Origin of the sequence: Polaromonas sp., assembly GCF_043778355.1 — a bacterium.
Classification (GTDB): Bacteria; Pseudomonadota; Gammaproteobacteria; order Burkholderiales; family Burkholderiaceae_C; genus Polaromonas.
In genome coordinates, this window is sequence record NZ_JAYWHI010000100.1 from 1 (window position 1) to 56538 (window position 56538).

Here is a 56538-nt window from a genome sequence, read left to right on the forward strand (position 1 = left end):
GAAGCGGAAGGACCCAGACCATCGGGTCGCTTTTTTCTTTGCTTACTTTCTTTTTGGCGACGCAAAAAGAAAGTGAGTTGCCGCCGGGCAACCCCCGGCCAGCAGGCGTAGGCACACCCAGGCGGCACGAGGAAGCAAAAGATGATCCCGGATCAAGTCCGGGATGACTCACCAAGAAGGGGAGTCAGCTCAGCACAACACTGCTCAAGCGCCGGCGATAAGTCGCCACCACCGGATCATCCGGCGGAATCTGCCCGTCGGCGACCTTGACTTTGGGTGGCTCGATGATCTCGAGGATGGAGACATAGGTTTTGCGTGCCAGCTCCTCGTTCCACGACTTGTCGCGCATCAGGATTTCAAGCAACTCATCCATGGCCTTCACCCAGTGCTGCTGGTTCATGTGGAGTTGCGCGAGTGCGTAACGCGCTTCGAAATCCCGCTTGCTGGCCGCGATTTTGGCATCAAATCCGGCCTGAGCTTTTACCAGATCTGGGTGAGCAGCTCCTGATTCGATAGCGCTGAACCAGTGCTGCAGGGCCTCGAACTTGCGCACCAGCGCCACTCTGGGAAGGGCTGGCGCAAACGCGTTTTTGGCATGCGCGAGCTGGCCGTGCTGCAACAGCATCCGCACATAGTCGAACAGCGCGTTGTCATTGGACGGGTCGATGGCGACGGCGGCCTTGAGTTTTTCGAGCACGGCGGCGGGGCTGGTGTCTTCGGGTGCCGGTGCTTCTTCTTCAGCCGGCGGCAATTCGTCGGCCGGCGGCAGGTGTTTGTCGAGGAACTCCTTGACCTTGCCTTCGGGCAGCGCGCCCTGGAAACCATCGACCGGCTGGCCGTTGACCATCAAGATGCAGGTCGGGATGCTTTTGATGCCGAAAGCCGCGCCCAATTGCTGCTCCTGGTCGGAGTCGATCTTGACCAGCCTGAAGCGCCCGCCGTAGGCAGCCTCGACCTTTTCCAGAATCGGGCCGAGTGATTTGCAGGGCCCGCACCAGGGCGCCCAGAAATCAATCAGCACGGGCGTGGTCATGGAAGCCGCAATGACTTCCTGTTCGAAATTGGCAATGGTGACGTCGATCATGGTGCTCAGGAAATAAGGGTGAGACGGGAGATTTTCAAGCGGCGGGCGTGCCGGAATGGGACGATAGCACGGCACCCTTAAAATCAGTCAGCAAGCACCCGCCGACCAACCCCGACCTTGAAGGTCCGTATGACAACAAGCAATTCTTCCGTCAGCCCCGTGGTGGGCGTGTTGATGGGCTCCAGCAGCGACTGGGACACCATGCAGCACGCGGTGCAGATCCTGACGCAATTCGGCGTGGCGCACGAGGCGCGCGTGGTCTCCGCGCACCGCATGCCCGACGAGTTGTTCGCCTATGCCGAGCAGGCCGCCGGACGCGGCTTGCAGGCCATCATCGCCGGTGCCGGCGGCGCGGCGCACCTGCCGGGCATGCTGGCGGCCAAAACTGCGGTACCGGTGCTGGGGGTACCGGTGGCCAGCAAACACCTGCAGGGCGTCGATTCGCTGCACAGCATCGTGCAGATGCCCAAGGGCATCCCGGTCGCGACCTTTGCCATCGGTAACGCCGGCGCGGCCAATGCGGCGCTGTTTGCCGTCGCCATGCTGGCCACCCACGACAAGGCCCTGGCCGGCAAGCTGCAGGCCTTCCGCGCCGAGCAGACGGCCGCTGCGCAGGCCATGACCTTGCCACCCGCATGAAGACCATTTTCCCCGGCACGGTTTCAGCTTCTGGTCAACCCGCCACTCTGGGCGTGATGGGCGGCGGCCAGCTCGGCCGCATGTTTGTGCACGCGGCGCAGCGCCTCGGTTATTTCACCGCCGTGCTCGACCCCGATCCGCAAAGCCCGGCTGGCCGCGTCAGCCACCACCACATCGCCACCGGCTACAGCGATCCCCACGGCCTGACCCAACTGGCCGCGCTGTGTGACGCCGTCACCACCGAATTCGAGAACGTGCCGGCGGATGCGCTGCGGGCGCTGGCTGCCAGCCGGCCGGTGGCGCCGGGCGCAGCGGCCGTCGCGATTGCGCAAAACCGCATCGAGGAAAAGGCGCACTTCACAGCCAGCGCGGGTGTGGCCGGCGTGACCTGCGCGCCTTATGCGGTGATCGCCAGCGCGGAACAGCTCAAAGCCGTGGATGCGGACCTGCTGCCGGGCATCCTGAAAACCGCCCGCATGGGTTACGACGGCAAAGGTCAGGTGCGCGTTGCCAACATGGCCGAGCTGGCCGTGGCGTGGGCCGGCCTGAAGGGCGTGCCCTGCGTGCTGGAAAAACTGCTGCCGCTGAAGGCCGAGTGTTCGGTTATCGTCGCGCGCGGCTGGGACGGCGCCATCACCGGCTTCGCGCCGCAGTACAACGTTCATGTGGACGGCATCCTCGCGGTGACTGCGGCTTATGAAGAAAACATGCCTCCAGCCCTTGTGCTACGGGCGCGGACAGCTACTGAATCCATAGCACAACACATGGGCTATGTCGGTGTGTTGTGCGTCGAGTTTTTTGTCATTGATGACGGCAGCAGCGACGGCGCGCTGGTCGTCAACGAAATGGCGCCGCGCCCGCACAACAGCGGCCACTACACCCTGGACGCCTGCGATGTCTCGCAGTTTGACCTGCAGGTGCACGCCATGGCCGGGTTGCCGCTGCCGCAGCCGCGCCAGCATTCGCCGGCCATCATGCTGAACCTGCTGGGTGATGTCTGGTTCGATGCGGCGGGGCAGCCGCGCACGCCCGACTGGCAGGCGGTGCTGGCGCTGACGGGTACGCACCTGCACCTCTACGGCAAGCACGAAGCGCGCGCCGGTCGCAAGATGGGCCACCTCACCATCACCGGCGCGGACATCACCGGCGTGAAGGCCATTGCGCGCCAGGCTGCGCAGCGCCTGGGCCTGCCCGGACTGGACGCGCTGGGATGATTCGCGACGGCAAGGACGCGGCGGCGATCGCCGAAGCGGCACGTCTGATACGCGCTGGCGGACTGGTCGGTTTTGCCACCGAGACGGTGTATGGCCTGGGTGCAGACGCCTCCAGCGATGCGGCAGTGGCCGGCATCTTCGCCGCCAAGGGCCGGCCCAGCGACCACCCTCTGATCGTACATGTGGCCGAGCCAGCGCAAGTGGCCGATTACGCGGCCGATATCCCGCTGTTTGCCGAACGACTGATGACCGCCCTGTGGCCCGGTCCGCTCACCGTGATTCTGAAGCGCCAGCCAGGTGTGGCCGCAGCCGCCGCCGGCGGCCAGGACTCCATCGGCCTGCGCTGCCCGGCCCATCCGGTGGCGCAGGCGCTGCTCAAGGCCTGCGGTACCGGCGTGGCCGCGCCTAGCGCCAACCGTTTCGGCCGTGTCAGCCCGACCACCGCGCGCCATGTGGCCGACGAATTTGGCGACGACCTGCTGGTGCTCGACGGCGGGTCGTGCGAGGTCGGCATCGAGTCCAGCATCGTCGACTGCACACGTGGCCGGCCGGTGCTGCTGCGACCCGGCGTGTTCACGCGTGCGCAGCTCGACGCCGCCTGCGGCGAGCCGGTGCTGAGCAACGAGGAATTTCTGGGCGACGCCGCCCCGCGCGCCTCGGGCACGCTGGACTCGCACTACGCACCCGCCGCCAGGGTGCGCCTGATGGACGCCGCCGCCATTCAGGCGGCGCTGGACCTGCTGGGCGCTGACGCGGCCCACATCGCGGTGTATGCCCGGTCCATCATGCGCATCAAGTCTGACAAGGTGATCTACCGCCGCATGCCGGACGATGCGCTCGCCGCGGCGCAGCAACTGTTCGCGGTGCTGCGCGCCTTTGATGCACAGGGCGTCAAGCTGATCTGGATTGAGCATCCACCTCCTGGTCCCGCGTGGGACGGCGTTCGGGACCGGTTGGGGCGGGCGGCTGCGGATTGACGCATGGCGCTGCCGCGGTGCATAGTGGATGCGCTGCCTTGCGCGCCGCACCATGAGCACCCATTCTTTGAAAGCGCACCCATGACCTCTCGCATCGACGCCGGCGCCACCTCAACCATCACTGCCTTGGTGCAGCAATTGCGTGAGGGCCGGGCCCCCGACGCAGCAGCGCTGGAGATTGTGCGCGTCACTGCCGCGCTGGAAGCGCAGTTGCGTCAGCGCGAGGCAGATGTGGCGGCGGCCATCAAGGAACTCGAATCGTTTTCCTACTCGGTATCCCACGACCTGCGCGCGCCGCTGAGCACCATCGACGGCTTCAGCCGGTTGCTTGAGGGCGCCTCGGCCAAGGGCGATGTGGAGCGCAGCAAACATTATCTGCAGCGGCTCCGGCTGGGGGTGGCCAATATCAACGAGCTGATTGGTGCCTTGCTGGTGGTGTCGCGCCTGCTGCGCGCACCCATGAACTTGCATGCGGTAGATCTGGGCGCGCTGGCGCAGGGCGCGTTTGCGGCGCTGCAGGCGGCCGAGCCCGCGCGCCTGGCGCAGGTCGATGTGCAGCCAGGCCTGATCGCCCAGGGCGACCCGGCACTGCTCAAGCAATTGGTGGATCACCTGGTCGGTAACGCCTGGAAGTTCAGCGCCAAAAAGGACAAGACCGTTGTCACCGTCGGCAGCCAGCCCGGCGCCGAAGGCGAGACGGTCTACTTTGTCCGCGACCAGGGAGCGGGTTTTGACATGGCCCATGCTGAAAAACTGTTCGGCATCTTTCAGCGCATGCATGTCTCGTCGGACTTTCCCGGCATCGGCGCGGGCCTGGCGACGGTGCAGCGGATCGTCACGCGGCACGGTGGAAAGATCTGGGCCGAGGCGGCGGTTGAAGAAGGTGCGACCGTCTACTTCACCTTGTCTGGGGTTTGATCGCCTGCATCACGCTGCGACCCTGATTTGTTTCCGGCAGTAGTTTCAACTCCCCACTCCCAACCCCCCACCCTTCTGTATGCGCCGAGGAGCGAAGGTCCGGACGGATCAGGGCGAGCGATTGTCTGAGCCAAAGGCGAGTTCGAGCTCGACCCCGGCTGGACCGAGCACCGCAGGTTGCCCCGCAGCGAAGCGGAGGGGACGCAGACAACAGGGTCGCCTTTTTCTTTGCTTACTTTCTTTTTGGCGACGCATAAAGAAAGTGAGTTGCTGCCGGGCAACCCCCGGCTTGCTCGAAGCACTTCAACAGCATGCGCTGGCCGAGGCGCGGCGTTCCCCGACTGGGCCGCGCTAGCGGCCCGCCCTACTTCAACCAGCCCCGCTTCCGGAAGTACCACATCGGCACCACCGCACTGGCCGCCATCAGCAGCAGGGCATAGGGATAACCGAGTGCCCAGTCCAGTTCGGGCATCAGCTTGAAGTTCATGCCGTAGACACTGGCGATCAGTGTCGGCGGCAACAGGGCGACGCTGGCCACCGAGAAGATCTTGATGATCTTGTTCTGGTTGATGTTGATGAAACCCACCGTGGCGTCCATCAAAAAGTTGATCTTGTCGAACAGAAAGGCGGTGTGCGAGTCCAGCGAGTCGATGTCGCGCAGGATCTGGCGCGCTTCCTCGAATTGCTCGGCGTTGAGCATCTTGCTGCGCATCATGAAGCTGACGGCGCGGCGGGTGTCCATCACGTTGCGGCGGATACGGCCGTTCAAGTCCTCGTGGCGCGCGATGGCGCCCAGCACCTCGCCGGCCAAAGCATCGGTCACGTCGCCCGACAGCACCTTGGTGCTGACTTTTTCCAGTTCAACGTAGATGTTTTCCAGCGTGTCAGCGGAGTATTCGGCATCGGCGTCAAACAGCTTGAGCAGGACTTCCTTGGCGTCCTCAATCAGCCCCGGCGCGCGGCGGGCACGCATGCGCAGCAGGCGGAACACCGGGACATCCTCGTCGTGGATGGAAAACAGCACGCCTTTGCTTTTGAGGTTGTCGTTGACCAGGTTCAGGATAAAGGCGACCCGTACCGTGCGCGGTTCTGCGTCGTCGGCAATCAGGAAGTCGGAGCGGATGTGAAGCTCGCCGTTGTCTTCTTCGTAAAAACGCGCGGACTCCTCGATGTCCTCGTCCATCGCGTCTTCCGGGATCGACAGGCCGTAGTACTGCTTGATCCAGCGCTTTTCTTCAAGCGTGGGTGATTCCAGATCCACCCAGATCGGCTGGAATTTGGACAACTCTTCCAGGGATTCGATTTCTTCCTGGAACAGCCGCCCGTTGGCAAGCGTGAAAATATTGAGCATGACTGGCTCCCAATCAGTTTGGGGCGCCGGCACCGGGCGTCAGCCGGGTGCGTCGGCGGGGTTGCGGATGTGGCATCGCTTTCAACCCCGTCAGCAACAGTCTGCGGTGTTGAAAGCTAGCGACTGGGGCTGCTTTCCAAGGATTTCTCCGTCATCAAGATCGCGTGATTATGGCATCCATCGGCTGTTTGCAGCTTCAGGGCGGGCCAAAAAATGCCAGCAATTCATCCTTGCGCGCATAAGCGTCCCGTTCCCCCAGAGCCATCAGTGCCTTGACGAAACCAGGCTCAAACAGCAGGTAACTTGCCAGTGCCGCGCCGCTGGGACTGCCCCGTGCGCCGAGCGCGCCCAGCCCCGCCAGCGCGTTGTAGGTCGCGGCGGGCAACTCCCCGGCATGCGCTTGGGCCAGTGCGTCAAGCGATTGAGACGGCGAAATGGCCAGAACCTCGATAGGCCGGTAAGGCATGACGGCGGCGATTTCACGCGGCATCTGCCGCAGTGTTTTGCTCACGCGCTGGGCCTGCTCGACATCGGCCTGCAAGGTGTCCTGAAAAACGCTGGCCAGCGCGTGCCCGGCAATCGCACCCAGCGACGGCCTGGCCGCGATGCCCGGGTTGCTGTTGCCGGCGAAGCCGGCGCGTTCCGGCTGACCGACACCGATGACCAGGATCTTGCTGGCGCCCAGGTGCAGCGCCGACGACAGCGGTGAACTCTGGCGCATCGAGCCGTCGCCAAAAAACTCGCGGCGCCCATCGACCCACAAAGGCGTGGCAGGAAACAGGAAAGGAATGGCACTGGAGGCCATCAGGTGTTCAATCGTGATGGGCTGGAACTCGGCACGCCGGCCGGGGCGCTGCCACAAGCCGGATCCGGCGCTGGCCGTCTGGCAAAAAGTCCAGTGCACGCCGCTGGTGTAGCTCGACGCGGTTACCGCCAGTGCCAGCAGGGTCTTGTTCTGCAAGGCCTCGTCGATGCGGGTCAGCGAAATCGCGCGGTGCAGCGTGTCCACCAGCGGCGTATTGTTCAGGAAAGCCTGCTGCTTGCGCACCTGTTGGGACAGAAACAGAGCCGCAGCAATACGGCTGGAACGTATCCAGCCGGGTACCTTGAGCTGGTAGACCTGCGCCGAACGCAGCGTGGCCCAGAAGCTGGCGAGTTGCTCAAACGCTGCCGGCCCCTCGCTGGCCCGGCTCGCCAGGTAGCAGGCATTGAGCGCGCCGGCCGAGGTTCCGACCAGAATTTTGAATGGGAAATGCGGCTCTTTCCCGGTCTCGTTGGGTGGGGCCACGATGCGGGCCACCGCCTGCAGCACGCCGGCCTGGTAAGCGGTGCGGGCGCCTCCGCCCATCAACACCAGCGCGGTGAGATTTTCGTCAGGCCGTGTCAGGCCGTAGGAAATAATCGTTTCAAGCGACATGGCGCCCGGTAGTCTGGGGGTCACCATGGATGCGGGCAAAGGCGGGGTTCATGCGCGGGACTCCGGAACAGGGGAGGAGACAGTGACGCAGATATTAGGGCCACAGCCAGGACGTCTGCCATTCGGGGCTGGCCCAATCCTGAGCAAATCGCGGGGCCTTGCGCAGTGGGACTGGCGACCTTGACCGCCCCCGCTTGCATCTGGCCGATTGCCAAAAGGACAAAAAACCATTAAAAAATTCATAAAAATCAACAACACTGACCGGGCCTGCGAGGTGCCCTGCGGCGCCTGCGTGATGCCCGTGAGACTTGTTTCATTTTTTCTTGCGCCGCAGGATTGCGTTTGCCCGGCTTCAGGCGCATAGTGAAACCAAGAGCGTTGTCCGTCCGCCGCCTTGCCGCTTGGGCCAGTCGGTGTTTTTAAACCCCCTCCAGCCATGGAAAAGGAGTCTCTTTATGAACTTGACGATCAGCGGCCACCATCTTGAAGTTACCCCCGCCCTGCGCGGCTATGTGACCAGCAAGCTGGATCGAATTACCCGGCATTTTGATCAGGTGGTCGATGTCAAAGTCTTGTTGACGATTGACAACATGAAGGAGAAGGAGCGGCGCCAACGGGCTGAGTGCAATGTGCATGTCAAGGGGCGTGATCTGTTTGCCGAGAGTTCGCATGCTGATTTGTATGCGGCGGTTGATGAGCTGACCGACAAGCTGGACCGCCAGGTCGGGCGTTACAAGACCAAAACCCAGGACCACCACCACGTTGCCGCGAAGCGCCAGGCCTGATGGGCGCACAGCCGCTGCGGTGGCTGGCTCAAAAGGGATACGTGATACGGAAAAGCCGTCTGTGCTCTCAGGCGGCTTTTTTATGCGCCGGATGGTATCGATGCTTATGAAAGTGCATAATTCGGCGACTAAAAGATCGTTATGAACCGTCTTTCGCAAATTCTGCCTTCCGCCCAGGTCCTGGTGAGTGTTGAGGCCACCAGCAAAAAGCGCGCTTTTGAAGAGGCAGGCTTGCTGTTTGAAAACCAGCACGGTTTGAACCGCGCCCTGATCACCGACAGCCTGTTTGCGCGTGAACGCCTCGGCTCAACTGGCCTGGGCCACGGCGTGGCGATTCCGCACGGCCGCATCAAGGGCCTGAAAGCGCCGATGGCGGCGGTGTTTCAGTTGCACGCGCCGATTGGTTTCGATGCGCCCGATGAGCAGGCGGTTGGCCTGCTGATTTTTTTGCTGGTGCCCGAGGCGGCGACCCAGAAACATCTGGAAATTCTGTCTGAAATCGCCGAACTGCTCAGTGACAGCGCCCTGCGCGAGCAGCTCAAGGCCTGCACCGACGCTGTCGCCCTGCACGCGCTGATCGCCGCGTGGCAGTCCAGTCACGCTGTCAGCCCCTGACCATGCGCTGTGACCTGACACAGGTGTCCCTGAAAACCCAGGCATGAAGCCCACCGTTGTCAGCGCCGACGTCCTGTTCGAGGACCACCGCGCCGCGCTGAAGTGGGAGTGGGTGGCCGGCCTGGGCGCCTCCGAACGACGCTTTGATGAGGTGGCAGTGCGGGCCGCCCGCTCCGGCGCCGACCTGGTCGGTTACCTCAACTACATCCACCCCTACCGGGTGCAACTGCTCGGTGAGCGCGAAATTGCTTACCTCAGCAACGGCAGCCCTGAAGACTGTGCCCGCCGGATCTCGCGCATCGTCACGCTGGAACCACCGGTGCTGATCATTGCTGACGGTCAAGTTGCGCCCGACACCCTGCTGTCAATGTGCGAGCGTGCGCAGATTCCGATGTTTGCGACCCAGGAGTCTGCGGCGTTTGTGATCGACGTGTTGCGCGCCTACCTGTCCAAACATTTTGCCGATCGCACCTCCATGCACGGCGTGTTCATGGACATCCTCGGCGTGGGTCTGATGATCACCGGCGAGTCTGGGCTCGGTAAAAGTGAGCTCGGCCTGGAGCTGATCTCGCGCGGCCATGGCCTGGTGGCCGATGACGCGGTGGATTTGTACCGTATCAACCAGACCACGATTGAGGGCCGCTGCCCCGAGCTGCTGCAGAACCTGCTGGAAGTACGGGGCATCGGCCTGCTCGACATCAAGGCCATTTTTGGCGAAACGGCGGTGCGCCGGAAGATGCGGCTCAAGCTGATCGTGCACCTGGTGCGGCGCGAAACGCTGGAGCGCGAATACGAGCGCATTCCTTATGAACCGCTGACGCAGGACGTACTCGGTATTCCGGTGCGCAAGGTGGTGATTCAGGTGGTGGCCGGACGCAACATTGCCGTGCTTGTCGAGGCCGCAGTGCGCAACGTCATTCTGCAACTGCGCGGCATCGACACCTATCAGGAGTTTGTCGAGCGACACCGCCAGGCCATGGAACGGGGCGGCTGATCCTGACCCCCAAGGTCGTCCCCTGCTTGTTGTTTGCTATTGATTTAATAGCTGCTCACGCCCAATAATTGTGGGTCCGAGCCTGTTCCCTTTAAATTTTGACGGACAGCCGCCTGGGCAGCTCAGCCATGGGCATGGTGGCGCGGGGTGAGCGGACGCGTCGGGCACTTGTCCTTGGTGCAGTTGGCGTACATGGACAGTGAGTGGTCGGCAATCGTGAAGCCCTTGGCCTTGGCGACAGCATGCTGTCGCTTTTCAATTTCGGCGTCGTAAAACTCCTCGACCTTGCCGCAATCGAGGCACACCAGATGGTCGTGGTGCTGGCCTTCGTTGATTTCATAAACGGCCTTGCCAGACTCGAAATTGCTGCGGTTGAGCAGGCCCGCCTGCTCGAACTGCGTGAGCACCCGGTACACCGTCGCCAGCCCGATGTCCGAGCGGTCTTCCAGCAGCACCCTGAAAACATCTTCCGCTGTCATGTGCCGCTGCTTGCCGGCCTGAAAAATCTCCAGGATCTTCAGACGCGGCAAGGTGGCTTTGAGGCCGGTGTTTTTGAGTTCGTCGATATTGCTCATGGCGGAATCCCGGAGAAAAGTGGGCAAAAACGGGCAAAAGCGGGGAAGCCAGATGGGCATGACGCGGGCCCGGCGGGCCGACGGGCACCCATGAGGGCGCGAACACCCTGCCGCTACAATGATCAATCATATCGCTACACCCAACCCCATGTCTGCAAAAAATCGTCACGGCATCCAAACCGCTCTTACCGTTCTGGCGTGTAGTGTGCTGGCCGCTTGCGGCAGCATCAAGGGCATGACCAGCGGGCTCAGCGACAGCAAGATCAACCCCGTCAACTGGATCACGCCCTACAAGATAGAGATCGTGCAGGGCAATTTTGTGTCCAGGGAGCAGGTCGAACTGCTCAAGCCGGGCATGCCTCGGGTGCAGGTGCGCGAGGTGCTGGGCACGCCCTTGCTGACCAGCGTGTTCCATGCGGATCGCTGGGACTATGTATTCACCTTGAAGCGTCAGGGCGTCGAGCCACAGGCGCTCAAGTTCACGGTGTTTTTCAAGAACGATCTGCTGGAGCGTTTCGAGGGCGATGCCATGCCGAGCGAGTCCGAATTTATCTCCAGACTCGACTCCCGTCGCAAGCTCGGCAAGGTGCCGGTGCTGGAGCTGACCGACGAGCAGCTCAAGGCCGCCGAGAAGAAATCGGCCACTTCCAGTGCCGCGCCCGCAACGCCGCCGGCCCCGATGGCGCCACCAACCGCTAGCTACCCGCCGCTGGAAGGCCCGGCGCGGTGAGTCCGGCCAGCAGCGTCCCCCGCCACCACATTGCGATTGCCGGCGCCGGTGGTCGCATGGGCCAGATGCTGGTCGAAGCCGTGCGTGCCAGCGACGATTGCCAGTTGACCGGCGCCCTGGATGTGGCGGGCAGCCCTGGGCTGGGCAAAGACGCAGCGGCTTTTCTGGGCCACATCAGTGGTGTGGCCATCACCGCTGACCTGGCCACCGGTCTGGCTGGCTCTCATGTGTTGATCGACTTCACCCGCCCCGAAGGAACACTGGCCCACCTGGCCGTGTGCCGCGAACTCGGCGTCAAGCTGGTCATCGGCACCACCGGCTTTTCCGATGCGCAGAAGGCCGGGATCGCCGCTGCCGCCAAAGACATCGCCATCGTCATGGCGCCCAACATGAGTGTCGGCGTCAACGTCACGCTCAAGCTGCTTGAGATGGCGGCCAGGGCCCTGAGCACCGGCTACGATATCGAGATCATTGAAGCCCACCACCGGCACAAGGTCGACGCACCATCGGGCACCGCGCTCAAGATGGGCGAGGTGATGGCCGACGCCCTGGGCCGCGACCTCAAGGATTGCGCGGTTTACGCACGTGAAGGCGTGACCGGAGAGCGCGACCCGTCGTCCATCGGTTTTGCCACCATTCGCGGCGGCGACATCGTCGGCGACCACACCGTGCTGTTTGCTGGCACCGGTGAGCGCATTGAAATCACCCATAAATCGTCCAGCCGGGCGACTTACGCCCAGGGCAGCCTGCGGGCCGCGCGTTTCCTCGCGGGCCAGCAGGCAGGTTTGTTCGACATGTTCGATGTACTGAACCTTAAATGAACGCTGCGACGAGCCTGGTGTCCCCGTCTTCCCCAGCCAGGGCCGCGGATCTGGCTCTGCCAGTCCGCAGGCGCAGCGCCCCCTCGGGGGGCAGCGAAGTACGCGGAGCGACAAGCGTGGGGGCGCTATGAATTTGCTTGCGCTCATCACCCAGGGCGACGCCGTGACCGGACTCGTCGCCGCGCTGCTGCTGCTCATGTCGGTGGCCAGCTGGGTGGTGATCGTGTGGAAGGCCTGGCTGCTGCGGCGTGCCAGCGGCGATGTGGCCCGCAGCACCGCGGTGTTCTGGCAGTCGCCCGCGATCCCCGATGCGCAGCAGAAGGTGGCCGCCTTCGACCGGGAGTCGCTGGTCCTGCCCCTGATCGCTGCCACCGGGCTGCAGGCCCCGGGTACGCTGGCCTCGGCCGGCGACCGGTCCCAGCAACTGACCCGGATGCTTCGCGATGCCCTGCACGTGGTACTTCGCAAGTTGCAGTATGGCCAGGTCCTGCTGGCCACCGTCGGCTCCACCGCACCCTTTGTCGGCCTGCTGGGCACGGTCTGGGGCATTTACCATGCGCTGGTGGGTATTGCCGCCGCTGGCCAGATCACCATCGACAAGGTATCCGGACCGGTTGGCGAGGCGCTGATCATGACGGCCGCCGGGCTGGCGGTGGCCATTCCGGCCGTGCTGGCGTACAACATTTTCGGGCGCAACATCAGCCGCATCGAGGCCGACCTCGAAGGGTTTGCCTACGATTTGCGTGAATTGCTCGCGGCACCCCATGCCGTCACCACGGCACCGCACCGTAACGGGCAGCAGGACACGGGGCGGGGGGCCTGATGAGTTTTGGCCGCCTCGAACGCACGCCGGGCGCCCAGCCCTTCAGCGAAATCAACGTGACCCCGCTGGTCGATGTCATGCTGGTGCTGGTGGTGATCTTCATCATCACCGCCCCGCTGCTGGCCAGTACGATCCGGCTCGACCTGCCCCGAAGCGATGCGGCGCAACCCAGTGAGGTGCCGCAGTTTGTGACCCTGGTCGTTGACAAAAGCGGCCAGGCTTTTCTCAACGATCAGCCGGTGTCAGCCGTGCAGATGGCGCGAAGCCTGCGGCAAAGCGCCGCGCTGAATCCGGACACCGAAGTGCAATTGCGTGCCGATGAGGCCGTGCCGTATGGCCGCATCGTTGAGGTCATGGGCATCGCCCAGAAAGCCGGGCTGAACCGCATCGGCTTTGTGGCTGATGCGCCCGCCGAACCCGCCCTCAGCGCCCGGCCCTGAAGACCTGCCGAGGCCCGGATCGGCCAGCGCCTAAAATCCCTGCAGGCGGCAGCCATGGGCTGCCCCCCCTCTTTTTTCTCTTTTCCTCTCTTTCTTTTTCGCGCGCCATGCAAGACAAATACGATCACCTCCATGTTGAGCGCAGTGCGCAGAGCCAATGGACGGCGTCCGACGCCTACCGCGTCACCGAAGACAGCAGCAAGAAGAAGTACTACGCCTGCTCGATGTTGCCCTACCCCAGCGGCAAGCTGCATATGGGCCATGTGCGGAACTACACCATCAACGACATGCTCTCGCGTTACCTGCGCATGAAGGGCTACAACGTGCTGATGCCCATGGGCTGGGACGCCTTCGGCCTGCCGGCTGAAAACGCTGCGATGAAAAACGGTGTGCCGCCGGCGAAGTGGACCTACGACAACATCGCCTACATGAAAAAGCAGATGCAGGCGATGGGCCTGGCCATCGACTGGTCGCGCGAAGTTGCCACCTGCGACCCAAGTTATTACAAGTGGAACCAATGGCTGTTTTTGAAGATGCTGGACTCGGGGCTTGCCTACCGCAAGACCCAGGTCGTCAACTGGGACCCGGTGGACCAAACTGTGCTGGCCAACGAGCAGGTGATCGACGGCAAGGGCTGGCGCACTGGCGCCGTCGTTGAAAAACGCGAAATCCCTGGCTATTACCTGAAGATCACCGCGTATGCCGATGAACTGCTCGACAGTGTCAGTCACAAGCTGCCGGGCTGGCCCGAACGCGTCAAGCTGATGCAGGAAAACTGGATAGGCAAAAGCGAGGGTGTGCGTTTTGCGTTTCCGCATGAGATCAGGGATGCGTCCGGAGCCCTGATCGACGACGGCAAGATGTATGTCTTCACCACCCGTGCCGACACCATCATGGGGGTGACCTTCTGTGCCGTGGCCCCCGAGCACCCGCTGGCCATTCACGCGGCGATGTCGAATCCGGAACTCGCAGCCTTCATCGAGGATTGCAAGTCCGGCGGTACCACCGAGGCCGAATTGGCCACGCAGGAAAAAAAAGGCCAGGCGACCGGCTTGTTCGTCACTCACCCTTTGACCGGCGAGCAGGTCGAGGTCTGGGTTGGCAACTACGTGCTCATGAGTTACGGCGACGGCGCAGTCATGGGTGTGCCGGCGCATGACGAGCGCGATTTTGAGTTCGCCCAGAAGTACGGATTGCCCATCAAGCAGGTGACCGATGTCGCCGGCAAGACCTACAGCACTGCAGCCTGGGCCGACTGGTACGGCGACAAGCAGCAGGGCGTGGCGATCAATTCCGGCAAGTACAACGGCCTGGCCTTCAAGGCTGCCGTTGATGCTGTCGCAGCCGATCTGGCAGCCAAGGGCCTGGGCGAAAAGAAAACCACCTGGCGCCTGCGAGACTGGGGTGTGAGCCGCCAGCGCTACTGGGGCACGCCGATACCCATCATCCATTGCGATGAACACGGCGCGGTGCCCGTGCCGGAAAAGGATTTGCCGGTGGTGCTGCCGCAGGACTGCGTGCCCGACGGCTCCGGCAACCCGCTGCACAAACACGAAGGTTTTCACGCCGGTGTGGTCTGCCCGGTCTGCGGCAAGGCCGCGCGGCGCGAGACCGACACCATGGACACCTTTGTCGACAGCTCCTGGTACTTCATGCGTTATTGCGACCCGAAGAATGACGACAAGATGGTGGCCGAGGGCGCCAGCTACTGGATGCCGATGGACCAGTACATCGGCGGTATCGAACACGCCATCCTGCACTTGCTGTACGCGCGTTTCTGGACCAAGGTCATGCGTGACCTGGATCTGGTCCAGGTCGATGAGCCCTTCACCAAGCTGTTGACCCAGGGCATGGTGCTCAACCACATCTACTCGCGCAAGGGCACCAAAGGTGGCGTCGAGTACTTCTGGCCGGCCGACGTCGACGACATACATGACGAACACGGCAAGGTCACGGGCGCCAAATTGCGCAAGGACGGCTCCATGGTCACCTACGAAGGTGTGGGCACCATGAGCAAGAGCAAAAACAACGGCGTGGACCCGCAGGACCTGATCGAGAAGTACGGCGCTGACACCGCACGCCTCTACACCATGTTCACCTCACCGCCAGAAGCCACACTCGAGTGGAACGACGCGGGGGTTGAAGGCTCCTACCGTTTCCTGCGCCGGGTCTGGAATTTCGGTGCCAAGCTTGATGCTATGAATTCAGGAGCTGCTGGCGCTCGTCCAGAAAGGGCTGGGGCTCAATTTGACAAGGAAACGCAGGCACTGCGCCGTGAGATCCACACGGTGCTCAAACAGATCGACTACGACTACCAGCGCATGCAGTACAACACCGTGGTGTCGGGTTGCATGAAGCTGCTCAATGCCCTGGAGGATTTCAAAGGCCAGACCTCGGCCGGCGCGGCTTTTGCGCTGCGCGAAGGCATGGGCATCCTGCTGCGCTGCCTCTACCCCGCCACGCCCCATGTAGCGCATGCCCTGTGGAGCGACCTGGGTTTTGCGAAGGACCATGGCGATCTGCTCGACGCCACCTGGCCCGAGGTGGACCCTTCGGCGCTGGTGCAGGACGAGATTGAACTGGTGCTGCAGATCAACGGCAAGCTGCGCGGTTCGGTCACCGTGCCTGCCGGCGCGGACAAGGCTGCGATTGAGGCGGCGGCGCTGGCGTCCGAAGCATTTGTCAAACAGGCTGCGGGCGCGCCCGCAAAAAAGGTTATCGTGGTGCCGGGTCGTCTGGTCAATATCGTCATCTGAAGGGGCCCCCATGCAACGTCGCGTCTTTCTGCTGGCCGCAACGGCCGTCGCAGGTCTCAGTGCCTGCGGCTTTGCGCTGCGCCAGGCGCCCAACTACGCCTTCAAGACCTTGTTCAATACCGTGGCCGAAGGTTCCACGCTGGGCACCGAGCTCAACCGCAACCTGGAGGCGGGTGGCACGGTAAAAGTGATTCGTGATCCGCGCCTGATCGATCAGGCCGAGGTGATCTTCGATGTGCTGTTCGACAGGCGTGAGAAAGTCGTAGTGGGTGTCAACGCGGCCGGCCAGGTGCGCGAGTTTCAGTTGCGCACGCGTTTCACCTTTCGGCTGCGCACGCTGGCGGGCAAGGTGCTGATCCCGCCCAGCGAGATTCTGCTGACCCGCGACATCACCTTCAACGAATCTGCGGTGCTGGCCAAGGAAACCGAGGAAGCCCTGCTTTACCGCGACATGCAAAGCGACATCGTGCAGCAGGTGCTCCGGCGGCTGGCGGCGGTGAAAGAGCTGTAGGGCGCGCCCTGGCATGCAGCTCGCGCCCAACCAGCTCCAGCAGCACTTGCAGCGCGGCCTGAAGCCGCTGTACACGCTGCATGGCGACGAGCCCTTGCTGGTGCAGGAGTTTGCCGATGCCTTGCGGGCTGCAGCACGGGAGCAGGGTTACACCGAACGCACGGTCCACACTGTTGCCGGCGCGCACTTCGACTGGAGCGAGGTGCTGGCCAGCGGCGGTTCGCTGAGCCTGTTCGCGGACAAACAAATCATCGAGATCCGCATCCCCAGCGGCAAGCCGGGCAAGGACGGCTCGGTCGCGCTGCAGCAGATCGCCGAACGCGCTGGCAAGGAGGGAGGCGACGACAGCACGCTGACGCTGGTGCTGCTGCCGCGTCTGGACAGCATGACGACCAAGGGCGCCTGGTTTGGCGCGCTCGAGAGTTTCGGCACCACCGTCAAATTCGACCCGATTGAACGGCGCAGCCTGCCGGCCTGGATTGCCCAGCGTCTGCAGCAACAGGGCCAGCGGGTCGCCGCCGGCGAGGAGGGCCAGCGTACCCTGCAGTTTTTTGCCGACCGTGTGGAGGGTAATCTGCTGGCGGCGCACCAGGAAATCCAGAAACTCGGTCTGCTCTACCCGACGGGCGCCGACGATGCCTCGGCAGTGCTGAGCTTGGCCCAGGTTGAAAACGCGGTGCTCAATGTCGCCCGTTACGACGTCTTCAAGTTGTCCGAAGCGGTGCTGGGCGGCCAGGCGCTGCGGGTGCAGCGCATGCTCGACGGCCTGCAGTCGGAGGGCGAGTCCGAGGTGCTGGTGCACTGGGCGCTGGCCGAGGACATCCGCAGCATGAAGCGTGTCAAGGATGCGATCCAGGCCGGCCGGCCCATGCCGATGGCGCTGCGCGAGAACCGGGTCTGGGGCGTCAAGGAAAAACTGTTCGAGCGCGTGTTGCCGCAAATCGGCGACACCAGCCTGTCCAACCTGCTACACGCCGCGCACAAGGTGGACGGCATCGTCAAGGGCCTCAAGCAACCCGACTGGCCGCAGGACGGCTGGCAGGCGCTGCACCGGCTGGCCAATATGGTGTGTGAACAGTGCGCCGCAAAGGGCCGCCCCTAACAAGCGCACGAAGAGGGTTTTAGAGGAAAATGGGATCATGAATGCGCCCGACTCCCCCCACACCCTGGCTGCCCGCAGCGATCTGCCGGACCTGATGCAGACCTTGGGGGTGCAGGCAAAAACAGCCTCGGCCCTTATGGCGCGTGCGTCATCAGCTACAAAAAACAGAGCGCTTTCAGCCTTGGCTGGCTTGCTGCGCAGCCAGATCACGTCCCTGCAGGCCGCCAATGCGCTGGACCTGCAACGTGCTGCAGCGGCTGGCCTTGCCGGCCCCCTGCTCGACCGGCTCAGGCTCGACGCAAAAACCCTGGAAACCGTCGCCCTCGGCTGCGAACAACTCGCGGCCATGCCCGACGTGATCGGCGAGATCATTGGCATGAAGCAGCAGCCCAGCGGCATCCGCGTCGGCCAGATGCGGGTGCCCATTGGCGTGTTTGGCATGATTTACGAAAGCCGGCCAAATGTGACGATTGAAGCTGCGTCGCTGGCGATCAAAAGCGGCAATGCCTGTATTCTGCGCGGTGGCTCTGAGGCCATTGAGTCGAACAAGGCGCTGGCCGCGCTGGTGCAGCAGGCGCTGCTGCAGGCCGGCCTGCCGGCCGATGCGGTGCAACTGGTGCCGACCACCGACCGCGAAGCCGTCGGCCTCCTGATCACCATGCCGCAGTATGTGGACGTGGTCATTCCGCGCGGCGGCAAGGGCCTGATCGAACGCATCAGCCGCGACGCCAAAGTGCCGGTCATCAAGCACCTGGACGGCAACTGCCACGTGTATGTCGATGATCCCTGTGACATGGCCATGGCCGTGACCGTGGCTGACAACGCCAAGACCCACAAGTACAGCCCCTGCAATGCCAGCGAAGGCCTGCTGGTCGCTCGCGGCGTGGCGGCGGAGTTCCTGCCGAAAATCGGTGCGATTTATGCCGCCAAAGGTGTGGAGATGCGTTGCGACGCCGAAGCCCAGGCCATCCTGGCGAAGTTGCCCGCAGCCAACGTCCAGGCCGCCACCGAGCAGGACTGGTACGAGGAATACCTGGCGCCGGTGATCAGCATCAAGGTGCTGGCCGATGTGGACGAAGCAATTGCCCACATCAACAAATATTCGAGCCACCATACCGATGCCATCCTCACGCGCGACCACACACATGCACAGCGTTTTCTGCGTGAAGTTGATTCGGCAAGCGTCATGGTGAATGCGAGCACACGCTTCGCTGACGGTTTCGAATATGGCCTGGGCGCTGAAATTGGCATCTCTACCGACAAATTCCACGCCCGCGGACCTGTCGGTATCGAAGGCCTGACCTCGCTCAAATACGTGGTGCTCGGTCAAGGCGAAGTGCGCCGCTGAGCCTTGCCCGTGGGGCTGGCTCTACTCTTACAACCACTACCTGCGCCTCTGTGCTGGACGGCTTACCGGACTTCTTCATGAACATTTCACGTCCCCTGCCTTTTGTTCTGGCGTCATCCAACCACGGAACGCTGATCGTCAACCGCAACGACTACCGCATGGTTGATGAAACGCGCGGCTACGGCGTGGGGCACCAGATTTTCGAAACCTCGGCGTTTGACCCGCAGGAGGTGGCCACGGTGGTGCAATTGCTGACATTGCGACGCGAGTTTTTTGGCGACGGGGTGGTGGCTATCGACGGCGGTGCCAACATCGGTGTGCATACCCTGGAGTGGGCCAAACTCATGCACGGCTGGGGCCGTGTGATTGGTGTCGAGGCCCAGGAGCGCGTGTTTTATGCGCTGGCCGGCAACGTGGCCATCAACAACTGCTTCAACGCCACGGTGCTGCATGCGGCCCTGGGTGCGGCAGAAGGCCGCATCACCATTCCCCGACCGAACTACCTGAAACCTGCCAGTTTCGGCTCGCTGGAACTGCGCCAGCGCGCAGGCACAGAATTCATCGGCCAGGCCATCGACTACGCGCCCGATCGGGGCGACGCTGTCCGGATGATCACGGTGGACGGGCTTGGGCTGTCCCGGCTCGACTTTCTCAAGCTCGACATCGAGGGCATGGAGCTTGAAGCGCTGGAGGGCGCGCTTCAGTCCGTCGAGAAGCACAAGCCACAAATGCTGGTGGAAACCATCAAAACCGACGCAGCCGCCCTGCGCAGTCTGCTCGACCAGCACGGCTATCATCACTTCCAGGTCGGCATCAACCTGCTTGCCATTCACTCGACCGACCCTTCGCTGGCGCGCATCAAGGTGGCCTGAGCGTTCTTGGGCGTGCCGACGCCAGGCTTGCTGCGGAACCGCTTGAAGCCTTGTATTTCGGCCCCAGCTTCCAGACGTCACCCGTCTTTTCTCCAGAGGATTCCATGGTTCCGCACCTCATCACCGCCCTGAACGGGCCCACCAACGAGCTCGAACAGCGCATCCTCGACATGACCCCGGCGATCGAACGCTGGTTCCGGCTGGAGTGGATGGAGCACACACCGCCGTTTTACAGTTCGGTCGATGTGCGTAATGCCGGCTTCAAGCTGGCGCCGGTGGACACCAACCTCTACCCCGGCGGCTGGAACAACCTGACGCCCGAGATGCTGCCGCTGGCGGTGCAGGCGGCCATGGCGGCGATCGAGAAGATTTGCCCCGAAGCGCGCAACCTGCTGGTGATCCCCGAGAACCACACCCGCAACACCTTCTACCTGTCCAATGTGCTCCAGCTCAAGCGCATCTTCCACCAGGCCGGCCTGAACGTGCGTTTCGGTTCGCTGAGCCCCGACATCACCGAGCCCACCACGCTGACACTGCCGACCGGCGAGCAGATCACGCTGGAGCCCTTGATCCGCACGGACCGGCGCCTGGGCCTGAAAAATTTTGACCCCTGCACGATTTTGCTCAACAACGACCTGTCGGCCGGCACCCCTGGCATGCTGGAAGACCTCAATGAGCAGTATTTGCTGCCGCCGCTGCACGCAGGCTGGTCGGTGCGGCGCAAGTCGCGCCACTTCCAGGCCTATGAGGAGGTTTCCAAGCGTTTCGGCAAGCTGCTGGGCGTCGACCCGTGGCTGATCAACCCGATGTTTGCCAAATGCGGTGAGGTCAACCTGGCCGAAGGCGCCGGCATGGACTGCCTGACCAGCAACGTCGATGCCTTGCTGACCAAGATCCGGCGCAAGTACAAGGAATACGGCATCAACGAGAAGCCGTTTGTGATCGTCAAGGCCGACAACGGCTCCTGCGGCATGGGCATCATGACGGTGCGCGACGTGAAAGACCTGGACGAGCTCAACCGCAAGACCCAAAACAAGATGAGCACCGGCCAGCCGCTGTCCGAGGTCATCATCCAGGAGGGTGTGCAGACCCACGAACGCATCAACGACGCGGTCGCTGAGCCGGTGGTCTACATGATGGATCGCTATGTGGTGGGCGGCTTTTACCGCGTACATGCCGATCGCGGCATCGACGAAAACCTCAACGCGCCCGGCTCCAGCTTTGTGCCGTTGGCTTTTGCCGACAGCGGCCGCCTGCCGCAGCCGGGCGTGGCGCCGGGCGCCAGCGGTCCGAACCGCTTCTATATGTATGGCGTGATCGGCCGCCTGGCCATGCTGGCCGCCAGCTACGAGCTGGAAGCCACTGACCCGGATGCCGAGGTGTATGACTAGGCAGGCGGGCCTCTGAAACCACCAAGAACATGCATTTTTCGCCCCCAGCCCTTGTCCGGCATGGGTAGGCAGCTATCAAAAACATAGTGAATCGGCAGCATTTTTCCCGCGGTGATGTCGGCCCTCCCCCTCGAGGCCGCGGTTACAAGTTGTTGCAGTGCAACAAACACCGGATTTCTCGCATTTAGGGGTCTGCGCTGACTTGCCAAGTGCGGGCTCGGGCGCAAAATAGCCTTCCTCTAAGCAACCTTCCCGCGGCTGGCGTCCCCACCTGACCCGCCCAGCGGGATTTTTTTGTGTCCAGAAAAAAATCTTCACTTGCGGCGCTGACCCTGGGCGCCATCGGCATTGTTTACGGCGACATCGGCACCAGCGTGCTGTATGCCCTCAAGGTCGTCTTCGAGTCGGGCCATGTGCCGCTGACCCCCGACAACGTCTACGGTATTTTGTCCATGGTCTTTTGGACCATCTCCGTGATTGTTTCGCTCAAGTACGTCACGCTGATCCTGCGCGCTGACAACAACGGTGAAGGCGGCCTGATCGCGATGCTGGCGCTGGCCACCAACGCCGTCAATGACAAGCCCGGGCTGCGGCGCTGGTTGCTGGCGGTGGGCATCTTTGGCACCGCGATTTTTTATGGCGACGGCGTCATCACCCCGGCGATTTCGGTGCTGTCGGCGGTCGAGGGTCTGGAGTTGCTGTCGCCAGCCTTTCATGACTACATCATGCCGATTGCGCTGGTGGTGATCTTCGGCCTGTTTTACGTGCAGAAAAACGGTACCGCGGGCATCGGCCGGTTTTTTGGTCCGATCTGCGCCCTGTGGTTCGTCACCATCGCGGTGCTGGGCATTCCGCACATCTGGGCCCATCCGGAAGTGCTGGGCGCGGTCAGCCCCCACCATGCGCTGCGCTTCATCTTCCAGCACCCCGGCACCACCTTTGTATTGCTCGGTGCGCTGGTGCTGTGTGTCACGGGTGCGGAGGCGCTGTATGCCGACCTGGGCCACTTCGGCAAAAAACCGATCCGCATGGCCTGGTTTGCACTGGTCATGCCGGCCTTGCTGATCAACTATTTCGGTCAGGGCGCGCTGCTGATCTACACCCCCGAAGCCGTGACCAACCCCTTTTACCTGATGGCGCCCAAGTGGGCGCTGGTTCCGCTGGTGCTGCTGGCAACAGCGGCCACGGTGATTGCCTCGCAGGCCTTGCTGTCAGCCGCTTTCTCAGTGACCAAACAGGCGATTCAGATGGGTTATCTGCCGCGCATGCAGATACGCCATACCTCGGTGCACGAAACCGGCCAGATCTACATCCCGGCCGTGAACTGGTCGCTGTTCGCCGCAATTGTGATCGCCGTGGTCCTGTTCAAGAACTCGACCAACCTGGCCTCGGCCTACGGCATTGCGGTCACCACCGACATGCTGATCACCACTGTGCTGACCTTTTTTGTGATTCGCTACACCTGGAAACTGCCGCTGGTGCTGTGTATTGCCGCCACCGGTATTTTCTTTGTGGTGGACCTGATGTTTTTTGCCTCCAACGCGCTGAAATTTGTCGAGGGCGGCTGGTTCCCGGTGCTGATCGGCGTGATCATGTTCACCATCATGATGACCTGGAAGCAGGGCCGCGCGCTGCTTAACCAGAAGTTGCGCGCCGACGCGATTGACCTGCCGAGTTTTCTGGAGGCGGTGTTTGTCAGCCCGCCTGCACGCGTTGAAGGTACGGCTGTGTTCCTGACGGCCGAGGTTGGCGTGGTGCCCAATGCGCTGCTGCACAACCTCAAGCACAACAAGGTGCTGCATGACCAGAACCTGTTTGTCACGGTCCACAACCACGAGGTGCCCTGGATTGGCCTGGACAAACGCCTGGTGATCGAGTCGCTGGGGCACAACTGCTGGCAGGTGGTCATTCACTACGGTTTCAAGAACGATCCGGACGTGCCCAAGGCGCTGCAGCAGATGCGCACGCGGGGCTGCGAGCTCGAGACCATGACCACCAGCTACTTCCTGTCACGCGACGTGGTGGTGCCGACCATAGGCGGGGGCATGATGCCCTGGCGCGAAAAGCTGTTTGCGCAGATGCACCACAACGCGGGCGGTGCGGCGGACTTCCTGAACCTGCCCAACAACTCGGTGGTGGAGCTGGGCAGCAAGATCGAAATCTGAGTTTGAAGGCCGGGCAGGCCTCCAGCCCCTGTCTGGTGGTCGTAGAAAGCTATTGAATGAGTAGCAACTTTGCCTCATCCTGCAGGGTTTGATCAGGCCATGGTCCGCTTCTTGGCCAGCGCGACAGCGGAAAGAAAATCCTCCAGTACCGCTGCATCGTCAATCGTGTCCGACCCTGGCTGGTGAAATTCCGGGTGCCATTGCAAGGCCGCGATATAACTTTTGTCAGGATCCTTGCGGCGTATCGCCTCGACGATGCCGTCATCGACACTGAAGGCCTCGGCCTCGAACTCGGGTGCCAGGTCCTTGATGCCCTGGTGGTGAATGCTGTTGACACGCACCCGCTCCACGCCCGGATACAGGCGCGACAGGCGCGAGCCCTGCACGATTTCCACGCTGTGGAAGTTCTGGTCGTAACTGACCGCGTCACGGTGCACAAAGGATTCGGGCACCTGGGTCGTGATGTCCTGGTACAAGGTGCCGCCGAAAGCGACGTTGAGCAACTGCAGGCCGCGGCAAATGCCAAACACCGGCTTGCCGGCCTTTTCGAACGAGGCGACCAGCGCCTTGTCGTAGTCGTCGCGCACGCGGTCGCCGGCCCAGCGCTCCTCCAGCGGCTCCTCCCCGTAGCTGCCCGGCCAGACATCGGCGCCGCCGTGCAGCACCAAACCGTCCAGCCATTGCGCGTAGTCGTCGAAGTTCACGTCGCCGCGCTGTGTCTCCCCGGTCGGGCAGGGCACCATGACAACCATGGCGCCGGAGGACATGATCCAGTGGGCCACGGTTTGCTCGACATACTGCAGCGTCTTGCCAGTGAACAGGGAACGGGTGGGATCAGCGTGCGAAAAACAGGCCGAGAGACCGATCTTCAGGCGGGTGCGCATATGGCGCCGGCTTTCCCTGGCGCTGGCTTCGGCGGCAGGCAGGGTGTGGGACTTGGGGCTCATGGGCAGGTCGTCTCTCCGAAAAAGCAATGCCCCAGTGTAGGCAGGCGGGCCTGTCCTTGCTTACAGACAAGCGCTTTTTGCCACGCCGGACAAGACCTTATTCCAGCGGCAGTTCGGCAAACCCCATGAAACGGATGGTGACGCGTGTGCCGGCCGGACTTTGCCCGGGCACAGCGTCTTCAATGGTCACGGTGGCGGCGTGTTGTTTGGCGATTTCTTCGACGATGGCCAGACCCAGGCCGGAGCCGTCGACGTTGGTGCCCAGTGCCCGGTAAAAAGGCTGCAGCACCAGTTCGCGTTCGGCCGCCGGAATACCCGGACCCGAGTCCTCGACCTGCAGCACCACCACGCCGCTGAAGCGGTCGGTCAGCAGCCGCACGGTGACCTGACCGCCGTCGGGCGTGTAGTTCAGCGCGTTGTCCAGCAGGTTGCGCACCAGCTCCTTGAGCAGCGTCGGGTTCGCCTCCAGCAGGCTGGCCTGTTCGCCGGCGGGCGGGCCGTCGTAGCCCAGGTCGATGTGTTTTTCCAGCGCGCGCGGCACCGAGTCCTGGATCGCGTCGGACAACACCTGCACCACGTCCAGCTTCTGCTTGGCCAGGCTGCGACCGGTGGTCTCGGCGCGCGCCAGCGCCAGCAACTGGTTGACGGTGTGGGTGGCACGCACGCTCGCACGGCCAATCTGCTTGAGCGACTTCTTGAGCTCGTCGGCATCGGTCTCGCGCTGGGCCAGGTCGGCCTGCATGCGCAGTCCGGCCAGCGGCGTTTTGAGCTGGTGGGCGGCATCGGCCAGAAAGCGTTTTTGCGTCGTCAGCAGCACCTTGAGCCGGCTCAGCAGGTCGTTGATCGACGAGACCAACGGCGCCACTTCTTCAGGCACCACACTTTCGTCGAGCGGACTCATGTCGTCCGACTTGCGCGCGCGAATGCGTTTTTCCAGCTGGTCCAGCGGCTTGATGCCGCGCACCAGTGCCAGCCAGACCAGCAGCACCGCCAGCGGCAGCGTGACGAACTGCGGCACCATCACGCCCTTGACGATTTCTGTGGCCAGGGTCTTGCGTTTTTCCAGCGTCTCGGCCACCTGCACAAGAATGGGATATGCGCCCGGCGCATCGACCTTGATCCAGGTGTAGGCCACACGCACTTCCTGACCCTGGATGGTGTCCTCGCGCAAGCGGACCTCGCCATTGGCGGACAGATCTTCGTCCGGCGGCAGCGGCAGGTCATACTCGCCGCTGATGAACTCACCGCGTGTGCCCAGCACCTGGTAGTACACTAGGTCAGTGTCGTCGGCACGCAGGATTTCCCGCGCCGGCGCGGTCAGGTTGAACTGCACCTGCTTGTTCTTGACCACGATCAGTTTGCTCAGGGCCTGCACGTTGTATTCAAGCGCGCGGTCAAAAGGTTTGCCGGCGATGTTCTGCGCCACCAGCCAGGTCAGCGCCAGGCTGATGGGCCACAGCAGCAACAGCGGCGTCAGCATCCAGTCCAGGATCTCCCCGAACAGGCTGCGGCGCTCGCGCTGGAAAAGCCTCAGTGCCATGGCACCAAGGACAGGGGGGCATGGTCTTCAAGCCAGCCGGGGCCGCGGGACTGGGTTTGCCAGACCCCAGGCGCAGCGGACCCCTCGGGGGGCAGAGAGCTACGCGCAGCGAGCGAACGTGGGGGCCACATTCATTAGCCAGGGATTTTTTCGAGGCAATACCCGAGACCGCGCACCGTCGCGATTCGAACCGGGCCCTTTTCAATCTTCTTGCGCAGCCGGTGGATATACACCTCGATCGCGTTGTTGCTGACTTCTTCGCCCCATTCGCACAGGCGCTCGACCAGCTGGTCCTTGCTGACCAGGCGGCCGGCGCGCTGCAGCAGCACTTCCAGCAAACCGAGCTCGCGCGCCGACAACTCGACCATCTGGCCGTCGATGGTGGCCACACGCCCGGCCTGGTCGTACACCAGCGGGCCGTGTTTGATGGTGCTGCTGGCGCCGCCCATGCCGCGGCGGATCAGCGCGCGCACACGCGCTTCAAGCTCCTGCAGCGAAAACGGTTTGGCCATGTAGTCGTCGGCGCCGTAGTCCAGGCCCTTGACGCGCTCCTCGACACTGTCGGCAGCCGTCAGGATCAGCACCGGCATCGCCGAGCCACGCGCGCGCAGGCGCTTGAGCACCTCCAGCCCGTGCATGCGCGGCAGGCCCAGGTCGAGGATCAGCAGGTCGAATTCGGTATTCGTCAGCAGCGCGGCATCGGCTTCGGTGCCGCTGGCCACGTGGTCGGCCGCTGCGCCCGAGGCGCGCAGCGTTCGCAGCAGGCCGTCGGCCAGGACCTGGTCATCTTCGGCAATCAAAATACGCATGGCTGTCTCCTGATGAGAGTCCTGGCGCGGTTCCGGCGGAAGGCGCAGGTGAAACGGCTCTCCGGCCGGTCCGGCAAATTTTAGGCGCTTATCCCCCTGATTTGCTGACACACCTCAAGCGCCGGCATAGGCTTCCAGTCCCAGCGCCACCACGGTGTCCACATCGCTGCCGACGGCCTGGCGAAACTCGGCTTCGGCCTGGCTCACCGCCGTGCGAAAGGCCTGCAGCCAATGCAGGCCGGACGCGGTGAATATCACGACGCGGGCGCGTTTGTCGTGCGGATCGGGTTCGCGCGTGACCAGACCCCAGGCTTCGCACTGGTCGACCAGGTCGCCCATGGCCTGTTTGCTCATGCCGGCGCTGTGGGCCAGGTCGGTCAGGCGTGAACCGCCGACGGCGAGGTGGCGCGTGATGTGAATGTGTGCTGCCCCCACCTGCGCGCGGGCGGCCAGATTCGACAGCGCCAGCGGCACGTCGACATTGCGCGCCATCAGCACCAGCACGCGTTCGTCAAAACGCCGCAGGGCGTGGCCCAGCAAGCGGCCCAGGTGGGTCAGGCGCCAGTTTTCCTCGTCGGCAGGTGCGGCGCCGGGACGGGTGATCGGGCTGGAATCCATGCCCATGATCATAAGGGCGATTGATCAGGCAAACTTACTAAAAATGGGGTTTACTTATTTATATGACGGCCATAAAGTACTGGTCATGCACCCAGTACTGTGATTAAAAGCAGAGGCTGGACCAGCAAAAGTTTTCAAGCCCACTGACCTTCAAGGAGTTTTCCATGGACATGCCCAACAAGACCAATCCCGCCCTGAACAGCGAAAAAGCCAAGGCCCTGCAAGCCGCCCTGGCCCAGATCGAAAAGCAGTTCGGCAAAGGCACCATCATGAAGCTGGGCGCTGGCGAAGTGATCGAGGACATCCAGGTGGTGTCCACCGGTTCGTTGGGCCTGGACATCGCGCTCGGCGTCGGCGGCCTGCCGCGTGGCCGGGTGGTCGAGATCTACGGCCCGGAGTCGTCCGGCAAAACCACGCTGACCCTGCAGGTGATTGCCGAGATGCAAAAGCTGGGCGGCACCTGCGCTTTTGTCGATGCCGAACATGCGCTGGACATCCAGTACGCCCAAAAACTCGGCGTGAACCTGCAAGACCTGTTGATCAGCCAGCCCGATACCGGCGAGCAGGCGCTGGAGATTGTTGATTCGCTGACCCGCTCCGGCGCGGTCGACCTGATCGTGGTTGACTCGGTCGCGGCGCTGACACCCAAGGCCGAACTCGAAGGCGAGATGGGCGACTCGTTGCCCGGTCTGCAGGCCCGGCTGATGAGCCAGGCGCTGCGCAAACTCACGGCCCACATCAAGAAGGCCAACTGCATGGTCATCTTCATCAACCAGATCCGCATGAAGATCGGCGTGATGTTCGGCAGCCCCGAAACCACCACCGGCGGCAATGCGCTGAAGTTCTACGCCTCGGTGCGGCTGGACATCCGTCGCATTGGCTCGATCAAGAAGGGCGAAGAAGTCGTCGGCAACGAAACCCGTGTCAAGGTGGTCAAGAACAAGGTTGCCTCACCCTTCAAGATGGCGGAGTTCGACATTCTCTATGGCGAGGGCATCAGCCGTCTCGGCGAGGTGCTGGACCTCGGTGTGGCCGGCCACATTGTCGAAAAAGCCGGCGCCTGGTATGCCTTCAACGGCGAAAAAATTGGCCAGGGCCGCGACAACTCGCGGGAGTTCCTGAAAGAAAACCCGGAGCTCGCGATCGAGATCGAAAACAAGGTGCGCGAGTCGCTGGGCATCCCGCTGATCCAGGACGCCGTCGGCAACAAGCCGGAAAAAGCCGACAAGGCAGAAAAAGCCGAGAAGGCCGACAAGGCACCGAAAGTGCTGGCGGCCTGAGCCAAGCAGCGACTTTGGTATCAAACCAGCGCTCTGCCCATGTCCAGTCAGCATGAGCAGCTATCAAAAAAGTAGCGCCCCGGAGCCGGGGCGGGCGACGGGCTTGGGCTTGTCGCTCAAGGGTCGGGCCCTGCGTTACCTGGCGGCGCGTGAACATTCACGCGCCGAACTGGAGCGCAAGCTGGCCGCACATGCCGAGTCGCCTGAGCAACTGGCGCAGGTACTCGATGAATTGCAAGCCAAGGACTTCATCAGCGAGGCACGGGTCGTCGAGTCGGTGATCAACCGGCGGGCCGGGCGCTTTGGTGCGGCGCGCATCCGCCACGAACTGCAGGGCAAGGGCCTGGCGCCGGAGGCGGTGGCCGACGCTGTCACCAGCCTCAAGGCCAGCGAGGTGGCGCGGGCGCGTGAGGTCTGGCGAAAGAAATTTGGCGAAGCGGCCTCAGACGCGGCGGAGCGCGGAAAACAGATGCGCTTTCTGGCGGCGCGGGGTTTCGGGTCCGAGGCGATACGCCGGGTGGTCTCGCAGACCGAAGACGACTAACAAGCGAAAGTTGGCTGTCATTGCGGCCTTGAGCCGCAATCCATGACCCGACTCCCGCTGTGGGGCCACCCGAAGGCATGGATCCCGGATCGGGTCCGGGATGACAGCCGGGGGAAGGGCTTTACAAGCCCAGCATCAGCTCGAGGTTTTGTACCGCCGCGCCCGAAGCGCCTTTGCCAAGATTGTCCAGCCGGGCGATCAGCACCGCATGGCGGAATTCCTCGTTGCCGAACACGCGCAACTCCATCTTGTTGGTGTCGTTCAAGGCCAGCGCGTCGATGGAGGTGCTGTCCCCCACCGGCTCGACCGTGACCCAGGGGCTGCCGGCGTAATGGCGGGCCAGCACGTCCTGCAACTGGGCGGCCGTGGGCTTGCCGGGCAACAGGTCCAGGTGCAAAGGCAGTTGCACCAGCATGCCCTGCTTGAAGTTGCCGACCGAAGGCGTGAACACCGGGCGGCGGCTCAAGCCGGTGAATTTCATGATTTCCGGCAGGTGCTTGTGCTTGAGGTTCAGGCCGTAGATCTGATAGAGCGGCGCCTTGCCGGCTTCATAGTCCTCAATCATGGTCCGGCCGCCGCCGGAGTAGCCGCTGACCGCCGGGATCGCCAGCGGATAGTCTTTGGGCAGCAGGCCAGCATCGACCAGCGGGCGGATCAGCGCAATCGCGCCCGTCGAATAACAGCCGGGATTGGCGACCCGGTCGGCCGAGGCCACCGCTTCGCGCTGGCCAGCGGCGAGTTCAGGAAAACCGAACACCCAGCCGGGCGCGGTGCGGTGCGCGGTGGAAGCGTCGATGATCTTCGGGCCCTTTTTGCCGCTGACACGGGCCAGGTCGTCGATCATGGCGACCGATTCACGTGCCGCGTCATCGTGCAGGCACAGCACCACCATGTCGACCGTGCCCATCAACGCGCGCTTGGCGGCCGCATCCTTGCGCAGCTCGGGCGCGATGCTGACAAGATCGATGGCGGGCATGGCTTGCAGGCGTTCCCGGATCTGCAGACCCGTGGTTCCCGCTTCGCCGTCGATAAAGACCTTGGCCATGTCGCTTGCTTTCTATGGAATGCCTGGAAATTGCCCGACGGGCGCGCACAATAATTGTGCATCGCAACATGATACAGTTCTGCGCTGCTGCCTGCAGTGATCGAAGGCGTTACATGTTGGTGATTTTTGCGAAATGTGGCGGATCCACATCACCCCCGCTGACGCCCCTTTTTACCGACTCCTGGAAGTAATTTTCATGAAAATTCACGAATACCAAGGCAAGGAAATCTTGCGCAACTTTGGTGTGCCCACACCACGCGGCATTCCGGCCTTCACCGTGCAGGAGGCGGTCGAAGCCGCACAAAAACTGGGTGGGCCGGTCTGGGTCGTCAAGGCCCAGATTCATGCGGGTGGTCGTGGCAAGGGTGGCGGCGTCAAGCTGGCGCGCAGCATCGACGAGGTCAAAAAACTTGCCGGTGAAATCCTCGGCATGCAGCTGATCACGCACCAGACCGACGCAGCCGGGCAAAAAGTCCGCCGCCTGCTGATTGAGGACGGCGCTGACATCAAGAAAGAGTATTACGTGTCGGCCGTGACCGACCGCGCCACGCAGAAAGTGGCTTTCATGGCGTCTTCCGAAGGCGGCATGGACATCGAGGAAGTGGCCCACGCCACGCCCGAAAAAATCATCAAGGTGTTTGTCGATCCGGCCCTGGGCCTGACCGACGCACAGGCCAAGGAACTGGCCGACGGCATGACCGTCCCGCCCGGTTCCACCGCCCAGGCCGTGGACGTGCTGCAAAAGCTCTACAAGTGCTACATGGAGACCGACTGCAGTCTGGCCGAGATCAACCCGCTGATTCTCGAAGGCAACGGCAACATCAAGGCACTGGACGCGAAGTTCAACTTCGACCCGAACGCGCTGTTCCGCCATCCTGAAATCGTCGCCTTCCGCGACCTGGATGAGGAAGACCCGGCTGAAGTCGAGGCCAGCAAGTTCGACCTGGCCTACATCAGCCTGGACGGCAACATCGGCTGTCTGGTCAATGGCGCCGGTCTGGCCATGGCCACCATGGACACCATCAAGTTGTTCGGCGGCGAGCCGGCCAACTTCCTGGACGTGGGCGGTGGCGCGACGGCTGAAAAAGTCACCGAAGCCTTCAAGATCATGCTGAAGAACCCCGATGTCAAAGGCATCCTGGTCAACATCTTCGGCGGCATCATGAAGTGCGACACGATTGCCGACGGCGTCATCACCGCCTGCAAGGCCGTGAACCTGTCGGTTCCGCTGGTGGTGCGCATGAAGGGCACCAACGAGGACCTGGGCAAGAAGATGCTGGCCGACTCGGGCCTGCCCATCATCGCCGCAGACACCATGGCCGAAGCCGCGACCAAAATCGTCGCCGCCGTCAAATAAGCCCGGAGCCAAGATCATGTCCATCTACATCAACAAAAACACCAAAGTCATCACGCAGGGCATCACCGGCAAGACCGGCCAGTTCCATACCCGCATGTGCCGCGACTACGCCAACGGCAAGGAATGTTTTGTCGCCGGGGTGAACCCGAAAAAAGCCGGTGAAGACTTCGAAGGCATCCCGATTTACGCCAATGTGACCGAAGCGGCCCAGGCCACCGGCGCGACGGTGTCGGTGATCTACGTTCCGCCGGCCGGCGCCGCCGCGGCGATCTGGGAAGCGGTCGAAGCCAATCTGGATTTGGCCATTTGTATTACCGAAGGCATCCCGGTCCGTGACATGCTGGAAGTGCGCAACCGCATGAAAGCCAAGGAAGCCGCCGGCGGCAAGAAAACCCTGCTGCTGGGCCCCAACTGCCCCGGCCTGATCACGCCCGAAGAAATCAAGATCGGCATCATGCCTGGCCACATCCACCGCAAGGGCCGCATCGGCGTGGTAAGCCGCTCTGGCACGCTGACTTATGAAGCCGTGGCGCAGCTGACCGAAATCGGTCTCGGCCAGTCCAGCGCCGTCGGCATTGGCGGCGACCCGATCAATGGCCTCAAACACATCGACGTGATGCGTGCCTTCAATGACGACCCGGACACCGATGCCGTCATCATGATCGGCGAAATCGGCGGCCCGGACGAGGCTGAAGCTGCCCAGTGGTGCAAGGCCAACATGAAAAAGCCGATCGTTGGCTTCATCGCCGGCGTGACCGCTCCTGCCGGCAAACGCATGGGCCACGCTGGTGCGTTGATCTCGGGCGGTGCCGATACGGCCGACGCCAAGCTTGAAATCATGGAGGCCTGCGGCTTTACCGTGACCCGCAACCCGTCAGAAATGGCGAAATTGCTGAAGGCCTTGCTGTAAATTCCGGAAAATTGAGTCCGGTCAACTGTCTGGCCGATTGTCTTCGCTGACAATCGGCCTTTTCGATTTCCTTTGAGAGGTTTCCATGGAAGAGTTCATGACGGCCAGTTTCTGGCTCGCGGTTGGCCAGATCATCATGATCGACATCCTGCTGGGTGGCGACAATGCGGTGGTGATCGCCCTGGCATGCCGGAACCTGCCGCCCAAGCAGCGCACCCAGGGCATTATTTACGGCACCATGGGTGCCATCGTTCTGCGGGTGATCCTGATTGCCTTTGCCCTGGCCCTTCTGGCTGTGCCCTATCTCAAAATCGTCGGCGCGATTCTCTTGCTCTGGATTGGCGTCAAGCTGTTACAGCCTGAAGACGAAGACGCCCATAACATCAGCTCGAGCGACAAGCTCTGGGGCGCCGTCAAGACCGTCATCATCGCCGACCTGGTGATGAGTGTTGATAACGTGTTGGCGATTGCTGGCGCAGCGCAGGGCGCAGCCCAGCAGCATCAGTTGCCATTGGTGATTTTCGGGTTGCTCGTCAGCATTCCGATCATTGTCTGGGGCAGCCAGATCGTGCTCAAGCTGATGGGGCGTTTTCCGATCATTATCACGCTGGGCGCCATGCTCCTGGGCTGGATCGCTGGTCAGATGGCCTATACCGACCCCGCCATCAAGGACTATTTGCCAGCTTCCGCTGTCTGGAGCTACGCGGCGGCTGCGGTAGGTGCTTTGTTCGTCCTCGCGGCGGGCAAGATTGTTCAGGCCCGCCGCAAGCCGGCAACGCCGGGCTGAGCCAGTGTCACCGGGGCTGCCGCTCCGGGGCTCGCGGCACCAATTTGCAACACAAGCCTTGGGCCATGTGCAAAAGTCCCTTGTCCGTGCTTAAACCGTCTGTTAATGTCCACAAACAGAAAGTTTGTAACCACCATGTAACGTGGCCGGTTGTCCGGTGGCGCAAATCGGTGAGGGTGGACATGAACAGCGAAGCAGGACAAAGGGCGGGACGTGGCCACATCATCAAGTAAGCGCAGGCAATTCTGGCGAGCCGACTGGTTTGTTGGGGTGCTGGTGGTGCTGGCCGTATTGGTTCTGCACAGTGCCACTGATTTTTTTGGCACGCTGGAGCGTCGTTACTATGACTTTGCCAGCACCAGTACGTCGCGCCAGCCCTCGGATCGCATCGCGATCATTGCCATCGACGACCAGAGTATTGCCAACATCGGCCGCTGGCCCTGGTCGCGCGATGTCCATGCACAACTGATTGACCAGTTGGCTGCAGCTAAAGCCAAAACGATTGCCCACACAGCATTCTTTTTTGAACCCCAAACCGACCGTGGTCTGGTGTTCATTCGCAAGATCAAGGAAGCACTGGGGTCGGTGACTGACGCGGCTGCTGCCCAGGGCGGGCTCGGTGAGCAGTTGAACAAGGTTATTGCGGAGGCCGAAATCACGCTGGACACGGACGCCAAGCTTGCCGCCAGCATGGTCAAGGCGGGCAATGTGCTGGTTCCTTCGGTGTTTGTGCTGGGTGAGCCCCAGGGCAAGCCCGATCATCCCCTGCCCGCTTATGCGCTCAAAAGTGCCGTGGAAGAGACCGGGGGTTTCTCGCTGCCCGCCGTTCGCGGACAACAGCCGATAGAAATCATCGGCAGCAGCGCGGCAGGCGTTGCGCATTTGAACCAATTGCCCGATGTGGATGGTGCGGTGCGACAAGAGCCCTTGCTGATCAACTATTACGGCAAGGCAGTGCCCTCAATGGGTTTACTGGCGGCCGTCAAAAGTCTGAATCTTGACACATCAGATATCAAATTGAATGGGGTGGAGTCGGTGCAAATCGGCAAATTGCGCATCGGTACCGACGAGGCTGCATTGATGCTGCCCCAGTTTTATAAAGGCAGGGATGGCAAACCGGCTTTTACGGTGGACTCTTTTTACGATGTGCTGTCGGGCAAGATTCCGGCCAGCAAATACACCGACAAGATTGTGGTCATCGGCGCCACCGCCGCCGGCGTGGGCACTCAGTTCCCTACCCCGGCCGGTCCGGGGCTGTCGCCGGCGGAGACTATTGCCCACATCACCTCCAGCATCCTCAGCGAGCATTTCATCGTTCAGCCGGGCTGGGGCATCTGGGCCACGCTGGGGGTGTTGCTGGTGGTCGCCGCTTACCTGATCGCCGGTTTGCCGCGTCTGTCGGCGGGCAAGGCCGCGATGGTGACGCTACTGATGTTTGTGGTGCTGCTGGTGATCGAGTTTGTTTTGCTCTCGGCCGCAGCGACCTGGCTCAAGTTTGTCTTTCCCGCTGCCTTGCTGGTCATCGGGCATCTGGCCCTGACCACCAAGCGTTTCTTGATGACCGAGGCCGGAAAACTCAAATCTGACGAGGAGTCGGCAGAAACCAATCGCATGATGGGCCTGGCCCTTCAAGGGCAGGGCCAGCTCGACATGGCCTTTGATCGTTTCCGGCGCGTACCAATTACCGATGCGCTGATGGACAACATGAACAACCTGGCGCTTGATTTCGAGCGCAAGCGACAGTTCAACAAGGCACAAGCCGTGTACGAGTACATGGCGGGCTACAACAAGAACCACAAAGATCTGCAGGCTAAACTCAAACGGGCAAAAAACCTGTCTGAAACCGTCATCCTTGGAGGGGGGGGCGCGCATCCGGGCGGGACCATGCTGCTCGACGGTGGCGGTGTGGAAAAACCCATGTTGGGCCGTTACCAGGTCGAAAAAGAACTCGGCAAAGGGGCCATGGGGGTGGTTTATCTGGGCAAAGACCCGAAAATCGGTCGTGTGGTGGCCATCAAGACCATGGCCTTGAGCCAGGAGTTTGAGGGCGACGAGCTGACCGATGCCCGAGAGCGCTTCTTCCGGGAGGCGGAGACCGCAGGTCGGCTGCAACACCAGAATATCGTGACCATTTTTGATGCCGGCGAGGAGCATGACCTGGCGTACATCGCCATGGAGTTCCTCAGGGGCAAGGATCTGGCGGATGTGACCAAGGACGGTCAGCTGCTGCCCATCTCCAAGGTGCTTTCCATTGTGGCCAGTGTGGCGCAGGCGCTGGCCTACGCGCACAAGCAAAACGTGGTGCATCGGGATATCAAGCCTGCCAACATCATGTATGACCCCGAGAGCGACACCGTCAAGGTGACGGATTTCGGTATTGCCCGCATCACGGATGCCAGCAAGACCAAAACCGGCATGGTGCTTGGAACGCCGAGTTTCATGTCGCCCGAGCAGATCGCCGGAAAAAAGGTCGATGGCCGCTCGGATCTGTATTCTCTGGGCGTGATGCTTTTTCAGATGCTTGCTGGTGTGCTGCCTTTTAGGGGTGACTCGATGGCAGAGTTGATGTACAAGATTGCCAACGAGCCGGCACCGGATATTCGCATCATCCGACCAGAGTTGTCCGTGCGCCTGGCGAATATCGTGGCCTTGTCGCTCAGCAAGAAACCTGAAAGCCGGTATCAGGAAGGCGAGCAGTTTGCCGCTGACGTGCGTCTGGTGATCGCGGAACTCTCTGGCGCGCCTGCTTCGCAGCCTTCTTCGATGTCGTCGCCTGCTGTGGGGGCGCTGGACGCAGAGAAAAAGTCCGCCGCTTTAGCAGATGGAGCGACACCTTCTTTCGAAAAGACGCTTGTTACGCGATCACCTTTAGACGCCGCGGCAGGCCATGCCGAAGAAATTTTGAAGCCATAACAAAAAACAATGATTTACGAGATTTGTACCCAGACGGACCCGGGATTGACTCGGGACAACAACGAAGATGCGGTCACTTTTGACGCTGCTACCAACCTCTGCATTCTGGCTGATGGCATGGGTGGCTATAACGCTGGAGAAATAGCCAGCGGAATGGCTACCGCTTTCATCAAGTCGGAGTTGGGACGGTGGTTGTCCCAGGCCGGCAAAAACGCCAACGCCAAGGAGGTGCGACGCGCCATGGAAATCTGCGTTGAAAACGCCAACCATTCCATTTTCAACGCGGCCAACTCCAATCCCCAATATTCCGGCATGGGAACCACGCTGGTTGTCGGTGTGTTCCAGGGCACGCGCCTGATGCTGGGCCATATCGGTGATTCGCGCTGTTACCGCTTGCGGGGAAGTCAGCTTCAGCAGATATCCAAGGACCACTCGCTGCTGCAGGAGCAGCTCGATGCCGGGCTGATCACGCCGGAACAAGCCCTTACCTCCGTGAACAAAAACCTGGTCACCCGGGCTTTGGGGGTTGAGGATGCGGTGTTGCTGGAAGTCAACGAACACCGCGTGGAGTTGGGTGATATCTACCTGATGTGCTCAGATGGCCTGTCTGACATGATCAGCGATGAAGCGATTGCGGCTATTCTATTGGGATCAAGATCCCTCGATCAGACCGCCAGGCAGCTTGTCATTGCGGCCAATAACGGCGGCGGGCGGGATAATATTTCAGTCTTGCTGTCACAAGCCAAGGAAGCCTCCGTTAAACGCGGTCTACTATCAAGAATGTTGGGAAAATAGCCATTGAGAGCCAAATTAAAAAATGACAGGAGTCGGCCATGCCGAAAATGATCGTCTCTATTGACGGTGTCGTCATCAAGGAGGTGCAACTGACCAAGGACCGTACGTCCCTTGGCCGGCGGCCTTACAACGACATCGTCATTGACAACCTGGCCGTCAGTGGCGAGCACGCGGTTCTGCAAATGTCGGGCAACGAAGTATTCGTCGAAGATTTGAACAGTACCAATGGCACGTACCTCAACGGCAAGTCCGTCAAAAAACAGCAGTTGAGCAACGGTGACACCGTCGAGATCGGCAAATACAAGATCAAATACGTGAATGAAGCCGCAAGCGCCGGCTTCGAGAAAACGATGATCATCAAGGCTGGCTCGGCGGGCCCGACTCCCCCGGCGGCAAGTGTGGTTGCGCCCTCTCCTGCGGATGGAGGCACAGGCAGTGCGGCCATCAAGGTGATGTCTGGCGCTGCTGCTGGCCGGGAGGTCGCGCTGGTCAAGGTGGTGACCACGATTGGCAAACCCGGTGTGGCGGTAGCTGCCATCACCAAAAGGCCGCACGGATTTGTTGTCGCCCATGTGGAAGGTGACAACCGACCGACCCTCAACGGGACGGCCATTGGCGCGGAGCCGGTCCCGCTTAAAAACGGCGATCTCCTGGAGTTGGCGGGCACACAAATGCAGTTTGTTCAGCATTGATCCAGGCACTTGTTTGGCGTTGACCGGATAACCGATTTCAAGCGCCGCACACTGAGAGGCCCTATGCGACTTCTTATCCGGCACTGGCGTCGCATTGCCGTCACGCTGATTCCGCTGATTTTTGCATTGCTGCATGCAGGTGGCGTGCTTCGGCTGGACGTTCTGCAGCGGCTTGACGACATCCTTTACGATGCCCGCCTTCGCGCCACCATGCCCAGGACGGTCGACGAGCGCATCGTCATTGTGGACATCGATGAAAAAAGCCTGGCAGAGGTGGGCCGCTGGCCCTGGGGGCGCAACAGGCTGGCTGAACTGGTGGAAGAATTGCTGGACCGTCAGCAAGCGGCCATGCTGGGTTTCGACGTGGTTTTTGCGGAGGCTGATGACAGTTCCGGTCTGAAGCGGCTCAGGCAGCTGGCGCAGAACGAAATGAAGGATCAGCCGGCCTTTGCCGACAAGTTGGGCCAGATACAAGGCAGCCTGGACTACGACGCTGCCTTTGCGAAATCAATCACCAAGCGTCCGGTGGTCCTCGGCTATTACTTCACAAGTGACCGGGACGGCCGGGTCAACGGCCTGTTGCCTGCTCCGGTGATGGGGCGCGAGGCGATGAAAGGCCGGCTGATCAAGGTCACCAGCTGGAATGGTTATGGCGCCAATATCGACGCGCTTGCCAAAGCGGCGCCGATGGCGGGCTTTTTCAATTCCATCACCGAGGGGGACGGCGTGGTTCGCTCCATCCCTTTGCTGGCCGAATACAAAGGCCAATATTACGAGTCCCTGTCCCTGGCAATGTTTCGCATGCTGGTGGGTCTTCCCAGCGTCGAGCCAGGATTTCCGCAGGAAAGATTTTTGACCCGCAACTACCAGGCCCTGGAGAGCATTCTGCTCCGACAGGGCACCAAGACACTAGCCATTCCTGTCGACGACCGGGTGGCCACCCTGGTGCCGTTCAGGGGGCCAGGGGGTGCCAGCGGCGGCTCTTTCCGGTATATCTCGGCGTCCGATGTCCTGGCCAAAAAGGTGGCGCCGGGCCAGTTGAAGGACAAAATTATTCTGCTTGGCACCACTGCGCCGGGCTTGCTCGACTTGAGGGTGACGCCTGTCGGGGAAACCTACCCTGGCGTGGAGACCCATGCCAACGTGATTTCGGGCTTTCTTGACGGCAAGGTGTTCGTCAAACCGGATTACGCGGTGGGGTATGACGTACTGATCCTGATTTTGTCCGGCCTGACGCTGGCGTTTGCCCTGCCTGTATTGACCGCACCTAAGGCTGTAGCCGCCAGCGTGGGCATGGTTGCTCTGCTGGTTGGACTCAATTTCTGGCTGTACTCGGCGTATGGACTGGTGTTGCCATTGGCCACCGCGCTGGTCATGGCGCTGACTGCTTTTGCGTTGAACATGAGTTATGGCTATTTTGTTGAAAGCCGATCCAAGCGCGAATTGGCCCATTTATTTGGAACCTACGTGCCGCCTGAGCTTGTCGATGAAATGGTCAAAGACCCCGACAGCTACAGCATGAAAGCGTCGGCCAAGGAGTTGACCGTGATGTTTTGTGACATGCGCGGGTTCACCAAAATGTCTGAGACCATGGAGCCTACGCAGCTCCAGGCATTGCTCAACAGTGTTTTCAGCAGGCTGACGGATTTGATCCGCAACAACCGCGGCACCATCGACAAATACATGGGTGACTGCGTGATGGCCTTCTGGGGCGCGCCCGTGGACACGCCGGAGCATGCCAGTCTGGCGGTCAAAACCGCCATCGAAATGGCGCATGCTATTCGTCAGCTCAACGAGGAGCACCGTGCCCAGGGATTGCCGGAAATAGGCATAGGCATCGGCTTGAACACCGGGAGCATGTGTGTTGGCGACATGGGCTCCCACATACGCCGCAGTTATACGGTGATCGGAGATTCCGTCAATCTGGGCTCACGCCTCGAAGGACTGTCCAAAACCTATGGGGTTGATGCCGTGGTCAGTGAATCCACCCGAAAGCTTGCGACAGATTTCGCCTGGCAAGAGTTGGATCGGGTGCGGGTCAAGGGCAAGGATCAGGCGGTGGCGATTTTCTGCCCGCTGGCGCCTCTGGGCATGCTGGATGCGCGCACAGCTGACGAGTTGAAGAAGTGGGCTTTGACCCTCAAGACCTACCGCGACCAGGATTGGGACGCATGCGACGTTCATTTGCTCAACTTACAGCGCATGAATGCGCAAAAGTACCTTTACCGCTTGTACGCGGAGCGTGTAGCCTCCATGAGGTTGCTGCCGTTTGATCCCGAATGGGACGGCGCAACCAACTTTGAAACCAAATAACAGGCTGCCCCTAGCTCAGCCCCCCAACGATGAAAGTCCGTGTTCTCGGGTGTTCAGGAGCAATTGCCAAAGACTGCCGAACCACGTCTTTCCTGCTCGACCATGACGTGCTGGTCGACGCCGGGACGGGGGTTGGCGATCTCACGCTCGATGAGATGCGCGGGATTGACCACGTCCTGCTCACACACTCCCACCTCGATCACGTCGCGGCCCTGCCGCTGATGGTCGACGCAATAGCGGCTCAGCGGACAAGCCCAATAAAGATCCATGCGCTGCAGGGCACGATAGATGCGTTGAGGGCACACATCTTCAACAACACCATCTGGCCTGATTTCTCGAAAATACCGACACCCGAGGCGCCCTTCATCAGCTTTCATCCGCTGACCATCGGCCAGACATTGTTGCTCGGCGGAAAATTTGTGGAAGTACTGCCAGCGGTTCATACGGTGCCGGCGGTTGGCTATTCGGTGGCTGCGGGTGCGGGCTGCTGGGTATTTACCGGTGACACTGAGCGCAACCCTGCGCTTTGGCAACGCATCAACCAGCTCAACGTCGCCATGCTGGTGATTGAAACTGCCTTCAGCAACAGGGAACGCGACTTGGCCAGGCGCAGCCTGCACCTGTCGCCGCATGCGCTTGCAAGCGAACTCGACTGCATCGACAAGGGTAAAAACTATCCGATCTACATCACCCATACCAAGCCGGCAGAAACCGACTTGATCATGGCCGAAATACAGCGCTTCGACCAGACGGCGCCGTTTGGTCCCAACGTCACCCACGACATACGCTGGTTGCGCGCAGGTCAGGAGTTTGAACTATGAACGCCGTTGTACAGCGAGACCACGAAGACGAATTTTTCGACTCGCAGATGCTTCCTCCGCAGGAGCGGGGGGTGACCTTTGAGGCGCTGTATTTTCGCCAGTTGCAACTGGTGACCAATCGCATACACGAAACCGAAAACATTGACCAGATCATGCTGGAGGCCAGCCAGGACATTTGCAAGCTGTTTAACGCAGACCGACTAACGCTGTATGCAGTCAATGAGGATCGAACGTCCATCATCTCGAAGGTGAAAACAGGCCTCAATACCAGCCGTGACCTGAAGCTGCCCATCAGTGCGCAAAGTATTGCGGGTTATGTGGCCCTGTCGAAGGCCATGGTCAACATCGCCGATGTTTACGACGACGAAGCACTCAAGAAAATTCACCCCAACCTGAGTTTCCTGCAGGAGGTGGACAAGCGCTCCGGCTATCGCACGAAGCAAATGCTGGTTGCCCCGGTGATGGATGGCAGCACCCTGTATGGGGTTCTTCAGGTCATCAACAATCGAAGCGATCAACCGTTTGCCAAGCTTGAGGAAGACGGTGCGCAGCAGTTGTGCAAGACACTGGGCATCGCCATACGTCAGCGCATGCAGAAGGTCGAGGATGGCCAGCGGCGCAGGGCGACGAAATACGATGGGCTGGTGGCCGATGGTGTGTTGTCGCAGGATGAGTTGCTGCAATGTGTGCAGAAAGCCCGTGATGAAGTGCAGTCGGTCGAGCACCTGTTGATGGCGGACTACCGGATCCGGCCGGCACAAATAGGCGCTTCATTGGCTAAATTCTTTGGCGTGCCTTATGAGGCGTTCAACGCTGGGCGGATTCGCTCTGAGATGCTGCATGGCGTGCTCAAGCGGCATTTTGTCGAGCAGCAGGGCTGGATGCCGCTGGAAGAGACCCTCGAGGGGCTGGTCATCATGTGTGTGGATCCCGAAGCCGTGCGCGGTGCGCGGGTGGTGCCTCAGGTGTTCCCTAAAATCAGCAAGTTTGCCTACCGCGTCACCACACAAACCGAATTTGACGAAACGCTGAGCCAGCTTTTTGGCGCAGGAAATGAAGGTGGCTCCATTGACCAGCTGCTCGCTGACATGGACTCGCCGCTGGAAAATGATGCCTCGGACGACTCGGCGCTGGAGTCGGCTGCTGCGGACAACGAGCTTGTCAAGTTTGTCAACAAAGTCATCATCGATGCGTACAAGCAGAAGGTGTCCGACATCCATATCGAGCCCATGCCAGGCAAGGCCAAGACGGGAATTCGTTTCCGCATTGACGGTACCCTGCAACCCTACATCGAAGTACCGGCGCAGTTTCGCCAGGCCATGGTGACCCGGCTCAAGATCATGTGTGATCTAGACATTTCAGAAAAACGCAAGCCGCAAGACGGCAAGATCAAGTTCAAGAAATACGGTCCACTCGATATCGAGTTGCGGGTGGCCACCATTCCATCGGCAGGCGGCGTGGAAGATGTGGTCATGCGGATACTGGCGGCGGGCGAGCCCATTCCGCTGGAAAAACTCGGCCTCACCGCGCATAACAAGGAGCGGCTTGAGAAAACTGTTTCCAAACCTTACGGACTTTTTTACGTTTGTGGACCAACCGGCTCCGGCAAGACGACGACCCTGCACTCCATCCTGAAATTCCTGAACACGCCGGACACCAAAATCTGGACCGCCGAGGACCCGGTGGAAATCACGCAAAAGGGTTTACGCCAGGTCCAGATCAATAAAAAAGCCGGCATCGACTTTGCGCTCGTCATGCGCGCTTTCCTGCGTGCCGACCCCGACATCATCATGGTTGGCGAATCGCGTGACAAGGAAACGGTTTCGATGGGCGTGGAAGCATCCCTCACCGGCCACATGGTATTTTCGACCCTGCACACCAACTCGGCGCCAGAGTCCATCACGCGTCTGCTGGACATGGGAATGGACCCCTTTAATTTTGCCGACGCCCTGCTCGGAATTTTGGCGCAGCGGCTCGCAAAAAAGCTGTGCGATTGCAAGCAAGCCTATTCGCCGGATTCGCAGGAGTTGAAGGACTTCATCAAGGAATACGCCGAAGAGCTGCGCAACACCGATGCCTGGAAAGACGACCCCGGCGGTGCAGCGCAGGAGCTGCTGGACGACTGGATGACGCGTTATGGCCAAGACGGCCGGCTCACCCTTTACCGCGCCGCAGGATGCGACAAATGCAACAAGACCGGCTACAAGGGGCGCATCGGCCTGCATGAGTTGATGATTGCCGATGATGCAGCGAAAAAGCTGATCCAGGAACGGGCGCGCGTCGCCGAGCTTTTTTCAGCGGCTGTGAACAGCGGAATGCGCACCCTCAAGATGGACGGCATGGAGAAGGTGTTGATGGGGCTGACGGACATGAAGATGGTTCGGTCTGTGTGTATTAAATAAGCAAGTGCGCCGGTGCTGGATGGCCCACTTTCAGGCAGGCGGCCTTGTTGCATCGATATGATGCTGTTTTCCTTTCGTCAGGATCTGGTTCATGCTCAAGCAGTTGGTACGCACACTTTTTTCATCAGGCAAACGCTTCTGGACAGTAGAAGAGATTCGCGGACTGATTATTGAGGGTGATCTGGTTCGCGCGCAGGAAGCTGCGAATCAGCTTAATGCGGCGACGGTACGACGCGATTTGACACGGGACTGCATCCTGGCAGAAATAGCTTTTCGCCAAGGAAGAGATGCCGATGCTGAAGATGGCTTTCGCGGGGTGCTCAAAGAAGCGCCCGGTTTTGCGGACGCGCATTTCGGCTTATCACTTTTGCTGCTTGAGCAGGGAGACACGGAAGCCGCCATTGAGCACGCTCAATTCGCAAAAAACGTGACTCCCAACGACGCGCGCTACCTCGCTCAACTGGCGTTCTGTCAGGTCACGGCTGGGAACTTTCCAAGCGCTGAACTCCCGTTGACCCAGGCCTTGCGTTTGAACGACAAAGACAAGGCTGCGTGGAACAACCTGGGGCTCGTCTATCTTGCCAAGCAAGAGCCGGGTGATGCTCATGCGTGCTTTGCAAAAGCGTTGAAGATCGACCCGGGATTTACCTTGGCCTTGCAGAATTTGGCTTACCTGGAGGGCGAAATGAGCGACGTCGGCGCAGTGTTTACACCGATCGCGTCGTCGATTGAGCTTGCTGGCAATACCTTTCCGGATGAGGAGCGAGCGCCGTGGCGTGAGCTTTGGGACGAAGTCGATGCGCTCAGAAAGGCTGGTCAGACGGACGCGGCGCTAGCCCGAGCCGAGGCCATTTGTACCGAATGGCCGGACATTTCAGATCCTGTGTGCGAACTCAATGCGCTGTATGGCAAGCTGGGTGACTTTCGCGGTGGGGTGGATGTGTTGCGGGCTTATCTGACAAGGCATCCTGAAGACGGACAGGCGCTGGCTGCGCTCGGGGCTGCGCTTCTTGGTGCCAATGAAAACGCTGATGCCCTGCAGAGTTTGAACAGCGCAATAGAAGCAGGTTTCGAGAATGTGAAGGTGCTTGGTGACCTCGCGCAATGCTTGAGTAACCTGGAAAAGCACGCTGAGGCTCTTGAGATAAGGCGGAAGGTGTTTGAGCTGGAGCCCAACTTTCTGCATCAGGCCCTGCTGGCGGCGACCTTGTCGACGGCCTGCTTTTATGACGAAGCCATTGCGTTGTTCGACGACCTGATTGAGCGTGAGCCCGCTCGAAGGAGTGTGTTTTTAGTTTCCTATTCAGTGGCGCATGCTTACAGCGGGAACTTTGAAAAAGCACTGGCCATGTTGAACGAAGCGCTGGCTATTCAGCCACGCGACGCCAATTTGAATCTGCAGCGAGCCCAAATTAACCTGTTACTGGGCAATTTCGCAGAAGGTTGGGCTGGATATGCCTACCGTGGATTGGCCTATTCCCGGCAGCACCGGGTCTTGCCCTTTAAAAAATGGCGCGGCCAGGATATCGCTGGCAAATGTATTGTGGTGTTGGCAGAGCAGGGTCTCGGAGATCAGGTGATGCTGGCCTCCTGCCTGCCGGATTTGCTGGCATTGGGTCCGGCTCGGGTTGTGGTCGAGGTGATCGCGCGTGTTGCTCCAACGCTGGCCCGGTCTTTTCCCCAGTGTGAAATCGTGCATACCAAACAGGACAGGGGAATGGAGTGGGCAACAACGATTGGTGAGGTCGATTATTTCGTGCCACTCGGAGACTTGCCCCAGTACTTCCGGAACAGTGTTGAGGCATTTCCCGGTCAGGCCTATCTGAAAGTGGATCCGGAGCGGGTTGCCTACTGGCGCAAGCGATTGGAGGCCACCGGACCACGACCCTGGATTGGGGTCTCCTGGCGGGGCGGTCTGCAGGCTACCCGGCGTGTCCTGCGATCGATGTCACCCAGCGAGCTCGCTCCGATGACGGCTGCGGTGAATGCGACCTGGATCAGTCTGCAGTATGGTTCAGTGGATGAGGATCTGAAAATTGCGGCATCTTCCAACGTCATGTTGACACACTGGAACGAGGCGATTGCGGACTTGGACGAGTTTGCGGCCCTGATTGAAGCGCTCGATTGTGTCGTGACTGTTTGCAACACCACTGTCCACTATGCGGGCGCCTTGGGCAAGACGGTTCTTGTGCTTGCCCCGCACATCCCTGAATGGCGCTACGGCTTGAACACCACACACATGCCTTGGTACCCCGATGCCAGAGTCCTTAGACAGCCGCAGCACAACGATTGGCCAGGGGTGATCAGCGAAGCGACACAGCGCCTGAAAAGCATTCTTGTTGCATGACAAATTTGTCGCACACCATGACTAAAAAGTAGCTTTTCCCGCTGAAAAGCGGCAAATCCACGCTCATTTTACTTGGCACAAGAGTTGCTGCCATTGCTCGGCACGACAAAGCTTTTCGTCGCGCACTGGGTTGAGTTTAATTTTCAAGGAGTTCTTATGAAATCTATGCAAAAGGGTTTTACCCTTATCGAGCTGATGATCGTTGTGGCGATTATCGGCATTCTGGCGGCAGTGGCACTGCCTGCTTATCAGGACTACACCGTTCGCGCCCGCGCCTCTGAAGTGATTCTGGCCGGATCTTCCGCCCGCACAGCTGTGACCGAGGCCGCACAATTGGCCAACACGATGTCCATCGGTGCAACCGCTGCCAGCGCCATTGCCCTCGGTATTTCTTCTACGAAATTTGTCTCTACCGGCTCGGTGGACGTATCGGGAACGATCGCCGTGACCTCAAAAGACGCGATCGGTACGACTTCGTTCATCGTCACCCTGACACCAAGCTGGACTGGCCAGACCGTGGTGTGGACTTGCAACTCATCCATTGCCAAGTACGCACCGGCTTCATGCCGCGGTGCTTGATCGCTTAACTTAAGGTTGTGGAAGGGCACATTCGTGTGCCTTTTCACAAGTCAGGACTTTCGATGTTGAGCTTTCTTCGCCTGGGGCGAAAATCCGAAATCAAAGATTTTGCAGTTGATCTGGCTGACCAGATCGCCAAACGATATCCTCCTGCCCTCGACAGTCAACCGGGCAAGCGTCCTTCCGTGAACCGCCTTACTCGCATTACCGAGGAGGCCTGTGTCAAGGCGGTCGAGTTCCACGATCATCACAAGCTCGGCTGGTTGTCCAGGGCCCGACTTGGAAACGATTTTCGCTGGGCATTGAAGGAGCTGGGCTACACCAAAGAGTTTGTCGACTTTGCAACCGAAGCTGTGATTGTTCACATCAGCCGCAAGCGCTAATTCAGACGACGTTAGAGTTTTTCGACGAGACGGATCCTATAAAAGAGAGCGTTTTCTCCGAAAGAACGCGAGATCCTGAAAAACGGGAACTTGTCTATGCCCCTCCGCGCCAATGGCCAGTACAAAGGGAGCGGCTTTGGGACGCTTTTCAAAAACGACCATGGAGTCGTAGAACGACACGCTGTACAAATGCTCCGCCAGCCACTCTGCCCTGCTGTTCGGGTCCGCAAAGAAGGGCGCATTGACCTGATCCAGCACATGTTTTCCGTATTCGATGAACGTATCTGGTTTGCGGATGCCGCCTTCAAAATCGGGAAGGTAACTTGTGTGGGTGTCCTCCACAATATAGACTGCAGTTGGGGACATACGCGGAAAAAGAGTGTCGAAGCTGGCAATCTGATGTTCGAAAACATGGCTGCCATCATCGATAACGATGTCGAACGGCCCGTGCATGTCGTCGACATCCGACAAAAAATCGCGATCAGCCTGTGAGCCAATCTCGATGAAGATGTTGTCTGACTACACTCTTTTACATTTCGGGTCGATGTCGACGCCGACTATTTTCTCGGCGAGCGGAAAATACTTCTGATAAAGCTGGAGACTTCCGCCGTTCTGCACGCCGATCTCCAGGATCTTGCAGGGTTTGTTTCTGTAAGGGGCAAAAAAACGCTCGTAGACCTCGAGATACTGAACCCACTTGGAACTCACGTTCCCCGTGTGGGCCATAAAAAGCTCTGCAAAGGTGGGTGTGCTCATTCTTCACCCCCGACAAAGGGCTTTTCCCCGACCAGTCTCATGTCTCTGGGCTCCCGTAGCTTGTAAACGGCTGCTTCCTGACGCACATTGACCATTCCGACGCTTTGCATCAGTTGGGCCAGACTGTGAGGTGTGTAACCCCAACGATGAATCATCAATGGGTCTTTCCACCCAGGGTCGCCATAGAACACCCACATGCTCGTTTGACCGGCCTTGTCTTGTCGCGACCGCAGCTCGGGCTCTGCCAGAAGTGCCTGGCAAGCGCTCAGCAGATTCGGGCATTCCAGAACCATGCTTCCGCCCGGTTTCAGCACCCGCAGCCATTCCCGCAGGATGGCTTCAATCTCCCAGCGCCAGAAATGTTCGACCACATGAATCGCCATGATTTCATCGGCATGATCGTTCTCAAAACAGCTCAACTCGTGCAGATCGCAAATGACATCGGGTGATTTGCCTGCGCGTGCCTCTACAACGTCCACATTCACGTACCCAGGAAGAATTTTGTCGCCGCAGCCCAGATTCAGGCGGACCATTGCCTTGGGGGCAGCCGGCATCAGAGAGGCCAGGGCTTGGGGATGTTGGGGTACGGTGGACTTGCCGCTTTTCAAGCGAAAGGCCCGAAGCCATTCGGTCGCGATTTGAGCGGCGTCATGCCGCGTACGAACGGCGATCTGGCCTGCGGAAAGTTTCTCCATTGCCTGCGCAGGTTGTGCGAGATAGTCTCGAACCGCCTGTACAGGATCATCGGTAAGCGACACGTAAGCACGGAAAGCCTCGTAAGCCGGTAGGGGCGATGCCACCACATAACGTCCGGCATGGAGTGCGTCAGTGAGCCGATTGGCAGATTTCGCAGCTTTGGCCTTGGCAGAAAGGTCGGACGGTACCAGAACTATATCGGCGTCCTGCACGACGGACCATTGAGTGGCTTCCTCCCAGGGAACCAACTCCATCAATGCGCCCGGACGGTGCTTCTGGTTGAAGCTCTCAATGTAATTTTCAATGACGGCGTTCGGCCGGGTCACGATCCAGACAAGCATCGGTTGGCTTGAGGAATATTCGCCCAAGGCATCAGCCCACTGCTGCATCGCGGGCCAGTTGCCATTGTTTCCGTACCACACGAGTTTAAGGCGTTGTCTGGTTTTGCTGCCCCCCAGCAGCTTCTGCGTCCAGGCAGATACTCCTTTGGCGGCCTGAAAAACGCGGGGCGTGGCAGGTGGCGACGCCAGGGGATCGCCTACCGTCGTCACGGGCCCCTGGCTGTGGCTCTGCACCGCTTGTGCCATCACGTCAGATCCTGCAGTACAGACACTGGCGTGTGCTGCCAGTGCCCGCCAATAGGCGCCCACCTGGGGATTGTCGAAATGATCGTCACTGAAGTCCGCAACGGTGGTGATGCCTTGCGCCGCAGACGCGGTGATGCCGTCCAGCACCTGCAGGGCGAGTCGCTCAAACCTGCTGGGGTCGTTGTTGGGAAGAAGCTTGCCAATCACGCACACATCCGGCGGAGATGACTTTGTCCTGCTGGTGGCCCATTCGCTCATGGGGATAAACACAACGGTATGCCCCTCCCGGCGGAGTTGGGCTGCAGGAATAATGACCCGATAACGGTTCGAGGCCAGTGAGCTGGAGAAGCCTGCCGCGGCATCTCCCTTGATACCGTCGACGATCCAGTGAATCAGCATTGCGGGTGTTTGTTGTTGAAGGGATGGTTCAAGAGCGCTGATCGGCGCGCAGCATGTGTTGCTTTTCCTCAAACCAGGGATCTGCATAGTCACACGCCACGAATTCGTTGAAATACGGACCGCCACTGGTGTAATGCACATTGGCGACATCTGCGCAGGGCTTGTCGTAGCCGACCAGATGATTCCAGCCAGCCGGCAACTCGCCGATCAAGCCATCATCGCCCAGCCATTTGAACTGATGCAGTTCAAGGCCACTGGCGGCATTGACAAACTCAGGCGACAGCGAACGGCACTTTGCGTTGTTGAAAAGCATCACGCTTGACCAGTTTTTCTTTCCGTAAGTCGTCTGCTTTTCGTTATGGAATTTGGAAGATTCGCGGGGAACATGGTTGTGTTTGACGCACATCACCGCGTACTGTTCGTCCCGCATAGCCCATAACTTCGCGATATCGTCCAGCACCAGCATGTCGCAATCCATGAACAGGGACCACCCTTCGTAGTTGCTCAGATGGGGCGTGAGGAAGCGGGAGAAGGAAAAGTCCGTTGATTGAAGCGGATCCCGCGTGCGCCACATCAACGCTTTCAGGTTGTTCAATGCCAGCGGGACAAAGCTCACGGGCTCGGTCGAGCGCGCCAGGATGCTATGGGTCAGTACATGCCAAGCCACGGTCTCGCGAGGGTCAAAGCCGATGAAAATCCGGATCATGAAGGTGTTCCTCCGGGCCCGGCAGGTGCAGGAAATTCCATGAAGACCTGTTTGATATAGGCTGACGAGTAGATGCCGTAAACAATCGCGAGATCAAGCAGGCCGCAGCTTGCCAAAAACAGCTCTGGTCGGCGCCATACGTCGGCGTGCCATAAAAACCAGGCCAGCAGCCCGAGATTGATGACCGCCGTCGCGGCAAGAATGGCGCGCCCGTTGTGCCAGATACCTCTCAAGACCTTGCCGGCTGTGGGGTACCGCGCAAAACCGGCGTAGGCGAGGATCAACACGGGCAACTCGAGAAGCAGCACAGCGGCCGACAAACTACTGCTGGCCAGCTGGATGGCGTCAGGCGATCTGCGGGAGGCCAGGGTGATGATGAGGAGTATCCAGTGCCGGCCCAAAAACGCCATGGCCAGCCACAGGGGGCCCGGAACACGCAAGACATCGAAGCGATTGACATTCAGGTAGCGTTCGTCCAATTCGGCCATGGTCAAATATAGCGCAAGAGATGTTGTACTCATGCCACCGCCCAACCCCGATCAAGTGCCCTTTATCGACTCGTTGCCGGGTTTGATCCAGTCGCCTCGCAACGTCCATGTCTGGCGACGGGTGCACGTGTTTGTGCTGCTTGTCCTGATCGTGCCGTGGGTGATGCCGTTTGCCGGCAATCCGTCCCCATCGGTATGGCCGTGGCTCACGTCAGCTTTCTCCGTGGGCCTGCTGCTGTTGTTGATGGCGTGTGTCGGTCCGGCTGCGCTGACGGCGGAGATGGTTCGGCGCGGATGGGTCGTCGCCGCCACCCTTAGCGCTGTCGTGGGCGCTGTCCAATATGCTGGCCTCAGCGAACACTTCACGCCCTGGATGAATCTGACGCGTCCCGGCGAGGCCTTTGGCAACCTGCGCCAGCGCAACCACTTTGCCAGCTTGATGGGTATCGGTCTGGTGGCTTTGATCTGGCATCCGCGACAAAGTGCGGGCAGCTACCTGCCAGCTCTGCTAACGCTTCTGGCACTGGGCAACGCCGCATCAAGTTCGCGGACCGGTGCGCTGCAATGGCTGGCCATCCTGCTTGTTGCGATGGTCTATTCCAGCCGCGGGCGTCGCGGCGTCGGTCAAACGGCCTTGTTGGCCTTCGGTGTGTATCTGCTTTGGGCGCTGGTTTTGCCGTGGCTGTTGGTGCTGCTGACGGGGGTCCATACCAGCGGATTGGTCGCACGTTTCGAAGAGACGCCAGGGTGCGGGAGCCGTCTCGTCCTGTGGTCCAACGTATTAACCCTGATCGGGGAAAAGCCGTGGTTCGGCTGGGGCTGGGGCGAGCTCGACCATGCACACTACATGACCCTGTACCCCGGCCAGCGCTTTTGTGACATTCTGGACAACGCGCACAACCTGCCTTTGCATCTGGCGGTGGAGTTGGGCATTCCGGTGGCGGTGCTGATTCTCGGTAGTGCCGGCTGGCTGGTTTTGCGGGCCCGGCCCTGGTGCGAAACCGCGCCGACGCGGCAAATGGCCTGGGGCGTACTCGCGCTGATCCTGCTGCACAGCCTGCTTGAATATCCCTTGTGGTACGGACCGTTTCAGATGGCCGTCGGCCTGTGTGTGTATCTGCTTTGGACAACGCGGGAGCGGGATGACCCCGCAGGGACGCCGCTGGCCGTCCTCGGTACAGGGCGGGCGAAGATCAACTATCTTCTGGCTGCAACAGCGGCGCTGATGATGGCGGTGGCGGCCTACGCAGCCTGGGACTACCACCGGGTCAGTCAGATTTATCGCGTGCCTGCGCAGCGTGATGCCGCTTATCGCGAAAACACGCTGGAAAAAATTCGCGACACCTTCTTGTTCCGGCATCAGTTTAACTTCGCGGCACTGAGCCTGACCCCGCTGACCCCGCAGAATGCGCTACAGATCCACACGCTGAGCAGCGAGTTGCTTCATTACTCGCCCGAGCCGCGGGTGATCGAAAAGGTGATCGAAAGTGCCGTGATGCTGCGACGTGACGATGAAGCTTTGCTGCACCTGGCCCGCTACCGAGCAGCCTTCCCGGAAAATCATGCGCAATGGCGCCGGGGCCTGAGCCTGCCGAATGGGCTGGCGCCTTGAGAGGGACGGTCGGCTTTTACCCCGCCGCCACAAAACTCCCGGATTTCCCACCGTGTTTTTCCAGCAATTTGACATCGGTGATCACCATGGCCCGGTCCACCGCTTTGCACATGTCGTAGATGGTCAGCAGCGCGACCTGTACCGAGGTCAATGCCTCCATCTCCACCCCGGTGGGCCCCACCGTCTCGACCGTGGCGAGGCAGCGGATGCTGGCGCTGGGTGCATCGGATGTGAACTCGATCGCCACATGGGTCAAGGCGAGCGGATGGCACAGCGGGATCAGTTCGCTGGTTTTTTTAGCGGCCATGATGCCCGCAATCCGCGCGATGCCCAGCACGTCGCCCTTTTTTGCGGTGCCTTCGAGGATGATGGCAAGCGTGGCTGCGTTCATGACAATACGGCCTTGCGCCACGGCGGTCCGGCGGGTATCGGGTTTTGCCGCAACATCTACCATGTGGGCCTGACCCTGGCCGTCGAAATGTGTCAGTGTTGAAGTCGTGGTCATACTGTTACGAAACCTTTACAAGCAACCCCCATCATAAGAGCATGTCCGCCATGACCCTGTCCATGCCGCGTCCGTTCAGAAGCAGCCGCCTTTTGGCGGCGGGTACCCACCTGATGATCAGCCTGGCGGTGGCCGCTGCTGCGGCATGGCTGGTGTTCGGGATGTGGTATCCCTACCCATACCGGGAAATCTCCGGGGGGCGGGAGTTGTTTTTCATCGTGATCGCTGTGGATGTGGTCCTGGGGCCTTTGTTGACGCTGACAGTTTTCAACCGCAGCAAGCCGGTTCGGGAGCTGCGACGCGACCTGTCAATCATTGGGCTGTTGCAACTGGCGGCGCTCGCCTACGGCCTGTGGACCGTATCGGTTGCGCGGCCGGTACATCTTGTTTTCGAAATGGACCGGTTTCGGGTGGTGCATGCGATCGAGGTTCCCGACGCAGAGCTGGATCAGGCGCCCCCTGAACTGCGGCACTTGCCGTGGACCGGTCCCACCCTGCTGTCGATGCGGGCGTTCCGTAACGACAAGGAAAAGGTCGATATGACCCTGGTGGCGCTGGGCGGGACCCCCCTGGGCGCCCGGCCCGGCCTGTGGCAGGGTTATGAAAAAGCGCGCATCCAAGTCACGGCTGCAACCAAACCGCTGGCCAACCTCAAAACACGTTTCCCCGCTCAGGCCGGCCTGATTGACGCGGCGCTGAAATCGGCACCGGGTGCAGACAGGCCCGAAGCGGCGCTCGGCTACCTGCCCATTGCCGGCCGTGACAAGTACTGGACGGCTTTGCTGGATCTCAACACTACCGAGGTGATTGCCTTTGTTCCCATTGACTCCTTCTGAATTTATCAAGAGAAAAAGGCCTGTAGCCCATGGCAGACAAGCGCTGGCAGCTATACTTTTAATAGCGTCCGCCAGTTTCTCTCAAGCCCAGGCGCCGACGCGTTCCGGTGGCTCGTTGCCGGTGCTGGGCGATACATCGGAGTTGCCGGCCAGCGCGGAGCGGCGTCTGGGTGACCGTATCGCCAGCAGCATTTACCGCGACCCGGATTATCTGGACGATCCGGTGCTGGGCGACTACCTGCAAGGCATCTGGCAGCCCTTGATGACGGCGGCGCGTGCGCGCGGCGACCTCAGTGCCGATCTGGAGGAACGCTTCGCCTGGGAAGTCATGCTGATTCGCAACCGCACCATCAATGCGTTTGCCCTGCCTGGCGGTTACCTGGGTGTGCACCTCGGTTTGATCGGTGTTGTGGAAAGCCGGGACGAGCTGGCCTCCGTGCTGGCGCACGAGTTGAGCCATGTGACGCAGCGACATATTTCGCGCCTGATGAGCAAACAGAGCCAGCAAATGCCATGGATGCTGGCCGCCATGATCCTTGGCATGATGGCTGCCAGCAAAAATCCCGACGCTGCGAATGCTGCCATCGCTGGCGGGCAGGCGATTGCGGTCCAGAACCAGCTCAACTTTTCCCGGGACATGGAACGCGAGGCCGACCGGGTGGGTTTTGGCGTGATGGCCGATGCGGGCTTTGAAAAGCAGGGTTTTGCGACCATGTTTGACAAATTGCAGCAGGCCTCGCGGCTCAACGACAACGGCTCCTACCCCTACCTGCGCAGTCACCCCCTGACCACGGAGCGTATCGGCGAGGCCAAAGGCCGGCTGCAACTGGAGGGGTCTGCGTCCTCGGCCTCGGCTGTTTCTGCCGAAGGCGTCCGCGCGCGTGTGGTTCACGCGATGATGGCCGGGCGCGCGCGCCTGCTGGGGGATGTCAGCACGGAGGCCTTGCGTCAGTTGCTGGCGCAGGCGCAACGCGTGCCCTTGTCCGCGGCTGAGGGTTTGAAGCCGCGTGAAGCAGGCGCTTTGTACGCGGGCGCCCTGGCGGCCGCCCGCTTGCGTGAGCACAGCCAGGCACGCAGCCTGGCCGACAGGCTGACAACAGCGGCGGCCGCCAGCCCATCCATGGTGAATGCGGTGGAACTGTTGTCGCTGGAACTTGATATGGCGGCGGGACGTGCGGCGCCGGCCCCCAAACTGGCCAATGGCAAGAGCCGAGCGGCGGTCTTGTTGCAGTCGCAGGCCGATCTGGCGGCCGGACGCCCGCAGGATGTGTCGGACCGCCTGCAGACCTGGGTCAGCACCCATCCCAAAGACGCGATGGCCTGGCAACTGCTGGCGACGGCGCAAGGCCAGCAGGGCCAGACGCTTCGGGCAATCCGCTCTGATGCAGAAAGCCGCGTGGCGCAACTTGACTTCGGCGCCGCGCGGGACCGCTTCAAGGCGGCGCAGGACCTGATGCGCAGCGGCCGCGACACCGGTTCCGGCGCCAGCGCGCATATCGATGGCTCGATCATCGATACCCGCGCGCGCGAAATCGACCAGTTACTTCGAGAACAGGCGCTCCAGGAGAAACTCGATCGCTAGCTGCAGCAGTGAATAAATCAGCGAACCAATCAGCGCCGCCACAAAACCAGTGACGTGCAGGCCGCTGAGCAGGCTGGCTGCGGCCCAGAACATCAAGGCGTTGATGACGAACAGAAACAGCCCCAGCGTGACCAGCGTCACCGGCAGGGTCAGCAGCACCAGGATCGGACGCACGATGGTGTTGAGTGCGCCCAGCACCGCCGCCGCAAGCAGCGCTGCGGGAAAGCTGGTGACGGTGACGCCGGAATACAGATAAGCCACCGCCAGCAGGGCGGCAGCGCTGAGCAGCCATTTGATGATGAGTTTCATGGGCGCAAGAATAGCACCCGTGCCGCGCATTTGTTGGCACGTGCCGACAGGCCGGAGATCGCCTCAGCTCAGTCCGCCGCCAGCAACATGCTGGTGCTCGCCATCACCGCGGCGTAACTCCACAGACTGCGTACCTGCGGCGTAGGCTGGCGCGTCACCGGCTGGAATTCGTTGCCCACTTTGGGACGGCGCGCGTCCAGCACGCGACCTGTGCCGTATTGGGCCATCAGTGCATCCGTCAAATCGCACAAGGGCCCGCTGGCGACCTGGGTGATCACCGAGTCGCCTGGACTCTGCAGCCTCGGAACGACCTGAGAGAAGACTTTTTCAGCCCACTTGCTGCGCCAGTTCTTGCGCGCGCTGTGGGTGACCCATTTGCTCACGTGGTGGGTGACGCGGGGGGCACAGCCAACCACGATCCAGCGGATGGGGGTGCGTGCCTGGCCGGCCGCCAGCATGGGTGTCAGCGTCGTCAATGCGTAGGCGGCCTCGTCGATGTACACAATCAGGTTGTCCATGAAGTTTTCCGGTTGGTAGCTGTTGTTGTACGGACTCTCTGGCGCCAGGCCGAGATGCAGGGCCCGGACGGGCCGCCGCATCTTCCCCGAGGACAGATTATTCTGCGGCCAACTTGTTGTCACCGGCAGTTTTGCTGCGGCGGGTCACCCACCATCCGGCGCCCAGCACGCCGGCGACGGCCACGGCGTAGGTGACCCATTGCGCGGCGGTGGTCAGGGTGGCAGAGGCTGTCGGCGCACCGGGACCGCCGTAGACAGGGTCCAGCAGGGGCTCGCTCACAATCATCTTGGCGGCCGTGAAGGCCAGCACTGCAGCGCCGATGTTGATGATCACCGGGAAGCGCTCGACCAGCTTGAGCACCATGGTGCTGCCAAACACCACGATCGGAATGCTGATCAGCAGGCCGATCACCACCAGGTCAAACGATCCCTGGGCAGCGCCCGCAACGCCCAGCACGTTGTCCACGCCCATCAGCGCATCGGCGATCACAATGGTTTTCATCGCGCCCCAGAAGGTGCTGGCCACCGGGCCGTCGTGTTCCTTGTCGCCCTGGTCGGCCAGCAGTTTGTAGGCAATCCAGAGCAGGCCCAGGCCGCCGACCAGCATCAGGCCCGGAATCTTGAGCAGCCAGACCACACCGACGGTCATGACCGAGCGCACGACAATGGCGCCGACCGTGCCCCAGGCAATGGCTTTTTTCTGAAGATGCGGCGGCAGGTTGCGCGCGGCCAGCGCGATCACGATGGCGTTGTCGCCGGCCAGGACCAGGTCAATCAGGATGATGGCCAGCAGGGCAGACCACCAGGGCGTTGAGAATAATTCCATTTCACACTTTCACGTCAGGTTGCGATGTGGAAATCCGGCGCGCGGACTTCCGGCTTCGTTAAAAACCAGACAAGGTCGGTGAGGGGCGGAGTGGTTGCCGCGACGCCT

Annotated in this window: 53 protein-coding genes; 35 read left to right on the top strand and 18 right to left on the bottom strand. The window is 60.9% G+C overall.

Annotation, left to right across the window (positions count from 1 at the left end; translation table 11 throughout):
- Nucleotides 1-184: 184 nt before the first annotated feature.
- A complete protein-coding gene (trxA, locus tag ACH2CW_RS14255; RefSeq protein ID WP_395059268.1) occupies nt 185-1084 on the bottom strand; it encodes a thioredoxin in 900 nt (299 codons plus the stop codon).
- A gap of 129 nt (nt 1085-1213) precedes the next feature.
- On the opposite strand from trxA, the gene purE reads away from it, so the two are divergent.
- From purE to ACH2CW_RS14275, 4 genes are all read left to right on the top strand, one after another.
- Nucleotides 1214-1723, top strand: a complete 510-nt coding sequence (gene purE, locus ACH2CW_RS14260) for a 5-(carboxyamino)imidazole ribonucleotide mutase (protein ID WP_395059270.1) — start codon at nt 1214-1216, stop codon at nt 1721-1723.
- Complete coding sequence (locus tag ACH2CW_RS14265) at nt 1720-2937, top strand: 5-(carboxyamino)imidazole ribonucleotide synthase (RefSeq protein ID WP_395059272.1); 1218 nt, start codon at nt 1720-1722, stop codon at nt 2935-2937. Before purE ends, ACH2CW_RS14265 begins: the two co-directional genes overlap by 4 nt.
- Nucleotides 2934-3914 (top strand): L-threonylcarbamoyladenylate synthase, encoded by a 981-nt coding sequence (locus ACH2CW_RS14270; RefSeq protein WP_395059274.1) that lies wholly within the window; start codon nt 2934-2936, stop codon nt 3912-3914. The genes ACH2CW_RS14265 and ACH2CW_RS14270 overlap by 4 nt, the downstream gene beginning before the upstream one ends.
- An 81-nt stretch (nt 3915-3995) precedes the next feature.
- Nucleotides 3996-4832 (top strand): ATP-binding protein, encoded by an 837-nt coding sequence (locus ACH2CW_RS14275; protein ID WP_395059276.1) that lies wholly within the window; start codon nt 3996-3998, stop codon nt 4830-4832.
- Between the two features lie 364 nt (nt 4833-5196).
- On the opposite strand, the gene corA is transcribed toward ACH2CW_RS14275, so the two are convergent.
- Entirely contained in the window at nt 5197-6183 is a 987-nt protein-coding gene (gene corA, locus ACH2CW_RS14280; RefSeq protein ID WP_395059278.1) for a magnesium/cobalt transporter CorA, read from the bottom strand.
- A gap of 196 nt (nt 6184-6379) precedes the next feature.
- On the bottom strand, nt 6380-7600 hold the full coding sequence (locus ACH2CW_RS14285) for a patatin-like phospholipase family protein (protein ID WP_395059463.1): 1221 nt from the start codon (nt 7598-7600) through the stop codon (nt 6380-6382).
- Nucleotides 7601-8055: 455 nt separating this feature from the next.
- Between ACH2CW_RS14285 and hpf the strand changes: the two genes are divergently transcribed.
- The 3 genes from hpf (at nt 8056) to hprK (ending at nt 9994) form a co-directional block, all read left to right on the top strand.
- Nucleotides 8056-8385, top strand: a complete 330-nt coding sequence (gene hpf, locus ACH2CW_RS14290) for a ribosome hibernation-promoting factor, HPF/YfiA family (protein WP_188706597.1) — start codon at nt 8056-8058, stop codon at nt 8383-8385.
- A gap of 141 nt (nt 8386-8526) precedes the next feature.
- Complete coding sequence (locus tag ACH2CW_RS14295; RefSeq protein WP_395059280.1) at nt 8527-9000, top strand: PTS sugar transporter subunit IIA; 474 nt, start codon at nt 8527-8529, stop codon at nt 8998-9000.
- A gap of 43 nt (nt 9001-9043) precedes the next feature.
- Entirely contained in the window at nt 9044-9994 is a 951-nt protein-coding gene (gene hprK / locus ACH2CW_RS14300; RefSeq protein ID WP_188706593.1) for an HPr(Ser) kinase/phosphatase, read from the top strand.
- A gap of 122 nt (nt 9995-10116) precedes the next feature.
- Here hprK and fur read toward each other — a convergent pair whose 3' ends face one another.
- On the bottom strand, nt 10117-10569 hold the full coding sequence (fur, locus tag ACH2CW_RS14305; RefSeq protein ID WP_395059282.1) for a ferric iron uptake transcriptional regulator: 453 nt from the start codon (nt 10567-10569) through the stop codon (nt 10117-10119).
- 148 nt (nt 10570-10717) lie between these two features.
- Here fur and ACH2CW_RS14310 point away from each other — a divergent pair, with 148 nt between their 5' ends.
- The 11 genes from ACH2CW_RS14310 (at nt 10718) to ACH2CW_RS14360 (ending at nt 23528) form a co-directional block, all read left to right on the top strand.
- Complete coding sequence (locus ACH2CW_RS14310; RefSeq protein ID WP_395059284.1) at nt 10718-11299, top strand: outer membrane protein assembly factor BamE; 582 nt, start codon at nt 10718-10720, stop codon at nt 11297-11299.
- On the top strand, nt 11296-12120 hold the full coding sequence (gene dapB / locus ACH2CW_RS14315; RefSeq protein ID WP_395059286.1) for a 4-hydroxy-tetrahydrodipicolinate reductase: 825 nt from the start codon (nt 11296-11298) through the stop codon (nt 12118-12120). The genes ACH2CW_RS14310 and dapB overlap by 4 nt, the downstream gene beginning before the upstream one ends.
- Nucleotides 12121-12247: 127 nt before the next feature.
- Nucleotides 12248-12943 carry a MotA/TolQ/ExbB proton channel family protein gene (locus ACH2CW_RS14320; protein ID WP_395059288.1) on the top strand — a complete coding sequence of 232 codons (696 nt, stop codon included), beginning with the start codon at nt 12248-12250 and terminating at the stop codon, nt 12941-12943.
- The gene (locus ACH2CW_RS14325) at nt 12943-13383 is read left to right on the top strand and encodes an ExbD/TolR family protein (RefSeq protein ID WP_395059290.1); all 441 of its coding nucleotides are present in this window, start codon (nt 12943-12945) and stop codon (nt 13381-13383) included. Before ACH2CW_RS14320 ends, ACH2CW_RS14325 begins: the two co-directional genes overlap by 1 nt.
- Before the next feature lie 107 nt (nt 13384-13490).
- Entirely contained in the window at nt 13491-16139 is a 2649-nt protein-coding gene (gene leuS, locus ACH2CW_RS14330; protein WP_395059292.1) for a leucine--tRNA ligase, read from the top strand.
- Nucleotides 16140-16149: 10 nt separating this feature from the next.
- A complete protein-coding gene (lptE, locus tag ACH2CW_RS14335) occupies nt 16150-16650 on the top strand; it encodes an LPS assembly lipoprotein LptE (protein WP_395059294.1) in 501 nt (166 codons plus the stop codon).
- A 13-nt stretch (nt 16651-16663) separates the two neighbouring features.
- Entirely contained in the window at nt 16664-17752 is a 1089-nt protein-coding gene (gene holA / locus ACH2CW_RS14340) for a DNA polymerase III subunit delta (protein ID WP_395059296.1), read from the top strand.
- Nucleotides 17753-17789: 37 nt separating this feature from the next.
- On the top strand, nt 17790-19100 hold the full coding sequence (locus ACH2CW_RS14345) for a glutamate-5-semialdehyde dehydrogenase (protein ID WP_395059298.1): 1311 nt from the start codon (nt 17790-17792) through the stop codon (nt 19098-19100).
- A gap of 77 nt (nt 19101-19177) precedes the next feature.
- Nucleotides 19178-19972 carry an FkbM family methyltransferase gene (locus tag ACH2CW_RS14350; protein ID WP_395059300.1) on the top strand — a complete coding sequence of 265 codons (795 nt, stop codon included), beginning with the start codon at nt 19178-19180 and terminating at the stop codon, nt 19970-19972.
- Between the two features lie 104 nt (nt 19973-20076).
- Nucleotides 20077-21363, top strand: a complete 1287-nt coding sequence (gshA, locus tag ACH2CW_RS14355) for a glutamate--cysteine ligase (protein WP_395059302.1) — start codon at nt 20077-20079, stop codon at nt 21361-21363.
- A 296-nt stretch (nt 21364-21659) separates the two neighbouring features.
- Nucleotides 21660-23528, top strand: a complete 1869-nt coding sequence (locus tag ACH2CW_RS14360) for a potassium transporter Kup (protein WP_395059304.1) — start codon at nt 21660-21662, stop codon at nt 23526-23528.
- A 92-nt stretch (nt 23529-23620) separates the two neighbouring features.
- Here the strand turns inward: ACH2CW_RS14360 and ACH2CW_RS14365 are convergent, their stop codons facing one another.
- The 4 genes from ACH2CW_RS14365 to ACH2CW_RS14380 all read right to left on the bottom strand — a co-directional run bounded on the left by ACH2CW_RS14365 (nt 23621) and on the right by ACH2CW_RS14380 (nt 27442).
- Nucleotides 23621-24412 (bottom strand): gamma-glutamyl-gamma-aminobutyrate hydrolase family protein, encoded by a 792-nt coding sequence (locus ACH2CW_RS14365; RefSeq protein WP_395059465.1) that lies wholly within the window; start codon nt 24410-24412, stop codon nt 23621-23623.
- Nucleotides 24413-24572: 160 nt separating this feature from the next.
- Nucleotides 24573-26015 carry a sensor histidine kinase N-terminal domain-containing protein gene (locus tag ACH2CW_RS14370; RefSeq protein ID WP_395059306.1) on the bottom strand — a complete coding sequence of 481 codons (1443 nt, stop codon included), beginning with the start codon at nt 26013-26015 and terminating at the stop codon, nt 24573-24575.
- Nucleotides 26016-26149: 134 nt separating this feature from the next.
- Nucleotides 26150-26824, bottom strand: coding sequence for a response regulator transcription factor (locus ACH2CW_RS14375; protein WP_188706535.1), 675 nt, complete (start codon nt 26822-26824; stop codon nt 26150-26152).
- A 114-nt stretch (nt 26825-26938) separates the two neighbouring features.
- Complete coding sequence (locus ACH2CW_RS14380; RefSeq protein ID WP_395059308.1) at nt 26939-27442, bottom strand: MarR family winged helix-turn-helix transcriptional regulator; 504 nt, start codon at nt 27440-27442, stop codon at nt 26939-26941.
- 164 nt (nt 27443-27606) lie between these two features.
- On the opposite strand from ACH2CW_RS14380, the gene recA reads away from it, so the two are divergent.
- Nucleotides 27607-28722: a recombinase RecA gene (gene recA, locus ACH2CW_RS14385; RefSeq protein WP_395059310.1), complete on the top strand. Its 1116-nt coding sequence runs from the start codon at nt 27607-27609 to the stop codon at nt 28720-28722.
- Between the two features lie 52 nt (nt 28723-28774).
- Nucleotides 28775-29266 (top strand): recombination regulator RecX, encoded by a 492-nt coding sequence (recX, locus tag ACH2CW_RS14390; protein ID WP_395059312.1) that lies wholly within the window; start codon nt 28775-28777, stop codon nt 29264-29266.
- A gap of 121 nt (nt 29267-29387) precedes the next feature.
- Here recX and argC read toward each other — a convergent pair whose 3' ends face one another.
- On the bottom strand, nt 29388-30311 hold the full coding sequence (argC, locus tag ACH2CW_RS14395) for an N-acetyl-gamma-glutamyl-phosphate reductase (protein WP_395059314.1): 924 nt from the start codon (nt 30309-30311) through the stop codon (nt 29388-29390).
- 196 nt (nt 30312-30507) lie between these two features.
- On the opposite strand from argC, the gene sucC reads away from it, so the two are divergent.
- The 12 genes from sucC (at nt 30508) to ACH2CW_RS14455 (ending at nt 46610) form a co-directional block, all read left to right on the top strand.
- Complete coding sequence (gene sucC, locus ACH2CW_RS14400) at nt 30508-31668, top strand: ADP-forming succinate--CoA ligase subunit beta (RefSeq protein WP_395059316.1); 1161 nt, start codon at nt 30508-30510, stop codon at nt 31666-31668.
- Nucleotides 31669-31684: 16 nt separating this feature from the next.
- Complete coding sequence (gene sucD / locus ACH2CW_RS14405) at nt 31685-32578, top strand: succinate--CoA ligase subunit alpha (protein ID WP_395059318.1); 894 nt, start codon at nt 31685-31687, stop codon at nt 32576-32578.
- An 85-nt stretch (nt 32579-32663) separates the two neighbouring features.
- The gene (locus ACH2CW_RS14410; RefSeq protein ID WP_395059320.1) at nt 32664-33365 is read left to right on the top strand and encodes a TerC family protein; all 702 of its coding nucleotides are present in this window, start codon (nt 32664-32666) and stop codon (nt 33363-33365) included.
- A gap of 213 nt (nt 33366-33578) precedes the next feature.
- The gene (locus ACH2CW_RS14415; RefSeq protein ID WP_395059321.1) at nt 33579-36278 is read left to right on the top strand and encodes a CHASE2 domain-containing serine/threonine-protein kinase; all 2700 of its coding nucleotides are present in this window, start codon (nt 33579-33581) and stop codon (nt 36276-36278) included.
- 9 nt (nt 36279-36287) lie between these two features.
- Nucleotides 36288-37073, top strand: a complete 786-nt coding sequence (locus tag ACH2CW_RS14420; RefSeq protein WP_395059323.1) for a Stp1/IreP family PP2C-type Ser/Thr phosphatase — start codon at nt 36288-36290, stop codon at nt 37071-37073.
- A 38-nt stretch (nt 37074-37111) separates the two neighbouring features.
- Nucleotides 37112-37765 carry an FHA domain-containing protein gene (locus ACH2CW_RS14425; protein WP_395059325.1) on the top strand — a complete coding sequence of 218 codons (654 nt, stop codon included), beginning with the start codon at nt 37112-37114 and terminating at the stop codon, nt 37763-37765.
- A gap of 63 nt (nt 37766-37828) precedes the next feature.
- Nucleotides 37829-40078 (top strand): CHASE2 domain-containing protein, encoded by a 2250-nt coding sequence (locus ACH2CW_RS14430; protein WP_395059327.1) that lies wholly within the window; start codon nt 37829-37831, stop codon nt 40076-40078.
- A gap of 29 nt (nt 40079-40107) precedes the next feature.
- Nucleotides 40108-40899, top strand: a complete 792-nt coding sequence (locus ACH2CW_RS14435) for a 3',5'-cyclic-nucleotide phosphodiesterase (RefSeq protein ID WP_395059329.1) — start codon at nt 40108-40110, stop codon at nt 40897-40899.
- Complete coding sequence (locus ACH2CW_RS14440; protein WP_395059331.1) at nt 40896-43301, top strand: GspE/PulE family protein; 2406 nt, start codon at nt 40896-40898, stop codon at nt 43299-43301. The genes ACH2CW_RS14435 and ACH2CW_RS14440 overlap by 4 nt, the downstream gene beginning before the upstream one ends.
- Nucleotides 43302-43392: 91 nt before the next feature.
- A complete protein-coding gene (locus ACH2CW_RS14445) occupies nt 43393-45648 on the top strand; it encodes a tetratricopeptide repeat protein (protein ID WP_395059333.1) in 2256 nt (751 codons plus the stop codon).
- Nucleotides 45649-45804: 156 nt separating this feature from the next.
- A complete protein-coding gene (locus ACH2CW_RS14450; protein ID WP_395059335.1) occupies nt 45805-46227 on the top strand; it encodes a pilin in 423 nt (140 codons plus the stop codon).
- A 62-nt stretch (nt 46228-46289) separates the two neighbouring features.
- Nucleotides 46290-46610, top strand: a complete 321-nt coding sequence (locus ACH2CW_RS14455; protein ID WP_395059337.1) for a hypothetical protein — start codon at nt 46290-46292, stop codon at nt 46608-46610.
- A gap of 36 nt (nt 46611-46646) precedes the next feature.
- On the opposite strand, the gene ACH2CW_RS14460 is transcribed toward ACH2CW_RS14455, so the two are convergent.
- From ACH2CW_RS14460 to ACH2CW_RS14480, 5 genes are all read right to left on the bottom strand, one after another.
- On the bottom strand, nt 46647-47063 hold the full coding sequence (locus ACH2CW_RS14460; RefSeq protein ID WP_395059339.1) for a hypothetical protein: 417 nt from the start codon (nt 47061-47063) through the stop codon (nt 46647-46649).
- A gap of 66 nt (nt 47064-47129) precedes the next feature.
- Complete coding sequence (locus tag ACH2CW_RS14465) at nt 47130-47366, bottom strand: hypothetical protein (RefSeq protein WP_395059341.1); 237 nt, start codon at nt 47364-47366, stop codon at nt 47130-47132.
- Entirely contained in the window at nt 47363-49048 is a 1686-nt protein-coding gene (locus ACH2CW_RS14470) for a methyltransferase domain-containing protein (RefSeq protein ID WP_395059343.1), read from the bottom strand. The genes ACH2CW_RS14465 and ACH2CW_RS14470 overlap by 4 nt, the downstream gene beginning before the upstream one ends.
- Before the next feature lie 28 nt (nt 49049-49076).
- Entirely contained in the window at nt 49077-49754 is a 678-nt protein-coding gene (locus ACH2CW_RS14475) for a glycosyltransferase (protein WP_395059345.1), read from the bottom strand.
- Nucleotides 49751-50242 (bottom strand): DUF2919 family protein, encoded by a 492-nt coding sequence (locus ACH2CW_RS14480; RefSeq protein WP_395059347.1) that lies wholly within the window; start codon nt 50240-50242, stop codon nt 49751-49753. Before ACH2CW_RS14480 ends, ACH2CW_RS14475 begins: the two co-directional genes overlap by 4 nt.
- Nucleotides 50243-50273: 31 nt before the next feature.
- Between ACH2CW_RS14480 and ACH2CW_RS14485 the strand changes: the two genes are divergently transcribed.
- Nucleotides 50274-51854: a PglL family O-oligosaccharyltransferase gene (locus tag ACH2CW_RS14485; RefSeq protein WP_395059349.1), complete on the top strand. Its 1581-nt coding sequence runs from the start codon at nt 50274-50276 to the stop codon at nt 51852-51854.
- 16 nt (nt 51855-51870) lie between these two features.
- Here the strand turns inward: ACH2CW_RS14485 and moaC are convergent, their stop codons facing one another.
- Nucleotides 51871-52359, bottom strand: a complete 489-nt coding sequence (moaC, locus tag ACH2CW_RS14490; protein ID WP_395059351.1) for a cyclic pyranopterin monophosphate synthase MoaC — start codon at nt 52357-52359, stop codon at nt 51871-51873.
- Here moaC and tfpZ point away from each other — a divergent pair.
- Nucleotides 52341-53195: a TfpX/TfpZ family type IV pilin accessory protein gene (gene tfpZ, locus ACH2CW_RS14495; RefSeq protein ID WP_395059353.1), complete on the top strand. Its 855-nt coding sequence runs from the start codon at nt 52341-52343 to the stop codon at nt 53193-53195. The two genes, moaC and tfpZ, sit on opposite strands and share 19 nt — an antisense overlap.
- The gene (locus ACH2CW_RS14500) at nt 53182-54777 is read left to right on the top strand and encodes a M48 family metalloprotease (RefSeq protein ID WP_395059467.1); all 1596 of its coding nucleotides are present in this window, start codon (nt 53182-53184) and stop codon (nt 54775-54777) included. The genes tfpZ and ACH2CW_RS14500 overlap by 14 nt, the downstream gene beginning before the upstream one ends.
- Here ACH2CW_RS14500 and ACH2CW_RS14505 read toward each other — a convergent pair.
- The 3 genes from ACH2CW_RS14505 to ACH2CW_RS14515 form a co-directional block, all read right to left on the bottom strand.
- On the bottom strand, nt 54736-55086 hold the full coding sequence (locus ACH2CW_RS14505) for a phage holin family protein (protein ID WP_395059355.1): 351 nt from the start codon (nt 55084-55086) through the stop codon (nt 54736-54738). The two genes, ACH2CW_RS14500 and ACH2CW_RS14505, sit on opposite strands and share 42 nt — an antisense overlap.
- Before the next feature lie 68 nt (nt 55087-55154).
- A complete protein-coding gene (locus ACH2CW_RS14510) occupies nt 55155-55604 on the bottom strand; it encodes a hypothetical protein (RefSeq protein WP_395059357.1) in 450 nt (149 codons plus the stop codon).
- Nucleotides 55605-55701: 97 nt separating this feature from the next.
- Nucleotides 55702-56430, bottom strand: a complete 729-nt coding sequence (locus ACH2CW_RS14515; RefSeq protein WP_395059359.1) for a TerC family protein — start codon at nt 56428-56430, stop codon at nt 55702-55704.
- Nucleotides 56431-56538 lie beyond the last annotated feature (108 nt).

Excerpts from the sequence above, each read along its gene's own strand:
- ACH2CW_RS14275 (WP_395059276.1), top strand. The coding sequence starts at position 3,996 with ATGACCTCTCGCATCGACGCCGGCGCCACCTCAACCATCACTGCCTTG.
- ACH2CW_RS14370 (WP_395059306.1), bottom strand. The coding sequence starts at position 26,015 with ATGGCACTGAGGCTTTTCCAGCGCGAGCGCCGCAGCCTGTTCGGGGAG.
- ACH2CW_RS14425 (WP_395059325.1), top strand. The coding sequence starts at position 37,112 with ATGCCGAAAATGATCGTCTCTATTGACGGTGTCGTCATCAAGGAGGTG.
- ACH2CW_RS14325 (WP_395059290.1), top strand. The coding sequence starts at position 12,943 with ATGAGTTTTGGCCGCCTCGAACGCACGCCGGGCGCCCAGCCCTTCAGC.
- argC (WP_395059314.1), bottom strand. The coding sequence starts at position 30,311 with ATGGCCAAGGTCTTTATCGACGGCGAAGCGGGAACCACGGGTCTGCAG.
- ACH2CW_RS14510 (WP_395059357.1), bottom strand. The coding sequence starts at position 55,604 with ATGGACAACCTGATTGTGTACATCGACGAGGCCGCCTACGCATTGACG.
- ACH2CW_RS14295 (WP_395059280.1), top strand. The coding sequence starts at position 8,527 with ATGAACCGTCTTTCGCAAATTCTGCCTTCCGCCCAGGTCCTGGTGAGT.
- sucC (WP_395059316.1), top strand. The coding sequence starts at position 30,508 with ATGAAAATTCACGAATACCAAGGCAAGGAAATCTTGCGCAACTTTGGT.
- ACH2CW_RS14475 (WP_395059345.1), bottom strand. The coding sequence starts at position 49,754 with ATGATCCGGATTTTCATCGGCTTTGACCCTCGCGAGACCGTGGCTTGG.
- hpf (WP_188706597.1), top strand. The coding sequence starts at position 8,056 with ATGAACTTGACGATCAGCGGCCACCATCTTGAAGTTACCCCCGCCCTG.
- ACH2CW_RS14270 (WP_395059274.1), top strand. The coding sequence starts at position 2,934 with ATGATTCGCGACGGCAAGGACGCGGCGGCGATCGCCGAAGCGGCACGT.
- purE (WP_395059270.1), top strand. The coding sequence starts at position 1,214 with ATGACAACAAGCAATTCTTCCGTCAGCCCCGTGGTGGGCGTGTTGATG.
- ACH2CW_RS14430 (WP_395059327.1), top strand. The coding sequence starts at position 37,829 with ATGCGACTTCTTATCCGGCACTGGCGTCGCATTGCCGTCACGCTGATT.
- ACH2CW_RS14320 (WP_395059288.1), top strand. The coding sequence starts at position 12,248 with ATGAATTTGCTTGCGCTCATCACCCAGGGCGACGCCGTGACCGGACTC.
- ACH2CW_RS14440 (WP_395059331.1), top strand. The coding sequence starts at position 40,896 with ATGAACGCCGTTGTACAGCGAGACCACGAAGACGAATTTTTCGACTCG.
- ACH2CW_RS14365 (WP_395059465.1), bottom strand. The coding sequence starts at position 24,412 with ATGCGCACCCGCCTGAAGATCGGTCTCTCGGCCTGTTTTTCGCACGCT.
- ACH2CW_RS14455 (WP_395059337.1), top strand. The coding sequence starts at position 46,290 with ATGTTGAGCTTTCTTCGCCTGGGGCGAAAATCCGAAATCAAAGATTTT.
- corA (WP_395059278.1), bottom strand. The coding sequence starts at position 6,183 with ATGCTCAATATTTTCACGCTTGCCAACGGGCGGCTGTTCCAGGAAGAA.
- recA (WP_395059310.1), top strand. The coding sequence starts at position 27,607 with ATGGACATGCCCAACAAGACCAATCCCGCCCTGAACAGCGAAAAAGCC.
- ACH2CW_RS14380 (WP_395059308.1), bottom strand. The coding sequence starts at position 27,442 with ATGGATTCCAGCCCGATCACCCGTCCCGGCGCCGCACCTGCCGACGAG.
- ACH2CW_RS14450 (WP_395059335.1), top strand. The coding sequence starts at position 45,805 with ATGAAATCTATGCAAAAGGGTTTTACCCTTATCGAGCTGATGATCGTT.
- fur (WP_395059282.1), bottom strand. The coding sequence starts at position 10,569 with ATGAGCAATATCGACGAACTCAAAAACACCGGCCTCAAAGCCACCTTG.
- recX (WP_395059312.1), top strand. The coding sequence starts at position 28,775 with ATGAGCAGCTATCAAAAAAGTAGCGCCCCGGAGCCGGGGCGGGCGACG.
- sucD (WP_395059318.1), top strand. The coding sequence starts at position 31,685 with ATGTCCATCTACATCAACAAAAACACCAAAGTCATCACGCAGGGCATC.
- ACH2CW_RS14470 (WP_395059343.1), bottom strand. The coding sequence starts at position 49,048 with ATGCTGATTCACTGGATCGTCGACGGTATCAAGGGAGATGCCGCGGCA.
- ACH2CW_RS14310 (WP_395059284.1), top strand. The coding sequence starts at position 10,718 with ATGTCTGCAAAAAATCGTCACGGCATCCAAACCGCTCTTACCGTTCTG.
- ACH2CW_RS14480 (WP_395059347.1), bottom strand. The coding sequence starts at position 50,242 with ATGGCCGAATTGGACGAACGCTACCTGAATGTCAATCGCTTCGATGTC.
- moaC (WP_395059351.1), bottom strand. The coding sequence starts at position 52,359 with ATGACCACGACTTCAACACTGACACATTTCGACGGCCAGGGTCAGGCC.
- ACH2CW_RS14350 (WP_395059300.1), top strand. The coding sequence starts at position 19,178 with ATGAACATTTCACGTCCCCTGCCTTTTGTTCTGGCGTCATCCAACCAC.
- ACH2CW_RS14445 (WP_395059333.1), top strand. The coding sequence starts at position 43,393 with ATGCTCAAGCAGTTGGTACGCACACTTTTTTCATCAGGCAAACGCTTC.
- lptE (WP_395059294.1), top strand. The coding sequence starts at position 16,150 with ATGCAACGTCGCGTCTTTCTGCTGGCCGCAACGGCCGTCGCAGGTCTC.
- ACH2CW_RS14285 (WP_395059463.1), bottom strand. The coding sequence starts at position 7,600 with ATGTCGCTTGAAACGATTATTTCCTACGGCCTGACACGGCCTGACGAA.
- ACH2CW_RS14435 (WP_395059329.1), top strand. The coding sequence starts at position 40,108 with ATGAAAGTCCGTGTTCTCGGGTGTTCAGGAGCAATTGCCAAAGACTGC.
- ACH2CW_RS14465 (WP_395059341.1), bottom strand. The coding sequence starts at position 47,366 with ATGAGCACACCCACCTTTGCAGAGCTTTTTATGGCCCACACGGGGAAC.
- ACH2CW_RS14410 (WP_395059320.1), top strand. The coding sequence starts at position 32,664 with ATGGAAGAGTTCATGACGGCCAGTTTCTGGCTCGCGGTTGGCCAGATC.
- ACH2CW_RS14345 (WP_395059298.1), top strand. The coding sequence starts at position 17,790 with ATGAATGCGCCCGACTCCCCCCACACCCTGGCTGCCCGCAGCGATCTG.
- ACH2CW_RS14460 (WP_395059339.1), bottom strand. The coding sequence starts at position 47,063 with ATGCACGGGCCGTTCGACATCGTTATCGATGATGGCAGCCATGTTTTC.
- hprK (WP_188706593.1), top strand. The coding sequence starts at position 9,044 with ATGAAGCCCACCGTTGTCAGCGCCGACGTCCTGTTCGAGGACCACCGC.
- ACH2CW_RS14265 (WP_395059272.1), top strand. The coding sequence starts at position 1,720 with ATGAAGACCATTTTCCCCGGCACGGTTTCAGCTTCTGGTCAACCCGCC.
- ACH2CW_RS14485 (WP_395059349.1), top strand. The coding sequence starts at position 50,274 with ATGCCACCGCCCAACCCCGATCAAGTGCCCTTTATCGACTCGTTGCCG.
- holA (WP_395059296.1), top strand. The coding sequence starts at position 16,664 with ATGCAGCTCGCGCCCAACCAGCTCCAGCAGCACTTGCAGCGCGGCCTG.
- gshA (WP_395059302.1), top strand. The coding sequence starts at position 20,077 with ATGGTTCCGCACCTCATCACCGCCCTGAACGGGCCCACCAACGAGCTC.
- ACH2CW_RS14420 (WP_395059323.1), top strand. The coding sequence starts at position 36,288 with ATGATTTACGAGATTTGTACCCAGACGGACCCGGGATTGACTCGGGAC.
- ACH2CW_RS14375 (WP_188706535.1), bottom strand. The coding sequence starts at position 26,824 with ATGCGTATTTTGATTGCCGAAGATGACCAGGTCCTGGCCGACGGCCTG.
- trxA (WP_395059268.1), bottom strand. The coding sequence starts at position 1,084 with ATGATCGACGTCACCATTGCCAATTTCGAACAGGAAGTCATTGCGGCT.
- leuS (WP_395059292.1), top strand. The coding sequence starts at position 13,491 with ATGCAAGACAAATACGATCACCTCCATGTTGAGCGCAGTGCGCAGAGC.
- ACH2CW_RS14505 (WP_395059355.1), bottom strand. The coding sequence starts at position 55,086 with ATGAAACTCATCATCAAATGGCTGCTCAGCGCTGCCGCCCTGCTGGCG.
- ACH2CW_RS14515 (WP_395059359.1), bottom strand. The coding sequence starts at position 56,430 with ATGGAATTATTCTCAACGCCCTGGTGGTCTGCCCTGCTGGCCATCATC.